We start from the raw sequence: 54,321 nt of genomic DNA on the forward strand, positions 1-54,321 counted from the left end.
CGTGTGTGCTTTGGGCGATTTTTTGGTCCTTTCCGCTTCTGTTCTTCGTCAGATAGCCCGCTATCTTCCTCATCACACAAGCGGAAATGCCTCAAAAACTCATCCCAAATCATCGCACGATAAATTCAAAACAGTTTCTTAGCTCTGCAAACATCCCATGCAGGGCGTATCGTATACGCCCGAATGCGTCAACTAATCCACGTAGATGTTTTTGGGCAGGCAAACCCTGCCCCCTACAAGGCATTTTGGCAAAATGAGGACATTCGTACTGCTTTTTTAAAGGATATATACTGCATCGGCAGTTGCAGTATATATTCATCAGCAGTTGCAGTATATATTCAACTGGCGATGCAGTATATATTCATTTTTCGGGTGTACTATCCTGTATGGTCTGTTCTGCCTGCTGCGCGTTCGGGGCGATGAGGTTCTGGCAGCCGTTGATGATGCAGACAAACTTGGGGTCTTCCCGCTCGTGGAGCTTGTCTATCTCATCGTGGTACTTCTAACTTATACTTCATTCTTCATTCTATAGGATGTCGCTTATGCTTACGCTCTTCGTCATGCTCTGCCACGAATGTCTTGCTACGGTGAGGTTCAGCGGATAACCGAGACCCATTATCTCACCCAATTTCTTCAGGCTGTAATTGATGCGGTGCAGGAGGCTGTCATACTGTTTCCATTGCTCGTGTGGGGCTTTTGCCGTGATGACAGGAAAGAGGCGTGCCGTGCCTTTCCTTCTGTAACGGTCTGCAATCTCCTGCAGTGCCGGCTCCCAGGGAATGGAGATTTCCTTACCGGTGATGTGCTGACGGTAAGTGAGCTGTCCGTCCTGGATGTTCTTTCTTGTCAGGCGGAAGATGTCATCACTCCTCATGCCACGTGCATAGACGGAGAACAGGAAGATGTCGCGGGCGAAGACGATTGACGGATGTTCGCTGCTCAAGTCCAAGTCACGCATATATTTTACCTCCGCAAGCGTCAGACCGTTTTTCTCTTTCTTGACGTGATAGCTCACGTCCATGCCTTCGAAGGGATGGCATTCATCGGCCAGTCCGCTTTCTACGGCAAGGCGGTAGACCCGTTTCAAGTTCCGGATGTACAAGGAAATGGTATTGCGCCCTAACTCCTGATTCTTCAGCCACGTATGATAGTTGCGTATCAGCAGGGAATCGAAGTCTTTGAAAGGCACTTCGCTCTTGCCCAAATAGGCAATGAACTTTCTGAGATACATTTTCAGCTTATTTGCGGCATCGTAACGCCCCTCGTCCTGCAGCTTCTCAACGCGGGAATTGGCGTATGCAATAAAACCGAAACCTTCCAGCCCCTCTCCGACTCTCCCAGTCTCTCTCCAGTTCTCCCCATGAGGAGAAAGGGTAACAGCCGTCTGTGCTATATCCTTTTGCACTTTATTCTTCATCTTTCATTCTTAATTCTCGGGCTTCATGCATCCCAGAAAATCGAAAATGTTAGGCTCGTCGAAATAGATGCCCATGTCGGCGTAACAGGCTTCCTCCGGGTCTTCCGGTACGGTGTAGAGGTCTTCGTAAAGACTGAGCCGCTTGCCAAACATGGTGGTGAAAAATGTGAGCTTTGCCGCATCCTGTTCTTTTTTAAGGATGTCGCTCCAATTGGTTTCACCGTTCCACACGGGCAAGGCTTCCTTGTTAAGCCAGACTGCAGAACCGTTTATGTAAGTTTTGTCATTGTAAGTGACAAGCTGGGCGGCAAGAGGACGGCTTTGCGCATTTTCCGAAACAGGTGCAGAGAAAATCACATCACGGAACTCACGGCCGTCCCTGTGGAGTAAAGTGAGCGTGCGCCCGTCTTTACGCCCGATAACCGTGTAAGTGTCCAAGCGTTCGGAACGGATAGCATCGAGACTTTCCGCCGCTTCTTTCAACCTGTCTTTTTCTTTTCCTTCGGCAAAAGACACTTCATAACGGAACTGCTTGGACAAGGTATCCGCCAAGGAGTATCCGCGCTTGTCACGCCAGTTGAAGGCAAGGTCTGCCCACAGCATCTGCCGGGCGGTCTGCCAGTCACCCGTAAGCCTGCGGAACATCACCTCCCTGAAACGTAAGTCCGGGAAAATGTGCCACATTACCGGGTCTTCACATGGAAACCAAGCCATCATTCCACTTATACGGGAAAAATCACCCGACAGCACGCATTCTGTCATCCATTGCCGGAGGGCACTGCAGCCGGCTCTTGACACAGCTTCTGACACGAGACTGTCCACTTGTGAAGTGGCATCCGCACCCATGTCCAGGCTTTCGCACCAACGGAACACGACATCGCCCACGTTGCGGTACCTGTATTCGTAAACACCGTCAAGCCCGACAGCAATAGTGTTCTCCGTATAAAGCAGCAGAGAAAGTATAAACTGTTCATCGAACCCCGCCGCATACTGTTCAGCCAAACGGTGCAGCCTGACGTAGATTTCATAAAAGAAAACCACGTCGCCATCCACATTCATGGACGGATGGTGGAGGCGTTGCCATCGGGAAGTAAATTCGGCTATCGTGTACATTTTATTTCAGGTAACAAGTTGACCAATTGACGAGTTAACGAAGTTTTAGATGCCATTAGTGAAACTATTCAGAACCTTGTTGCCTTGTCAACTGATACCTTGTCAACTTCAATTGTGCAGCCACACCGTCCGCAGATACCTGCGCCATACGGCAAGATGGTTGGTAGTATTGATTTCCTTGCAGATGCGGACACAAGTCTGTATCAGCTTGTCCTTTGCCGTGTCTTTTTCTTGAACTGAAGACCGGATAGCAAAGACATTCAACGTATCTTCGCCGACCTTAAAATCCGGTACGGCTTTTACGACTGAATCCGCATCCGTCAATACCTTATATAATGTTGGGGCATAGTTGCGGAAAGACTCGATGAGTTTTTTCCTTTCCGTATTCGTGGTCTCGTCAAGGACAGATTGCAACCTTCCCGACACTAACTTCTCGTTGGCTTTTCCTGCCGTAAGGAAATATTCGCTGAGGAAACCGTCCCAGTTGGCGAAGAAAACGAGGTTTTCCATCTCTTCCCTCATGCCGATATGGGCATCATACGCAGTGGTGACTTTTCCGTCCTCCTGTCTGCTGGGGTAATAAACCTCCTCGGTGATGTCCACCCTGCGGATGATTTCCGTAAAATTCTTATGTTGAAGTTCCACCTCGTTCTTGCCTTCTTCCCATTCTATCCCGGATGTAGGCGTAAGAAACGAACGCAGGAGCATCTTTTGCCAGTTTTCCTTCACATATCCGGGAGTATCATGTTCGTAGCGGGCAAGGTTTATCAGAAGTTCAGCTTCCTTGGTAGTCAGTCTGGCAAGACGGCCGCCCAATGTTTTCTCACCTTTCTTGTCAAGTTCCCGGCAGAGATTGGTCAATGACAAATCGACAGCAAGGCGTTCCATCAGTTCATAAAGCATGGCTTGCGTGCGCTTTCCGTAACCGCAAGCCTGCAGGATGCCGACAAGCAGGTCAACGGCACGCCCTTTTTCCGTGCCTATAGACAGGCGGTCGCCCTCGGCATTGTGGAGACGGACGACGTGCAGGTCGGAGACATTGGGATAGGTGACGGTCAACCAGCTGCCCGGCACCATGCCTTGCACGCGGAACACCAGTCCCTTTTTGCGGTGGAAGCGGCAGATGTAGCCTTCTTGGCCGGCAAACGGACCGTCGACCACGCGTACAATCTCATTTGCCTCGCCCTCTTTCGCGTTGAAGGCATAGTCCGAGTAAGGACGCTCCAGCACTATTACCTTATCAGCGTAATTCTCGTTGTAGTCACGGAAAGCGCGCATTTGCGATTCGGGTATGGTGCAAGCGGTGGCTTTCTCGTCCGGCGTACGCTTGCGGTTGTAGCGGATAAAGGCATCGGAACAGTTGTCACGAAGGAACTCAACCAGTGCGTTTTGGGTGGCAAGCACGAACACATAGCCATCAAAAAGGGGCATCCGTTGCTCACTGTCACCTCTGCGCATGTACACCTTGGTATGGGTAGGACAATAGACTTCCAGTATGTTCCGGATCTTGTCCTTTTCGCGCCCAATGAGTGCACACAACTCCTGTTCATGTCCGGGTTTGGTACGGACAAGGAACCATTGGTAATCTACGTTGTTGAGTTTGTCGGACAACATGATGGATTTACGATTTACAAAGTACTATTTACGGTGGTTAATCCCCATTTACAACACAGCTAAATCGTAAATTGTAAATAATGCCAATCAGGAGTTAAAAAGGAAGTTATAGGTAGTTATCGCCCACTTATCGGGCTGGGAGTTAGATGCCAATACCTTTTGCACAGCTTTCAGAAGCAAAGCTATTGACCTTTAACTCCTGAACGAAGTGATAACTCCTGTGAAACATAACTACGTTTAACTCCTGATTCGCATAAATAACCAAATTGTAAATGAACAAGGCGTTCCTTACGTTACCCTCATGACAATCGCATGACGGCTAACCGTTACCTCTCCGAATTTGAATCACTACGCTTTGCAAACTTTTTTAAGAAGTTTTCAGACGTTGTTTACAGCATTCTTTAGGTTTAGCGGCAGCATTCCGGAGTAAAAACTCAGCAACAATGTCCTGCCGTTGTTATGTGACGAGAAGTGCAAAGCGCAATGCGCTTGAATGTTTTTGCCTCCATATCACAAATATTTGATATACAATCAATTAAATATTTTCAAGTTCGCCGCTTTATCATTGTTTTATATTATGAAGCGGCAAAACACGTTGCAAATATAGTGAAAAGATTTAATATTAAGGATTTTACGGTCAAAAAAAAATTCATGATTAGTGATTAAATTTCCCCAAAAGCTGCATTTGTTCGACTAAATCCGGAGAACATTATCTACTTGAAAAGCAAAGCATCTGCACCAGCCGTGGTTTTCCAGACAGTGGTTTGACGGAGTTGGGAGTGATGGAAGACACTGGCACTTGAAATGCGAACATAAGCCAGCCCAATACACCACAAGCCTTTGTGAAGTTATCAAGGTCAAAGTCTAATTACTATATATACAAGATGCCATTAAACCTAAAACGAATATCCGCATTTTACCAATAACTTGTAGGGGCAGGGTTTGCCTGCCCGAAAACATCCACGTGAACGCATACAGGCGGGCTAACCCTGCCCCTACATTGTTTATATTATTGCTTCCGGCACACCCTATACCAGTAAAAGACACAAATAAAAGAGTGCGAAAAGTATAAGAAGCTGTTTTGAATTTCTCCAAAAAGTTTTTCTTGGCTTGATGTATCCGTTTTCGTGCGTGCTTTGGGCGATTTTTTGGTCCTTTCCGCTCCTGTTCTTCGTCAGATAGCCCGCTATCTTCCTCATCACAAAAGCGAAAATGCCTCAAAAACTCATCCCAAATCATCGCACGATAAATTCAAAACAGCTTCTAACACTAATTATCCACTGATAGCAATCTTCATCACCCCGTCCAGCTTATTCTCAAAAATGTGATAAGCCTCCTCTATCTGGCGAAGCGGAAAACGATGGGTAATAAGCGGAGTAGTGTCTATCTTGCCTGCTTCTATCAGACCGAGTATCTCGGCGCAGTCACACCCGTCCACACCGCCAGTCTTGAAGGTGAGATTCTTGCCATACATGTCGGGCAAAGGCAACATTTGGGGCTTGTCGTACATCGCCACCACGGTCACGATGGCATTGGGACGGGCACACTCCCACGCCAGGCGGAACGTATCGTCTGTTCCTGCCACTTCCATCACCACATCGGCACCACCGTGCACACTATGCGCTTTCACAAAGGCAAGGCAATCTTCGGGTTCTGTTACCAGCACTTCGGGGTAATGCCGGCGTACGAAACGGATTCGTTCGGGCGAACGTTCGCACACAATGATGCGCCGCGGACGCTTCAGCATCGTGCAAAGCAAGGTACAAATGCCCGTAGGACCGGCTCCGATGATAAGCACCGTATCCTCCTCTTTCACCTCGGAGATACGCGCCGCCCAAAAGCCGGTAGCAAGTATATCGCCCACAAACAACGCCTGCTCATCGGTCACCGAGTCGGGGATGCGGTTCAGCCCTGTGTCGGCATAAGGCACACGTACATATCCCGTCTGCCCACCATCGATACGGCATCCCAGCGCCCATCCGCCGTGAGGGTCGGTACAATTGTTCACGTACCCGTGGCGGCAAAAGAAGCATTCTCCGCAAAAGGTTTCCACATTGACGGTCACACGGTCGCCCGGCGCAACGTTCTTCACAGCCTCGCCCACGGCTTCCACCACACCCACCATCTCGTGACCTACCGTGATACCCGGCACGGCACGCGGCACGCTTCCGTGTTTGATATGCAGGTCGCTGGTGCAAATGCTGCTCAGCGTGACCCTTACGATGGCATCGCGCGGCCCCTCCAGCCGAGGTTCCGGCTTATCGCGCCATTCGAATCTGCCTTGTTCTACATAAGTATAAGCCAACATAAATTCATTTACTATTTTTCAATTTTCAATTTACAAAACTACAGTTTAATGTGCTAAGAAGCTATTTTGAATTTCTCCAAAAAGTTTTTCTTGGCTTGATGTATCCGTTTTCGTGTGTGCTTTGGGCGATTTTTGGACCCTTTTCGCTCCTGTTCTTCGTCAGATAGCCCGCTATCTTCCTCATAGTAAAGACGCAAGATTTTGCGTCTCTACAAAAACTCATCCCAAATCATCGCACGATAAACTCAAAACAGCTTCTAATAAACAAATGCAATGTGCTGATTCATTCTCACATTAGCCATTAAATCTACTCATTTCTTCCCAAATTCCGGGTCTATCTTCAGCAAGGCCGCCACGGCGAAAGTCGCACCGCAGCACGCCATAATCCAGATGAAGAAATGACGATAGCCCAGAAGCTCCTGAAGCCAGCCGGCTGCCATGCCAGGCAACATCATGCCCAGCGCCATAAAGGCGGTACAGATGGCGTAATGGGCGGTGCTGTGGCTCCCACGCGAAAAATAGATGAGGTACATCATGTAGGCGGTGAAGCCGAAGCCGTAGCCCAACTGCTCGATGAAAATGCACACGTTGACCCAAAGTAAGGGCGTTTGGGGAAAATAGCTGAGGTAAACGTACACCAGGTCGGGCAGAGATATCGCCCACACCATCGCCCAAAGCCAACGCTTCAAGCCGTGACGCGCCACGGCGATGCCACCCAGAATGCCGCCCAAAGTCAACCCGATGACGCCCACTGTGCCATGCGTGAAACCTATCTGCTCGGTGGTCATGCCCAGCCCTCCTTCTGACACGGGGTCGAGCAGGAACGGAATGCCCATCTTCGCCAATTGCGCTTCGGGGAAGCGGTAGAGCAGCATGAAGAGCAATGCCACGCCGATGCCTTCCTTACGGAAAAACGAGCGGAAAGTGAGAAGGAACTCGCGCCACAGGCTCTGCGCCGAAATGCTTGCTGCCGGACGGTCGGCACTGGGACACGGAAGTACAAAAGCGTGGTAGACGAACACAGCAAGAAACACCCCCGCCAACAGTAAGAACGTAACGCTCCAGGCAAAAGGGATTCCCCTACCCGACTGTTCCAACCAGCCGGCAAACATCAGGAGCAATCCTTGGCCGGCGATGGTGGCAAGGCGGTAGAAGGTGCTCCGGATGCCCACAAACAAAGCTTGCTGGTGCGGCGTAAGCCCCAACATATAGAACCCGTCGGCTGCAATGTCGTGGGTGGCGGAGGCAAACGCCATCAGCCAGAACAGGGCGAGCGTGGACTGAAAGAAATGCGGTGCAGGTATAAGGAAAGCAATACCCGCCAGTGCAGCACCAATAAGCATTTGCATTGCCACTACCCACCAGCGTTTGGTGCGCACCAAGTCTACGAACGGGCTCCACAAAGGCTTGACCACCCACGGCAGGTTGAGCCAACCCGTATAGAGCGCCACCTCGGCATTCGAGATGCCCATCCGCTTATACATCACCAGCGAGAGGGTCATTACCGCTATATAGGGCAGCCCTTCCGCAAAATAGAGCGTAGGCACCCACGCCCACGGAGAATCTTTTTTCAAGTTACGATTTGCCAATTTGCTATTCATGTGAACCAGGAGTTAAACGTAGTTATGTTTCACAGAAGTTATCACTTCGTTCAGGAGTTAAAGGTCGATAGTCTTACCGAGAATCTGTTTTGAATTTCTCCAAAAAGTTTTTCTGAGGTATTGGCATTCAACTCCCAGCCCACACCAGCGGGGCGATAACTTCTCACTAGTCGTCTCCCTCATCGAAACGGTCCTCGCCATCGTCTTCATGACAACACCCGCGATGGTGGCGGTGAGGACGGCGATAACGGTTGTGGTCGTTCCACTCATCATCTCCTTCGTCGAAATGGTCCTCGCCGTCATCCCAAGACTCGCCTTCCCAGCGTCCTTCGTCCCACTCGTCATCCCATTCGTCATCGTAAAAGCGGTCGATGATGTTTCCCCGCTCCGACACCACCAGCACGTAGCTTTGGTCATTACGGTCGGCCTGAACGATATAGAACATTCCCCGACGGTTCTCCATCGCCATATTATCGTTATCGTCTATCTCTTCGTACACGAATCCTGTCCGTCTCAATACGCTGATTACCGCACGCGGAAGCCTGCTGCGGCGTACTTCCCACATGGTACGCAACCATTTTCCATCGGCATTGAAAATAACGATCTTTTCCTTTCCGCGATGCGACATTTTCACTTCGATGAATCCGTCATCCCAATCACGGTCTAAAATACGGGCATCCGGATATCTGTTCCGTACAAACGACGTAGGATCACTCTCTGCATACACAAAAAGCGCAAAGCACATTGCCATCATTCCTAAAAATACACGCATTTTCATAAATAGTCTGTTTTTTAATGGTCTACGGCAAATGTACAACACTTTTTCTTATCTGCCAAAAAAACAATTGGCAATTGACAACCGGCAAAGTGCTTTGTGCCCTTTGGGAACTGGAGCATAAAGCAATCATTACCAATCATCAATTGCCAATCAGAAATAATTGTCAATTGTCAATTGCTCAGTTATTTTCCGGACGGAGCTTGCGTACCACCACACCCGTCTGCCACATTTCGCTTTCGCGCAAGGCTTTCAGTTCCTCGTTCAGCTTTTCGCGATAGTCGGGCTGAGAGTTGGAGTCGATGGAACGCTGGGCTTCCAGTCCGTCGGCTACCGACTTATACAGTTTTTCGAATACCGGCTTGGTAGCATCGTGGAACGGAACCATCCAGTCGAGTGCGCCGCGCTGGGCTGTAGTAGAGCAGTTGGCATACATCCAGTCCATACCTTTGGCAGCAAAGAGCGGCATCAGCGACTGGGTAAGCTCTTCTACGGTTTCATTGAAAGCTTCAGAAGGCGTGTGCCCATGTTCGCGCAAGGTTTCGTACTGAGCCAAAAGCAAGCCCTGGATGGCACCCATCAGCGTACCGCGTTCGCCGGTCAGGTCGGAAGTAGCTTCGCGCTGGAAAGTGGTTTCGAACAGGTATCCCGAACCAATGCCGATGCCCATAGCGATGACACGGTCCCAAGCCTTACCGGTAGCATCCTGATAGATAGCATATGACGAGTTCAGCCCGCGGCCTTCGAGGAACATGGTACGCAAAGAAGTTCCCGAACCTTTCGGTGCCACCATAATCACGTCTACATCTTTCGGGGGAACCACACCTGTACGGTCGTTCCACGTAATGGCGAAACCGTGAGAGAAATACAGTGCCTTACCAGCCGTAAGATGTTTCTCGATAGTCGGCCAGCAAGCTATCTGCGCTGCATCCGAGAGCAATACGGCGATAATCGTCGCACGCTCGCAAGCCTCTTCGATGCCGAAAAGGGTTTCGCCCGGCACCCATCCGTCGGCAACGGCTTTATCGTATGTCTTTCCCGGACGCTGGCCCACGATGACATTGAACCCGTTATCGCGCAAGTTCAACGACTGGCCCGGTCCCTGTACGCCGTAACCGATTACGGCTATGGTTTCGTCTTTCAATACTTCACGTGCTTTTTCCAAAGGAAATTCTTCGCGGGTCTCTACGTTTTCGATAACTCCGCCAAAATTCATTTTTGCCATAAAATTACAATCTTTTTACGCAGACCTTACCGGTCCGCAAGTTAATATTTGAGTTTGTTAGTTTTTAAGTTTGTTAGTTTTTAAGTTTTCACCACAAAAGACACAGAGGCACACAGAGTTTTTTAATTATTATGAATATCCGCATTTTGCCCCTACATAGGATGATTGCGGACATTCATTTTAATTATTAATTATTCAAACACCACTTTGCTCCGTATGGCGGTCTCAGTCCCGTTCTTCCGTACCTCGATGTCGTATTCGTTTTCCGACTTCTGTTCCCGATAAAACCCCAGCACATCACCATAATGGCTTTCGGCTGCATACGCAACCTCGAAACGGTGCAGCGTTTTTTCACGGTACATTTCCAGCGGAAACAGGTCGAGGATATGCTCGATGTACTTGATGCTGTTCACATGCCCGTTCAGGTCGATGTCGCTGTACCGGGTATGATATTCCGCCACCTGCTGCGCATCGCCTACCTTTACCCTGCCCGCCTTTGCGATGGGACAAGGCTTGTCGGCGCATATATAACTTGTGATTTCATCGCCATGCAAGAGAAACAAATCGGCAGGCTTACGGGTCTCCATACTAATCATCGCCCATACCGAACGTGCATAACCGATGGGCTTGCCTTCCGCATTGAGTACCGCGAAGTTGCGGTCGGTGAAGAGCCGGTAGACATTTTCCACCCATGTCTCGATACTGAACTTCTCGTATGCCCGGGGCATATCGGTCATTTCCACCGCCAAGCGCGAAAGCACCCACGTATAATGGTTCTCATTCAATACCGCTATCCCAAACCCGCGGTCGGCGGCATGGAATCCGGCACAATTCAATAAATGGTTTCCCAATACTCCCATGGTGAGCCGTCCCGCAAAATCTACATGAAAAGGCTCAGCCACAAATTCGTATCTGCCTACTTTCTCTTTTGCGTCCATAATGTTTACTCTTTTTTCTCTTTCAAATAACGTTCTTCCCGATGCGCCAGGTACTCGTTCACCCGCTCGAAACAACTGGTAGACACAGCTATCCGCCCTGAGCGGACAAACTGGAGCACGCAGTTCAGGTCTTTCAGTTTCTGGTACAAGTCGGTGATTTCGGCACTCATTCCTGTCAGTTCCACGATGCAGAACGTGGGGTTCACCTCCACGATGTGCGCACTGGCACGGCGCACCACCTTCGATGCCTCGGGGTTCGACTGAAACTCGGGTGTAGAAACCTTGTACATCGCCACCTCACGCTGAAAGATTTCCTTTTCAGTGAAATAATGCGCCTGAATGACGTCGATTTTCTTCTCTATCTGACGCACTACCTTCTCCACGATGTCGGGGGTGGTCCAGCACGTTATCGTATATTTATGCACGCCCTTGATGGAAGATGCCGAAACGTTCAGGCTCTCGATATTGATTTGCCGGCGGGTGAACACGGCGGTCACCTGATTGAGCAAACCGGCAAAGTTTTCCGAGTGAACGATAATTGTATATAATGTCTTATTATCCATTTGCGTTTTATTTTTAGGTAACAAGTTGACGAGTTAACGAGTTGACAAGGTTTTAGATACACAAAGCTATTCAGAACCTTGTCTCCTTGTAAACTGGTATCTTGTCAACTGATATTCAACAATCCAGTTCAAGCAGCATATCGTTTACCGAACTTCCCGGAGGAGTCATCGGAAGCACATTGCCTTCTTCTACCACACACACTTCGAGCAGGAAAGGTCCGTCGGTGTCCAGCATCTCGCGGATGGCACCTTCCAGTTCGTCCCGTTCCATCACGCGGCGTCCGGCTATGCCGTAGGCGGCAGCTATCTGCATGTAGTCGGGGTTCATCATCGGCGTAAACGAATAGCGGCGGTTGAAAAACATCGCCTGCCATTGGCGCACATTACCTAAGTAATTATTGTTCAGTAAAATAAGCTTCACCGGTACTTGCTGCTCCATCACGGTACCCAGCTCTTGCATCGTCATCTGCAAGCCTCCGTCGCCCATAAAGGCGCATACCGTACGTCCGGGACATCCGAACGTGGCACCAATTGCCGCCGGAAGGCAGAAGCCCATCGTTCCCATACCACCCGAAGTCACGATGCTCCGTTTTTTCCCAAACTTGAAATAGCGGCATGCCATCATCTGGTTCTGGCCTACATCGGTCACCAATATCGCTTCGCGGCAAGTTGCCTCGCTCACGGCATTGACCACCTCGCCCATATTCAGCGGACCGCTTTCGGGATGTACCTCGGGACGGATTACCTGCTCGTACTCTTTCTCATCGTACGGGCGGAAACTTTCTATCCATTCCGTATGCTTGTGGGTCTGTATCAATTCGGTCAGCAAAGCCAACGTACGCTTGCAATTGCCCAGCACGGGCACATCCACCGGCACGTTCTTGCCTATCTCCGAAGGGTCTACATCCAAGTGGATGACCTTCGCCTGACGGGCGTATGTTTCCAGCTTACCCGTCACACGGTCGTCGAAACGCATCCCCACGGCTATCAGCACGTCACACTCGTTGGTCTTCACGTTAGGGGCAAGATTGCCGTGCATCCCCAACATACCCTTGTTCAGCCGGTGGGCAGAAGGCAATGCCGAAAGCCCCAACAAGGTACATCCCCAGGGGATGTCCGCCTTCTCGGCAAATGCTTTCAGTTCTTCTTGTGCACCTCCCAATTCTACACCCTGCCCTACCAGCAGCAAGGGGCGTTCGGCTTCGTTGATGAGCTTCACCGCCTCTGCCACCATCTTCGGGTCGGTCTCGGGGTCAGGGTCATAACTCCGGATAAAGTCCACATCCACCGGTTCGTATTCCGTCATTTCGGTCTGCGCATTCTTGGCAAAATCGAGCACCACCGGACCGGGACGCCCGCTCCGCGCAAGGTAGAACGCACGCGACACCGCCCATGCCACGTCTTCGGCACGACGTATCTGGTAACTCCATTTCGATATAGGCTGGGTAACACCTACCAGATCCACTTCCTGAAAAGCGTCTGTACCCAATAACGATGCACCCACCTGACCGGCTATCACCACAATGGGCGTACTGTCTATCATCGCATCCGCCACACCAGTAATGGTATTCGTAGCGCCGGGACCGCTCGTCACCAGACATACTCCTACCTCACCCGACACCCGGGCAAAGCCCTGTGCCGCATGTACCGCTCCCTGTTCGTGACGCACAAGGATATGGTTCAACTTGTCCCGATGGTCGTATAATGCATCAAATACCGGCATAATGGCTCCGCCGGGATAGCCGAAAAGCGTCTTCACCCCTTCGTGCTCCAGCGAACGCATCAATGCCTCCGAGCCTGTTATTCTTTCTTTGTCCATATTCTTCCTTTTATTTATTTTAGGAACTAGGGTTTAGACACTAGTTGACTAAGCTTTGAATAGTCTTACGAATGGAATCCAGAACCTAGTTACCTAGTACCTAAACAATTCAGTCAATCATTCTCACTCCTCCTTTATCCGCCGAGCTTACCATCGCGGCATACGCCCTAAGAGCTTTCGACACCTTGCGGTCGCGCGTAACGGGTGCCATCGGACGTGCAGCCAGTTCCTCATCGCTCAGCCGTACATTGATGGTGCGGTTCGGGATATCTATCTCGATGATGTCGCCGTCTACAATCTTACCGATGTTTCCTCCGGCAGCAGCTTCAGGCGAAATGTGCCCGATGCTCAAGCCCGATGTACCGCCGCTAAAGCGTCCGTCGGTAATGAGGGCACACTCTTTGCCCAAGTGTTTCGACTTGATGTACGATGTGGGGTAAAGCATTTCCTGCATTCCCGGTCCTCCTTTGGGGCCTTCGTGGGTGATGACCACCACATCGCCGCTCACCACCTTGCCACCCAAGATTCCCTCGCAAGCCGCTTCCTGCGAATCGAAGACTTTAGCGGGACCGGAGAATTTCCAGATGCTCTCATCCACTCCAGCCGTCTTCACCACGCATCCGTCCTGCGCAATGTTACCCTTCAATACCGCCAGGCCTCCGTCTTTCGAATAGGCATGTTGCAAATCACGGATACACCCTGCGGCACGGTCGGTGTCCAGCGTATCGTACATTGTGTCCTGTGCGCCCAGCGCGATGCAGAACTTTCCGCCCGGTGCGCTCCGGTAAATGCGCAACGCCTCGGGATCGGGAGCAGGCACACATATATTATATCGGGCTATGGCTTCTGCCAAGGTAGTTCCGTCTACCCGGCGCACCGAAGTGTCCAGCAAGCCTCCCTTCGCCAGCTCGCCCAAAATGTTCAGAATACCACCGGCACGGTTCACGTCCTGTATGTGGTATTTCTGCGTATTGGGAGCCACCTTGCACAGGCAAGGCACACGTCGCGAAAGCTGGTCGATGTCGTCCATACAGAAATCCACTTCCGCCTCGTGGGCAATGGCAAGCAGGTGAAGCACCGTGTTGGTAGAACCGCCCATCGCAATGTCGAGGGTCATGGCGTTGAGGAAAGCCTGGCGTGTGGCGATGCTCCGTGGCAATACACTATCATCCCCATCACGGTAATACTTCCACGCATTCTCCACGATGAGCCGTGCCGCGTCTTCAAACAGGATGCGGCGGTTGGCGTGCGTAGCAAGAACGGTGCCGTTCCCCGGCAGGGCAAGCCCGATTGCCTCGTTCAGGCAATTCATCGAGTTGGCGGTGAACATTCCCGAGCAGCACCCGCATCCGGGGCAGGCATGACGCTCTATTTCCGCCACATCGGCATCGCTCACACTCGTGTCCGCCGACTTAATCATCGCGTCTATCAGGTCGAGATGCATCCCGCCCCATTCGCCGGCCTCCATCGGTCCTCCCGACACGAACACCGTGGGGATATTGAGCCGCATCGCCGCCATCAGCATCCCCGGCGTAATCTTGTCGCAATTGGAGATGCAAATCATCGCATCCGCCTTATGCGCGTTCACCATATACTCGATGCTGTCGGCGATAATGTCGCGCGAAGGCAATGAATACAACATCCCGTCGTGCCCCATCGCTATTCCGTCATCAATGGCAATGGTGTTGAACTCGGCGGCAAAGCACCCCTGCCGTTCGATTTCGGCTTTCACCATCTGCCCGATTTCATGCAGGTGGGTATGTCCCGGCACAAACTGGGTAAACGAGTTGACCACCGCAATAATCGGCTTGCCCATCATTTCTTTCTTCATCCCGTTGGCCACCCACAAGGTGCGGGCTCCCGCCATGCGCCGGCCTTCGGTACTCATTGAACTGCGTAACTGATGTTTCATCTCCATTATGTTTTTTTAGTTCTTTAGTTTTTAAGTTTGTTAGTTTTTAAGTTCTTGAGCTTCCACCCAATCACAATACCAGCTTAACCCAACTGCCAATTATAAAAAAGCCTCTCTCGACTCAGGGGTGAGAAAGGCTTTTCAACGTATAATCTCGAACAACTACATACACGAACCTTCCTCACCCCCTGGTACCACCACGACGTGAATCAAATGCAGGACTGCCAAGTTAATTCGTATATCAGTTGTCATTGTCATTCGGTTTAATTGGTTTTTACGGTTGCAAAGGTAAAGCCTTTTCCCGAATAAACAAATAAAATGAAACTTTTTTATCGAAAAAAATTATCATTAGTAAGAGAGTGTTTCAATTTTTCCGATAAATTTATTTAGCGGATATGAATCAATGTATGATTGAGAAGCTGTTTTGAATTTCTCCAAAAAGTTTTTCTTGGCTTGATGTATCCGTTTTCGTGTGTGCTTTGGGCAATTTTTTGGTCCTTTCCGCTCCTGTTCTTCGTCAGATAGCCCGCTATCTTCCTCATCACAGAAGCAAAAATGCCTCAAAAACTCATCCCAAATCATCGCACGATAAATTCAAAACAGCTTCTGAAAGGTTCAGTATCTGTTTCAAGCTGTCTTCTTTTTACGTTCTCCATATCAAAACCGTACGGTTTCCATATCGAGAACGTACGGTTTTCAATTGGAGAACGTACGGTTTTGATATGGAAACCATAAAAGGATGATGTCTGGATTGATAATATAATCCAATCAGATATTTCAATTATATGGCTTTAGGAATTTGATTATAAATGCCCATAACATTTTTTCTTTGATTAATTCAAAACAGTTTCCAAATAAAACGGTTCATCGTTTCCGGTATCCAAGCAAAAGACTATCTTTGCACTGAAAACGCATATTAACGCATATAAAAAAGCTATGACAAATACCCCACAACTATTAGTCTATAAAGCCTCAGCCGGTTCAGGAAAGACCTTTACCCTTGCCGTGCAATACATCCGGCAATTGATAGAAGATCCTGCATCCTACCGGCGTATCCTGGCAGTAACCTTCACAAACAAGGCTACAGCCGAAATGAAAAGCCGTATTCTGGAACAACTCTATGGGCTGGGCTACAACGTCAAATCATCGGACAGCTACCTCAATGAACTGAAACGAATATGTCAGATGGACGAAGACGCCATCCGCAAGGCAGCACGACGGGCGTTGCACAACATCATACATGACTACAGTCGTTTCCGAATTGAAACCATTGACTCTTTTTTTCAAGCCGTGCTGCGCAATTTAGCCCGCGAGCTGGAACTAGGTGCCAATATGACCATAGAACTGAATAACACAGAAGTACTCTCAGATACCGTAGATGCAATGATAGAAAAACTGGACCGTCATTCACCCGTACTGAGTTGGCTGATGGAATATATAGACGAACGCATCTCGGATGACAAACGCTGGGATATTTCAAGCGAAATCAAGAACTTCGGACGCAACATCCTTGACGAAGGATACATTGAGAAAGGCGACGGGCTGCGCCGTAAACTTGCCGACCCGACTTTCATTCCCAACTATCGGAGACAGGTGCAGGACATCCGCCGTGAAGCATTGGAAGAGATGAAAAGCTTTAACGACCAGTTTACAGGTGTACTGGAAATGAACGGCCTGTTGCCAACCGATCTGAAAAACGGTTCGCGTGGTATCGGAAGCTATTTCAACAAACTCGCCCTAGGAAACCTGTCGGACAATATCCGCAATGCCACTGTAGACAAGTGCCTGGCGAGTGAAGATAACTGGGCAACACGCACTTCACCCCATCGCGCTGCCATCTTAGACCTTGCCACACGCGAACTGATTCCCTTGCTGAAAACCGCCGAAGAGTTCCGGCCGAAGAATAACGTACTGGCAAACTCGTGCAATCTTTCGTTACGCTATCTGAACAACCTACGCCTTCTGGCACATATTGATGAAGAACTGCGCTTGCAGAACCAGCAACACAACCGTTTTTTATTATCCGATACCAACGCCCTCCTGCATAGCCTGATGCACGAAGGTGACGCAGCATTCATCTATGAAAAAATAGGTACTTCCATCGACACAGTGATGATAGACGAATTTCAAGATACGTCACGTATGCAATGGGAAAATTTCCATCTGCTGCTGGAAGAAAGTCTTTCACAAAGGGAAGGTAGCCTCATCGTAGGCGACATCAAACAAAGCATCTACCGCTGGCGCAACGGAGACTGGAAAATTCTGGCAGGACTGGGGAATGACCCGACCTTGCGTATCCACGAACTGACCCTGAAAACGAACTGGCGAAGTGAAGCACGCATCATTTACTTTAACAACGCAATGTTTACTTCCGCTTGTACCGCCCTGAACCACAAATATGAGGATGAAACAGGCACCCCATGCCTGCAATTGCTCAACGCATACAGCGACGTATGCCAGGAAACTTCCAAACAAAACGAACAGGGATTCGTCAGCCTGACTTTCCTACCCGATACCCAAGAACAGCCATACGCTGATGCTACCCTGCATGCCCTTGCCAGTCAGGTAGAACAACTTATCGCACAAGGAATACATACCAACGATATAGCTATTCTGGTACGGAAAAATAAATCCATTCCCTCCATAGCCGATTATTTTGATAAACATACACCCTACCGCATCGTATCGGACGAAGCCTTCCGCCTCGATGCTTCGCTGGCTGTATGCATGATGGTAGACGGGTTACGCTATCTCACCTCGCCCGAAGACCGCATAGCCGGTGCACGTCTGGCAGTAGCATACCAGCACGAAATACTTCACTCCAGCATCAGCCTAAACCAAATCTTAGCGGATGACCTCACTCCTTTCCTACCTGAAGCCTTTGCAGCACAGATGCCTGAATTGCGCCTCATGCCTCTTTATGAGCTATTGGAAAAACTCTTCCTGCTATTCGATATGCAACGCATTGAGCATCAAGACGCCTACCTATGCGCTTTCTACGATGCTGTAACCGAGTACATGCAGCAACATTCGTCTGAGCTAACTGCCTTCATTGCTTTTTGGGACGAACGCCTGCACGAAAAAACCATCCCATCGGGAGAAATAGAAGGTATCCGTATCCTTTCCATCCATAAGTCGAAAGGATTAGAATTCCACACTGTACTGCTCCCTTTCTGCGACTGGAAGATGGAAAACGAAACCAACAATCACCTGATATGGTGTTCAGTGGCAGGAACAGGAAAAGAGACCGACCGTGCCCCGTTCAACGAACTGGACATCGTACCGGTAAATTATTCTTCAGCCATGGCAGACTCTGTTTACCACGACAGCTATTGGGAAGAACGACTCCAGCTATGGGTGGATAACCTGAATCTACTCTACGTGGCGTTTACCCGTGCGTGCAAGAACCTTATTATATGGGGTAAAGCAAACCAGCGGGGCACTGTATCGGAACTACTTGCTGAAGTAGCCCCCCAACTCAACATTTGGGACACAAAAACAGAAGAAACCGAAGAAACATCTCCTCTGACATACACCTTCGGCTCTCTCTGTCCTTCGGAAAATAAAAAACAGGAAAAAGGCTCTGAGAATCCACTTGCAGTACTTCCACAAAGCTTGCCTGTACAGGTGGAATCGATAGAAACTCCAATCGAATTCAAACAATCGAACCGTTCTGCCGACTTTATCCGAGGCGATGAAGATGAAGAAGAACACGAACGCTACATCCGTCAAGGACAACTCCTGCATCAAGTGTTTGCTTCCATCACCACTGAATCCGACTTACCTGGAGTCATCAAAAAACTCACGTTTGAAGGCATACTGGAATCGGAAGAGAAAGCATGCGAAATCGAAAAACTTGCTCGTTGGGCGCTAAACCACCCGCAGGTAAAAGACTGGTATGGAGGAAATTGGAGACTCTATAACGAATGCAGCATCATTTACACTGATGAAACCGGAACATTCCAGACACGGCGACCAGACCGCGTAATGATGAAAAAAGACAAAGTGGTAGTAGTCGACTTCAAGTTCGGTAAGAAAAAAAATGTCTACCGCCAGCAGGTAAAAGAATATATGAACCTGCTCATCGGGATGGGCTACAAAAATGTAGAAGGCTACTTGTGGTATGTATTCGGAAACGAGTTGGAAAAAGTATGACTCCACAGAAATCCAGATATCCAGAAACCGATACTTTTCCCCTAAAAAAGCATTAATATCCAATCCCAAGTGACAAATTCCCCAACTACTAACCCTCAATAAACCAATAAAAAAGATGAAAACATTCCTACAAGAAGTAGCACACGACCTATATGAAAAAACGCACGGTGACCTGAGCAATGTTGCCGTGGTTTTCCCCAATAAACGCGCCAGCCTGTTTTTCAACGAGTATTTGGCACATGAAAGCAAGCGCCCCTTGTGGTCGCCCGCCTACACCAGCATCAGCGAATTGTTCCGCCAGTGCTCTCCATGGCAAACAGGCGATTCCGTCAAATTGGTGTGTGACCTGTATAAAGTATTTCGCCAAGTAACCGGAAGTAATGAATCTCTAGACGATTTCTTTTTCTGGGGAGAGATGCTGATAGCCGATTTTGATGACGCAGACAAGAACTTGGCAGATACCCAGGCGCTCTTCAGCAATCTGAAAGACCTGAACGGCTTAACTGATGACTACGATTTTCTGGAAGAAGGACAGAAAGAAGCCCTTTCGCAGTTTTTCCGAAATTTCTCGATTGACCGCGTAACAGAGTTGAAACAACGCTTCATTTCGATATGGGACACACTAGGAGAAATCTACACCCGATATAAAGCATTGCTGGAAAGCCAGCACATTGCTTACGAAGGAATGATGTACCGCCAAGTCATCGACACCCTGAATCCCGACAAACTTCCATACCGGCTGTATGTTTTTGTAGGTTTCAACGTACTGAACAAAGTAGAACATACACTCTTCCGTAGACTTGCCGATGCAGGAAAAGCCTTATTTTACTGGGACTACGACACCTTTTACCTGAACCGGACACCTCATGAAGCAGGCGAATTCATCCGCCGGAATTTACGGGATTTCCCATCTGAGCTTCCTCCCTCTTTCTTTAATAACTTAAATCAAGCCAAAGACATTACTTTTGTAGAATCGCCCACCGAAAACGGACAAGCGCGCTACCTGCCCCAATGGCTTCGTGAGAATCTTACCGAAGAAGAAAAAGAAACTGCCGTAGTGCTATGCAACGAGGCACTGCTCCAGTCCGTACTCCATTCGCTTCCCGAAAATGTAAAACACATCAACATCACAATGGGCTTTCCTCTCTCACAAACGCCTGCATATAGTTTTGTCTGTGCCTTGCTGGAACTGCATACTGCAGGATACAACACACAAAACGGACGTTATCGCTTCACCGAAGTAATCAGCCTGCTGAAGCACCCTTATACGCGACAACTCTCGTCACAGGCGGCAGAATTGGAGCAAAGCCTAACCCGTGACAACAGATTCTACCCACTTCCCTCCGAATTAGAAAAAGACGGAATACTGGAGATACTCTTCACACCCGTTACCACCAACTCCAACTTATGCCAGCTGATTACGAAGGCATTAGAGAAAGTCGCGTTATCTTACCAGCAACAAAAGCCTTCGGATACAACCGCTTTCGACCAGCTTTACCGTGAAGCCTTGTTCAAGACCTATACCTTGATGAACCGATTCTACACACTGATAGAAGACAAAGACTTAAACGTAAAACCCGAGACATTGCAACGCCTGCTTACCCGCGTCATGGCTACTTCGAGTATTCCTTTCCATGGCGAACCAGCCATCGGACTGCAAGTAATGGGAGTACTGGAAACACGTAACCTCGACTTCCGTCACCTCATTATGCTCTCGGTAAACGAAGGCCAACTTCCAAAAGGTGGAAACGATGCCTCATTCATCCCCTACAACCTGCGAAAAGCATTCGGAATGACCACCATCGACCACAAGATAGCCGTCTATGCCTATTATTTTTACCGTCTGTTACAGCGCACGGAAAAAGCTACACTGATATTCAACACTGCTACTGACGGCATCAACCGTGGCGAAATGTCGCGCTTCATGCTCCAATTCATCATCGAATGGGGGTATCCCGTCAAGCGTTTGAGACTGGAAGCTGCACAATCGCCACAAGGCTCTACCCCTATCTGTATCTCCAAAGGACCGACCGTCCTCCGACGCTTATGGGAAACCTTCGATGTACGTTACAACCCAAAAGCTGTACTTTCGCCCTCGGCATTGAACTGTTACCTGGACTGCCCGTTAAAATTCTACTACAAGTATGCGGCACACCTCAATGCCCCCGATGAAATCTCTCCTGAAATTGATGCTGCCAAATTCGGCAGTATTTTCCACCATGCTGCCGAACACATCTACAAAGACCTGACAACACACGGAAAAGTCATCAATCAAGAAACAATAGAGAATCTGCTGAAAAATGAAGTTCGCTTACAGGACTATGTCGACAAAGGTTTCAAAGAACTTTTTTTCCATCTGCCTCCTGAAGAAAAACCCACTTACAATGGTATCCAACTTATTAATTCAGCTGTCATACTACGCTATGTGAAGCAACTGCTCCAGAAGGACCTGAAGCATGCACCATTCACGTTCGTCAGTTCAGAATACCCCGTCTACGAAGAACTGAAGCTCACCGTAGCCGACACCGTCCTACATTCACGTATCGGAGGCATCATTGACAGAATAGATTGGAAAGACAACATTCTGCGCATCGTCGATTATAAGACTGGAGGAAACGCCGACACGCCATCCAGCATAGAATCGCTCTTTTCTCCCGACCTCAAACGTTCGAGTCATGTATTCCAAACATTCCTCTACGCTGCTATCGTATGCCGCAAGCTACGGGAGAAACAAGACACACGCCAAGTAGCTCCCTCACTGCTGTACATACACCGGGCTGCCTCAGAAAACTACACGCCAGTCATCCAACTGGGTGAAGCACGAAAAGCTGAACCAGTTTACGACTTTGCCCGTTACGAAATGGAGTTCCGCGAACGACTGAAACTGTTGCTGATGGAAATCTTCTCCCCGGAAATCCCATTCACACAAACCGAGATTCCGGATAAATGCACCTATTGTGATTTCAAGGATTTATGCCGGAAATAACAGATAATCCTATCTTCAAAAGAGGATTATCCGACCTGACACAGAAGATAATCCTCTTCTCATTCACCGCATTGTGGACATTTAACCTTAGCCTTGCAATATTGAGTACTACAACAATTTCACATACCCCAAACGAGTATAACGCACTCCGCGACTCTCGTAATGCGATATCACCTTAGCAGAAGCAAGATGCAACATCTCGTGAGCAATGACCTTTCGTGTATGGCAACTTAATACATTGGGCGAAAGACTACGTCCGCCTGCTTTAAGAAAAAACGTAAAACGATTTCCATCACGGTCGGCTGCCAAAATATATTGGTCCACATAGAAATCAGGCTTGTAAATATCTACTTGTAGACGGACATTCAACACTGTCAGAAAAAGTTCCTTCAAACGCTCGCCTACTTGCCCCACATTATGGCTCACCGATGAAACGCGACGCTTTTGTACTGTCAGTTCAAAATGAACACGTGCAAACTCTTTGGCCAGAACAACCAATGGTTCGTAACGCTTGAGACTAGGTACAAATTTATTTGCCAGCCACAATACGTAAGAAGGATCAATATAATACACTTCAGCCAATCGTTTGCCACGGTACTTTCCGAAAGGAACAAAATCTTCCGATTGTCCATAATAGCATTCAAAAACCCTATTATCAAATACTTCAAGTTTTACATTACAATTTTGAAGCAAAGAAAAAGCACGTTCAGCCGCCATATCAAAAGTGACGGCAAGTGTCCGTATAAATAAAGGAATCTCTACGTTGGGGAAGAAACGCCAGAAAGCATAATATGGACGATAAGCTGTAGCCACACTAATAGCATAACAACCATTAACGGTTGTCCTGCCCCGATTGAATTCACCGATACGGGCTATTACCGTTTCTGCCAACCGGGGAGATACTTGATATAAAGTCAAGTCATAATCCATATTCTCCCTTTTTTGCAAAGATAAGATTTTCAAGTCTATTTTACTACATATTCCCGACAAGAATCAAATAAAAGCATCATCATACCCTTTGGCAAGCATACTCTTTTCCAGTTGGTGATAAGCAGACTGCAAACGCTTGGCTATTGTCGATTTGTTCGAGTTTAATTTGACGGCAATAGCCTCTAAAGTCATTCTTTTCCAGATTTTCATCTCTACCAATATTCTTAATTCCTCCGGAAGCTCCTTGACCGATTTCCTTAGTTCTGCATATTTATGTTCTCTATCCTGCGAACTTAATTCATATTCATTTTGCCAATCTTTCACCGTCTCCAAATCCAAATCTGTGATTTTAGGCTTCATTTTCCTACAATAGCTACATAAATAATTGTCAACTACACAATGTAGCCAACCTCCAAATTTCCCATTTTCCTTGTAAGCTGTCTTCAGTTTAATACTGAAATGAATGGATAAATCTTGAAAAACATCTTCAGCTTCTTCAATACTGGATATGATTTGACGAATAGAATATTTAATCTGGTCGGCATAGCGGTGTAAAAGAATAGCAAATGCCTCATTGTTTCCAGACTGAAATAAAGAAATCAGCTCTTCATCAGAGCTAACGAGTAAATTCATAGTATCTGTTTTTATGGTTTATAAATTAATTCAATTACAAATGAAAACATCTATCATACAGTCAATCATTTAAGAAAGATATAAATCATTTTGCTGTAAAGGAAATATTTTTTCAGTAAAAAAGCTAATGAAAAAGGATTTTTTTTCGAAATATCTTAGATAAATACCGTTTTCTCCTTTAAATGACTGGTTCTAAGAAACAGTTGCAAGACCTAACCCCCAAAACCAAGTCTTTCAGCCAACTATTTTCATAGGTATATCCGTAGTCTGCCAACAACCGACAATAGAAAATAAATACTTCGCCATTAAAAGCTATGTTTCAGATGCAGTTGCATATATGAACTGCATCTGAAACATAGCTTCATTTTTAAGAACGACAGATGGGCAAAGTGCAGGCATCCGTGAATCATTGTTATTGGAAGAACACATCGTCCAGCCTGCTGGCATTTTCTTCTTCCATTTCAGTCAATTTGTCCTTACAAGGGTCAAAATCACCTGGTATGTCAAAGCGTTCCTCTTCAGAATAGCCCAATTCCTTATCAGCATAAACTTTTTGCATAAAGAGTCCCCATACCGGAAGTGCCATCGAAGCACCTTGTCCATCACGCATCGTGTCAAAATGGATATCACGCTCTACACCGCCAACCCAGCATCCAGACACCAATGAAGGAGTAAATCCCATAAACCAACCATCCGAATTACGGTTAGTTGTTCCGGTCTTTCCACCCATATCTGCCTTAATGCCATACAAACGGCGCACACGTCCTCCGGTACCCTCATTAATAACGGCACGCAGCATCACCAACATTTTATAAGCACTCGATTCACTGATTACCTCATCGACCTGTGGAGTAAAGTTAGCAATGACATTTCCCTCATTATCCTCAATGCGCGAAACAAACAGCGGTGCCGTGCGGATGCCCCGGTTGGCAAATGCCGTATAAGCACTAACCATTTCTCCTACCGATATCTCACACGGACCCAGACAAAGAGAGACAGTGGGCTGTATGTCTTTGTTCAGCACACCGAACGAGTGAATCAACCTCGCCAGCGCATAAGGGCTAAGCTTACTCATCAGATAAGCCGATATCCAGTTATTCGAGTTGGCAAGTCCCCACTTCAGAGTAACCACTTCACCATAATGCGAACGGGAAGAGTTACGTGGCGACCAAGCTTTTCCGTTCTCATCGAAAAGTGTCTGTTCCACATTACGTACTTCATCACAAGGCGAAAAACCATTCTCCATCGCTAGCGAATAAAGGAAAGGCTTGATGGTAGACCCTACCTGACGGCGTCCTACCATTGCCATGTCATACTGGAAGTAATTATAATTAGGCCCGCCTACGTATGCCTTCACGTAACCGGTCACAGGATCCATCGACATGAACCCGGCACGCAGAAAATACTTATAATAACGAATGGAGTCCATCGGTGTCATGATGGTATCTTTTTCTCCCTCGTATGAAAAAACCGTCATCTCATGCTTGGTGTTGAAGGCCTGACGGATTTCTTCTTCCGAGCATCCTGCTTTCTTCATCTGACGGTAGCGGTCGGTCTGACGCATTGAGCGGTCCATTATCTCGTTCACTTCTTCTTGCGTCAGCTGGTTGGTATAAGGAGCTGTCTTCCGCCCCATCTTCTCCTTAAAGAAGCGAGGCTGGAGATACTTCGCCACATGCTCGTAAACCGCCTCTTCAGCATATTGCTGCATCCGGGAGTTGATAGTGGTGTAAATCTTCAACCCGTCGGTGTAAATGTTATAGTTGGTGCCGTCCTTTTTCTTGTTCTTCGCACACCAACCGTAAAGCGGATTGGTTTTCCAGGCAATGGAGTCTTCGTAATACTGCTGCATCTGCCAGCCGCGATACTTACTCTTATCGGGCTGCTTAGCAGTCATTATATGACGCAGGTATTCACGAAAATAAGTAGCCAGCCCATCCTTATGGTCAACAGGCTGGAACCTTAACTTAAGCGGAAGTGCCTGCAACGAGTCACATTCAGCCCGCGTAATATAATTCGCCTTGCGCATCTGGTCGAGCACTGTATTTCGACGTCCCCGCGAACGTTCGTTAAACCTGCGCGGATTATAAAGCGAAGGATTCTTACACATGCCAACCAGTGTTGCAGCCTCTTCGATGGAAAGTTCTTTCGGATCTTTCGAGAAATAAGTTTTTGCCGCCGTTTTGATACCCACAGCATTGTTTAAGAAATCGAACTTATTGAGATACATCGTGAGGATTTCCTCTTTTGTATAATAACGCTCCAGCTTGACGGCTATCACCCACTCTATCGGCTTCTGTAACAGACGTTCCATCACATTGTCTGCCGTAGGTGAATAAAATTGCTTGGCAAGCTGCTGGGTAATCGTACTGCCTCCTCCGGCATTCTTCTGCATCAGTATTCCGCGCTTGATTACCGCACGCAAGAAAGCACGAAAATCAATGCCGGAATGTTCGCTGAAGCGCACGTCTTCTGTAGCAATCAATGCATGAACCAAATTGGGCGACAAATCATTATAGCCTACATAAACACGATTTTCCTTGCTATACGACCATGTCCCCAGTAATTGGTCATCATCGGATATAATCTGGGTAGCAAATTTCAGATTGGGATTTTCCAATTCCTCCACCGGAGGCACATAGCCTATCCATCCTTTCGCTATAGCCGTAAATACAACCGCCACGGCCAGAATACTCAAGACCACCAAAATCCACAATGCGCATATGAACTTCTTTCTCATAATTCTTATACCTTAATATATAAACATAGAACCCAGGAAATACAATGGCACAAAAAGAGGAATGTCTTGCTTCGCCGACAAAGAAAAACACTGCACCTTCATACTCTTGTGTCCGATATTACTCTTTACGAAGTGCAAAAGTATAAAAAATGCCGGAATAAAAACCGTTCATTCTATTTTTTTGACTATCTTTGAACTCCGGTATTTATTAAAGAACTATCATTAAACGGAAAATATGGAAAATAGAAGTTTAGTCACTATTGCCAACCACTCGAAGGAACGCATCCTTTATCTGCTGGAAATGGCACAAGAGTTTGAAAAGAAACCAAACCGTCACTTGTTGGACCAGAGAATCGTTGCGACCCTTTTTTTTGAACCTTCCACCCGCACGCGTCTGAGTTTTGAGACAGCTGCCAATCGTTTAGGTGCAAAAGTCATCGGATTCACCGACCCCAAGGTGACAAGTTCTTCGAAAGGAGAAACCCTGAAAGACACCATCATGATGGTAAGCAATTATGCCGATATCATCGTCATGCGTCACTACTTGGAGGGAGCCGCACGCTATGCCAGCGAAATAGCACCCGTTCCTATCGTCAACGCGGGCGACGGGGCCAACCAGCATCCTTCTCAAACCATGCTTGACCTCTATTCCATCTATAAGACACAGGGTACACTGGAAAATCTGAACATCTATCTGGTAGGTGATTTGAAATACGGACGCACAGTACATTCCCTCCTGATGGCAATGCGCCATTTTAACCCGACTTTCCATTTCATCGCCCCCAACGAACTGAAAATGCCGGAAGAATACAAACTGTACTGCAAGGAACATCACATCCATTACGAAGAACACAGCGACTTCAACGAGGAAACCATTGCCAATGCAGACATCCTGTACATGACCCGTGTACAACGCGAACGTTTCACCGACCTGATGGAATACGAACGGGTAAAAGACGTGTATATCCTGCACAACAAAATGCTGGAGCACACACGGCCTAACCTTCGCATCCTTCATCCGTTGCCCCGCGTGAACGAAATAGCCTATGATGTGGATAATAACCCGAAAGCCTACTATTTCCAACAAGCACAAAACGGCCTGTACGCACGTGAAGCCATTCTTTGTGATGTATTAGGAATTACGCTGGACGAAGTGAAAGCAGATACCAACCGAATCATGAACCTTTAAAACTTTTGATGTAATGAGCAACAAAAAAGAATTGCAAGTAGCCGCCCTTGAGAACGGAACGGTAATCGACCATATACCTTCAGACAAGCTGTTTACCGTAGTATCCTTGCTCGACCTGCAACACATGGACAGCAACATCACTATCGGAAACAACTTCGAAAGTAAAAAACTGGGAAAGAAAGGCATCATCAAGATTGCCGGACGGTTCTTTACCGATGAGGAAATCAGCCGTCTTTCTGTAGTGGCACCCAACATGAAGCTGAACATCATCCGCAACTACGAGGTAGTGGAAAAGAAAGAAGTGGTGATGCCATCCGAACTGAAAGGAATCGTGAAATGCAACAATCCCAAATGCATCACCAACAACGAGCCGATGCAGACGTGGTTCCATGTCGCCGACAAAGAACAAGGTATCCTGAAATGCCACTATTGCGAGAAAGAACAACAGGTAGACAACATCAAACTAATCTGACACACAAACCATGAAACAAGACTGGAAACCTGGCACGATGATATACCCCCTGCCAGCCGTACTTGTGAGTTGCGGAAGCACGGAAGAAGAATACAACATACTGACCATAGCGTGGGTAGGAACCATCTGTTCCAACCCACCCATGTGCTACATCTCCGTACGACCGGAACGACACTCCTACCCGATTCTGAAAAAGAACATGGAATTTGTCATCAACCTGACCACCAAAGATATGGCATTCGCTACCGATTGGTGCGGTGTACGCTCAGGCAAAGACTATAATAAGTTTGAGGAAATGCACCTCACACCAGGCAAGGCTTCAATGGTGCAGGCACCACTCATCGAGGAATCACCTCTATGTATCGAATGCAGGGTGAAAGACATTATCGCCCTTGGCTCGCACGACATGTTCATAGCAGATGTCGTCAATGTAAAAGCTGATGAAAAATATTTAAATACAGAAACCGGGAAATTTGAACTCGCACAATCCAATCTATTAGTATATATCCACGGCGGATATTATGAAACAGGAGAAAAAATAGGAAAATTCGGTTGGTCTGTAGAAAAGAAGAAATAAGATGAGAACAAATGCCTTTATCCTGCTTTGCCTTATGGGGCTGTCCGGACTTTCCGCACACGCCCAAACAGAATCGCGCAATGAGACAAACGACCCCAAGGTCAATATAGGCATCAAGGCAGGATTTAATTCCACCATGTTCTTCATCGACCATTTTACATTAGGAGAAAATGAGCTGCAAGATATCCAGAACAACTACAAGATAGGATATTTCGGAGCCTTTTTCTGCCGCTTCAATTTTAAAAAACACCATTTCCTACAAACCGAATTTTCGTATAACGTTTCAAAAGGGAGTATTTCGATTCCGAATGATGTAAACAATGCAGGACTAATAGATGACAATGCCTTGGTAAAAACAGACATCCATTCTATCGACATGCCTTTGCTTTATGGTTACAAATTCGTAGATGCCTATCCATACGGCATGGCATTCTTTATCGGACCGAAAGTTGCATACGCATGGGAAAAACATACCAAAAGCGAATATTCCGGGTTTTATCAGCAAGGAATCAAAGAAGAAATACGTCCCTTCAGCTTTAGTGGAGTAGTCGGACTTGCAGTCAATGTATCAAACATTTTTTTCGACTTCCGCTATGAAATCGGATTACACGATTTGGTTCAATCCATCACATACGACAAGACACTGACTGAAAATCCTTATAATACCCAAGACATTTCCCTAAAACGTCGCCGGAATGTATTAAGTTTCTCAGTAGGTGTAATATTTTAACATCAAATTATTTTATCAAAAAAAAACATACAAATATGAAAAGAGACGATTTAATTTTCGACATTATCGAAAGAGAACACCAACGTCAACTGAAAGGCATAGAACTGATTGCTTCCGAAAATTTCGTAAGCGATGAAGTAATGCAAGCCATGGGGTCATGCCTCACTAATAAATATGCCGAAGGTTATCCTGGCAAACGCTATTATGGAGGTTGTGAAGTTGTAGACCAAAGCGAACAACTCGCCATCGACCGCATCAAGAAAATCTTCGGTGCCGAATGGGCAAACGTCCAGCCTCACTCTGGAGCACAAGCCAATGCAGCCGTATTCCTTGCAGTATTAAACCCTGGAGACAAGTTCATGGGACTGAATCTGGCACACGGAGGACACTTATCCCACGGTTCGGCCGTCAACACTTCAGGCATCATCTACACACCTTGCGAATATAACCTGAATAAAGAAACCGGACGTGTAGACTATGACCAGATGGAAGAAATCGCACTACGCGAACACCCCAAATTGATTATCGGAGGTGGTTCTGCCTATTCACGCGAATGGGATTACAAACGCATGCGCGAAATTGCAGACAAAGTAAATGCCATTCTGATGATTGACATGGCTCACCCAGCCGGACTGATTGCTGCCGGTCTGCTCGACAATCCAGTAAAATACGCACATATCGTAACGTCTACTACTCATAAAACTTTACGAGGACCACGTGGAGGCATCATCCTAATGGGAAAAGACTTTCCCAATCCTTGGGGAAAGAAAACGCCCAAAGGTGAAATCAAAATGATGTCACAATTGCTTGACTCTGCCGTATTCCCCGGTATCCAGGGTGGCCCGCTGGAACATGTGATTGCAGCAAAGGCTGTCGCCTTTAATGAAATCCTCCAACCCGAATGGAAAGACTATGCTTTACAAGTAAAGAAAAATGCCGCTACATTAGCACAAGCATTGATAGACCGCGGATTTACCATCGTATCCGGCGGTACAGACAACCATTCGATGTTAGTAGACCTGCGAACCAAATATCCCGACCTGACCGGAAAAGTAGCTGAGAAAGCGTTGGTTTCGGCAGATATTACCGTAAATAAGAACATGGTTCCGTTTGATACCCGTTCAGCATTCCAAACCTCTGGAATCCGTTTAGGAACTCCAGCCATTACGACACGGGGTGCAAAAGAAGACCTAATGTATGAAATTGCCGAAATGATAGAAACGGTATTATCGAACGTAGACAATGAAGAAGTGATAGCTTCCGTTCGTACCCGTGTAAACAACACGATGAAAAACTATCCCTTATTTGCATATTAAATGTATCATATAAAAAGCTTATGAAAAAAACAAGTTGTATGGCTATCTTACTGAGCGGATGCTTGGTACTTAGCGGTTGTGGAAGTTTAAACAACACCGCCAAAGGAGGAATGATTGGAGGTGGTGGCGGAGCAGCTTTGGGTGCCCTCATCGGAGGTATTGCCGGTCATGGAAAAGGCGCAGCAATCGGTGCTGCTGTAGGAGCTGCCGTAGGAACAGGCGCAGGGGTCTTGATTGGTAAGAAAATGGATAAGGCTGCCGAACAGGCTGCGCAAATCGAAGGAGCAGAAGTAGAACAGGTTACGGATAACAATGGCTTACAAGCCGTCAAAGTAACATTCGATTCGGGCATCTTATTTGCTACCAGCAGCTCTACCCTGAGCACTTCTGCCAAAGCGGCTCTAAGCAAATTTGCCAACAACGTATTAATCCAAAATCCCGATATGGATGTAGCCATCTATGGATATACCGACAATACGGGTTGGAAAAACAGCACCGCAGAACAAAGTGTACAGAAAAATCAAGCCCTCTCACAAGAACGAGCACAAAGTGTATCCAGCTACCTTCTCAGTTGCGGTACTACTGCCTCACAAATCAAAACAGTGGAAGGATTGGGCGAAAGCAATCCGGTTGCAGACAACAGCACCGAAGCAGGCCGTCAAGAAAACCGGCGTGTAGAGGTATATATGTATGCCAGCCAGCAAATGATACAAGCAGCCGAAGCTGGCACATTGCAATAATATGGCAGAACAATACTGAATCAAGGATATTCAGTAAATGACCTCAAAAATTAAATGGCATATGAAGATGATTGCCTATACTCATCTCATATGCCATTTTTATTGGATTCTCACTTATGTTGTATAAATCCTGTTTTATACTTCTTGCGGCATTAATTTGTGCATTTTGTCGCTTGTCACATTTGTCAAGCTGGATTTGTGCCTGTACACTTGTCTACCGGTTGCTTTTCCAAGCCAAACCCTAACATCAGCTTAGTCCGACCATCCAATCTCCATGACTACCTTGTTTGTAAGATTAATAATCTTACAAGCAAGGCAGCTATATTGCGGAGAGAACAAAGCTTGATTGTCATGCCGGACGTGTAAGCCGGCGTAATTGAAGAAGCGGATTGACAATCCGGTGTGACACAGGCAACAGAAGTAATACCGACTGTGTGTATTCCATTAAAATGCACAATTCCACACTGTTCAAAATATAAGCTTTGTAATTCTGCATTTCTAGGAATAGCCAGAGTTAAATGCATAGCAACCGGCATACTCCCAAACATCGAACAGAAAAAAGACCGCTTCTCCCGAAGCAGTCTTTTTAATATCCAATTGAATTTGTTAGGGTTAGTATAAGCATTTGTAAATGCTAAGTGTGGTGCAAAGATACAACTTTATTTGATTACTTGATAAAAACTTTCCCAATTATTATTGAATTCCATCATAGAATGGAAAAGAAAGTTAGCTCCTTCTTGTGTCAATACTTCGTCAGGTAAGGGGCCGGTATTTACCGCTACTGTAAAAATGCCTGCCGCTACTCCTGCTTTTACTCCCAATGGGGCATTTTCTACCACGATGGCTTCGTTTGCTTTTACCCCTGCTTTCTGGAGTCCCATAAGATAAGGCTCCGGATTGGGCTTTCCGTATTTGACATCAAAAGCCGTTACCATTAATTCAGGTCTGAAAATATCCGGAAAGTTCTTATTGATCCGTTCCAATAATGATTTTTGACCTGAACCGGTGACAATGACCGGTGTTAATCCTTCTCCTTTTATTTTTTGTAATAATTCGTATGCGCCCGGCATACGTTCTGCTTGGGGTAATGAATTGAAAATTTCGGATTTGGTTTCGTAGATGTTTTCAATTTCTTCATCCGTCGCTTCTTTCTTCCGCTGGCGGGCGCTTATGATGTTGATAGTATCTGCTCCCGTACGCCCTTCGTGCAAATAAGCCTCTTCAGGAGACATTTGCAGGTTGTAACGTTTCATCGCTTCGTGCCACGCTGCCGCATGGTTTTTCATGGAGTCGAACAATACGCCGTCCATGTCGAATAATACAGCTTTCAAGTCGAGTGACCCGAAGCGATGTGCTTGCAGATAAGTCCGAATTGCTTCTTCAAACATAGGCTACTTGTTCAAACGGGCTTGGATAGCTTTCGATTCTGCTTCGTATCCCGGTTTGTTCAGCAAGGCGAACATGTTTTTCTTATAAGCTTCTACACCTGGCTGGTTGAACGGATTGACTTCCAGCAAATAGCCGCTGATACCGCATGCTTTTTCAAAGAAATAAATCAGCTCGCCCAGATAGAATTCATTCAGCATCGGAACACTGACGCGCATATTGGGCACTCCTCCGTCTACATGGGCCAATTGAGTACCTAATTCTGCCATCTTATTGACTTCATCAATGCGTTTTCCGGCAAGGAAGTTCAGGCCGTCCAAGTTTTCTGCATCGGTAGGAACTTTCAATTCATGGTTAGGTGTCTCGACGGACACTACGGTTTCATAAATGGTACGTTCGCCTTCCTGAATCCACTGTCCCATTGAGTGTAAGTCTGTAGAGAAGTCTACCGAGCTTGGATAAATGCCTTTGTGGTCTTTTCCTTCCGATTCGCCGAACAATTGTTTCCACCATTCCATGAAATAGTGCAGTTTAGGCTGGAAGTTGACGAGGATTTCAATTTTCTTTCCATTCTGGTACAGTTCATTGCGAGTTGCCGCATATAAGGCAGAAGGATTTTCCATCAGGTTCTCGCTGGCACATACCTTTTCCATTTCGCGTGCTCCGTTTACCAGCTGTTCGATATCGAATCCTGCCACGGCAATGGGCAACAGACCTACCGGAGTCAATACAGAGAAACGTCCGCCTACATTGTCAGGAATGATAAACGACTTGTATCCTTCTTTGTCGGCAGTAGTGCGGGCTGCACCTTTCTTGGCATCGGTTACAGCTACGATAACTTTGCGTGCCATTTCTTTACCGCGTTGTCTTTCGCATTGCTCTTTCAACAAACGGAATGCGAGGGCGGTTTCTGTTGTTGTTCCTGATTTGGATATGTTGATGATACCAAACTTTTTATCTTGCAAGTAAGAGGTCAACTCGTACAGATAGTCTTCGCCGATGTTATGTCCTGCGAATAAAATAACGGGCTGGCCTGCTTTTTTCTCTTTCAGCCATGCAAAACTGTCAGACATCGCTTCGATAACGGCACGGGCACCCAAGTAGCTTCCTCCAATGCCGGCAACAACTACTACTTCACAATTTTCACGTAATACTTGAGCTGTAGCTTTTAAATCGTCCAAGTGTTCTTGAGTGATAGAAGAAGGCAGGTGCAGCCATCCCAGGAAATCGTTTCCAAGGCCGGTGCCTTTTTCCAAAGTTTCCATACAAGCTTTTACTTTGGGTTCGTAAGAAGCTAATTTTTCTTTAGAAATGAATCCTAAAGTCTTTTCGATGTTAAGTTTGATATTTTCCATAATAGTATATGTATTTTATCTGAATGAATCAGTCAGTAATTTTATCTCAATCATGGGAGAAATGCGTTCGTACAGGATGTTGTAGACAGCATCTACTATCGGCATATTCACATGCAGGTGCTTGTTCAGTTCCTTGATGCATTTTGTGCCGTAATAGCCCTCTGCTATCATTTCCATTTCGATTTGTGCACTTTTCACCGAGTATCCTTTGCCTATCATGGTACCGAACACACGGTTACGGCTGAAGTTGGAATAAGAGGTAACGAGCAAATCGCCTAAATAAGCCGAGTCGTTGGTGCATCGGTCTACCGGATGTACCGTGTCTAAGAAACGGTTCATCTCTTGCAGGGCATTCGAGACCAATACAGCCTGGAAATTATCTCCATACTTCAGACCGCTGCAGATACCTGCCGCTATGGCGTATACGTTTTTCAACACCGAAGCATATTCGATTCCTGCCACATCCGTATTTACGGAAGTCTTGATATATTGTCCGCTCAGCTGGCGGGCGAACATTTTGGCTTTTTCGATGTCTTTACATCCCACGGTAAGGTAAGAAAGACGTTCCAGAGCCACTTCTTCCGCGTGGCAAGGTCCTGCCAGTACGGCGATGTTTTCTTCGGGCACATCATACATCTTGTGAAAATAATCGGATATGATCATATTTTCATCGGGTACGATACCCTTGATGGCTGTTACGATGAACTTGTCCTTTAGCTTCGTTTTCAGCTTTTTCAGGTGTGCTTTCAAGTAAGGTGAAGGAGTGACGAATATCAGCGTATCCGATTCTCTCACTACTTTGTTTATATCCGATGAAAAGTTAATGCATTTGATGTTGAAGCGCACACTGGTCAGGTAAGCCGGATTATGCCCCAACCGCTTGAAGTCCTCGATGCGGTCGTCTCGGCGCATATACCAGTTTATCGTACCGGCTTGGGCAAGGACAATCTTTGCGATAGCCGTTGCCCAGCTTCCTCCACCCATGATTGCTATTTTCCCGGGTAATTTCATGTTTGTTTTTTACTTACATGATTTTACTTATCCATGCTGCGATTTCGTCAACACTTGGATTAGTCAGTCCCAATTTATATTTCTTGTTTACTCCGCAGATGTCCATTTGCAGCTTTTGCGGATTAACTTCTTTCATGTCTGATACCAAATTATATCCTGCTTTTTGGATAAGCGGGACCCATTCTTCAGGAATGCCTAAAGCAGTAAATTTTTCAGTTTTATCTTTAGGGGCCACCTTTTCGGGACGCATCTGCGGGAAGAACAATACTTCCTGAATGAAAGTCTTGCCCGTCATAAGCATAACGAGACGGTCAATTCCGATTCCGATACCGCTTGTAGGAGGCATACCGTATTGCAGGGCACGCAAGAAGTCCTGGTCAATAATCATCGCTTCATCATCGCCTTTGTCGGCTAAGCGCATCTGTTCCTTGAAGCGTTCTTCCTGGTCTATCGGGTCATTCAGTTCCGAGTATGCATTGGCAAGCTCTTTCCCGTTTACCATCAGTTCGAAACGTTCGGTCAGTCCGGGTTTCGAGCGGTGCATCTTGGTAAGGGGCGACATCTCTACGGGATAATCGGTGATGAACGTGGGTTGTATAAAGGTGCCTTCGCAGAACTCGCCGAAGATTTCATCAATCAGCTTGCCCTTGCCCATGGTGTCGTCGATTTCCATGTTCAGCTTTTGGCACACTTCGCGGATTTGTGCCTCGTCCATGCCAGTCAGGTCATAGCCGGTCTTTTCTTTGATGGCTTCCAGGATAGGCAAGCGGCGGTAAGGCGCCTTGAAGCTGATGATGTTGCCGTCAATTTCACGTTCGGGCTTTCCGTTTACGGCGATGCAGACGGTTTCCAACAGCTTTTCGGTGAATGCCATCATCCAGTTGTAATCCTTATACTGTACGTACAGTTCCATACAAGTGAACTCCGGATTATGATTGCGGTCCATGCCTTCGTTGCGGAAGTTCTTGCCGATTTCGTATACACCTTCGAATCCGCCCACTATGAGCCGCTTCAGATAAAGTTCGGTCGCGATACGCAGGTACATGTCGGTATCAAGAGCGTTGAAGTGGGTAATGAAGGGCTTGGCGCTTGCACCGCCTGCAATGTTCTGCAAGGTAGGAGTCTCTACCTCCGTATAGCCGGCTTCGTCCAGTACGCGGCGGATGGTACGTATCACCGTAGCGCGTTGCAGGAAGATGTCTTTCACTCCGTCATTTACTATCAGGTCCACGTAGCGTTGGCGATAGCGCAGTTCGGGGTCTTCGAACTTGTCATACGCCACGCCATCCTTGTATTTTACAATGGGAAGCGGGCGGAGCGATTTCGCCAGCACGGTCAGCTTCTGCGCATGGATGGATATTTCTCCCATCTGAGTTCGGAATACAAAACCTTCAATGCCGATGAAGTCGCCTAAGTCGAGCAAGCGTTTAAATACCACATTATATAAATCTTTGTTTTCATCCGGACAGATGTCATCACGGGTGATATATACTTGGATACGTCCTTTCGAGTCTTGTAGTTCGATGAAAGAAGCTTTCCCCATTACACGACGTGACATCATGCGTCCTGCAACTGATACTTTGCGCGGTTCTGCCTCGTCATCCTTGAATTCGGCTTTTATATCGGTTGAAAATGCATTAGTTACATACTCGGCAGCAGGGTACGGTTCGATGCCCATCGCTTTCATCTCATTCAGACTGTTACGCCTGATAATCTCCTGTTCACTTAGTTCTAATACGTTCATTTGTCAGTACATTAACTCAATTTCGCTACAAAAATAAAAAATATTTTGCAATCTATCCCTATGTTCACCATTTCTTTTTATGAATTCCATCTTAAGCTGGCAGCTTCTAACTTCTTTTGCCTCTTGGAAAATGCTTTCGTTAGTACCCTATCGGCAAGACATCGAAGCCCATTTATTAAAATTTTACTCATTTTGTTGGGTAATGCCGATTAATTCGTTACCTTTGGGGATGTTTCTAACGATATGAAAAGCATTATGAAAGTCATTATTCTGCAAACCGATATTTGTTGGGCAAATCCAGCAACGAATCAAAAGCATATTGAAAAGATGATGGAGGCGCATACGGGAGCCGACCTTTATGTGCTGCCCGAAATGTTTTCGACCGGTTTTTGTACGCAGCCTGAGGGAGTGGCAGAGACGGAATGCGAGTCACTTCGATGGATGGAGCAACAAGCAAGGAAACGCGAATGCGCTATTGCCGGAAGCGTAGCAACCGAAGAAGACGGTAAATATTACAATCGTTTTTATTTTGTATACCCTGATGGGCAGGTATGCTGGTACGACAAAAAGCATTTGTTCACATACGGGGGTGAAGATAAGCATTATACGCCTGGCAATAAACGTGTGATTGTTCCGTTTCGGGGCGTACGCTTCCTGTTGGAAGTCTGCTATGACCTGCGTTTTCCTGTCTGGTCGCGCAATCGGGGCGATTACGATGCCATCCTTTATGTGGCAAGCTGGCCGACACCACGCGTGGAAGCATGGAAAATGTTGCTCCGTGCCCGTGCCATTGAGAATCAGTGCTATGTAATAGCCGTGAACCGTGTGGGTAAGGACCCTACATGTGAATATTGTGGGGGAAGTGCTGTAATAGACCCTTACGGACACACACTAGCTGCCTGCAAGGACGAGTGTGAGGAAGGAACTGAAGCCATCGTGGATATGGACAGTTTGAAAGTTTTCCGCAAAAAGTTTCCCGTACTGGACGATGCCGACGGATTTTCTTTGTCTTTTTCCACTACAGATTATTAATTGATTAAAATGAAAAAATTCATCACGAAAACACGAAATCCAGTTAATGATTAATGTCAATGTGTGGATAACTAATCACAGAGAATAGCCTCATTGCTGTTATCATTTTTTATTATTACATTTTGGATTCATGTTATTCGATGGTGAACCAATAAACACATTTATGGAAAATAGCGAAAAATTTTTATTATTGGGTGACCAGGCAATAGCTTTGGGAGCCATCCATGCAGGGATTTCAGGGGTATATGCCTATCCGGGAACTCCCTCAACCGAGATTACGGAATACATACAAGATTCGTCTCTGGCAAAAGCCAGAGGATTACACAGTACCTGGTGTACTAACGAGAAGACTGCAATGGAAGCGGCTTTAGGAGTTTCGTATGTGGGCAAGCGTGCATTGGTATGCATGAAACACGTGGGCATGAACGTATGTGCCGATGCTTTTGTTAATTCTGCCATCACGGGAGTGAACGGCGGTATCGTAGTTGTAGCGGCAGACGATCCTTCAATGCACTCATCGCAGAACGAACAAGACTCTCGTTTTTATGGCAAGTTTGCAATGGTACCTGTCTTAGAACCTTCATCGCAACAAGAGGCATACGATATGATGGCATATGCCTACGAACTTTCGGAACGGGAAAAACTTCCTGTACTGATGCGTATTGTAACTCGTTTGGCACACTCACGTGCAGCGGTGCAAGTGAAAAGTTCATTTCTTGATGTGACTTGTACGGGAAGGGAATCAGTACCTTCCGATTGGGTATTGCTGCCAGGTAATGCTCGCCGGCGCTATCTGGAAGTAATTGCCGCCCAACCCCAACTGCTTCAGTTAGCGGAAACTTCTCCTTTCAATAAAACCGTATCACGCGAAGGAAAGGCTGAACGGGGCATTGTAGCATGCGGCATCGGTTATAACTATGTGATGGAAAATTATCCCGAAGGATGTCCGTTCCCGATGGTAAAGGTATCGCAATACCCGCTCCCGATGAAACAGATAGCCGACCTGGCAGAGTCGTGCAAGGAAATACTAGTGGTGGAAGACGGCCAGCCTTTTGTAGAAGAACAATTGAAAGGTTTGCTTCCTTCTCCCTACGTAGTGAAAGGACGTCTGAGCGGAGACTTGCCACGCACCGGAGAATTAACCCCTGATAGTGTGAAGATAGCATTAGGCATTGCCAGCGTAGAGGTGTATGCTCCTGCGCAACATTTAGTACCGCGTCCACCTGCCTTGTGTGTTGGATGCGGCCATCGTGACGTATATGATGCATTAAACCGTGTGGCTGCCGAATATCCAGGTGCGAAAATCTTTGGTGACATCGGATGCTATACGCTGGGAGCGCTTCCTCCGTTCCGTGCATTAAATAGTTGCGTGGATATGGGTGCGTCCATCACAATGGCGAAAGGTGCGGCAGATGCCGGACAATTCCCTGCCATTGCGATTATCGGAGACTCTACATTTACTCATTCAGGAATGACCGGTCTGTTAGATGCAGTGAACGACAAAGCAAACATCACCGTAGTGATTTCGGATAATCTTACCACAGCCATGACCGGCGGACAGGACTCGGCAGGCACCAACAAATTTGAAGCCATCTGCCTGGGGCTGGGCGTAGAGCCAGAGCACGTACGCGTGGTAGTTCCTCTGCCTAAGAATATGGATGAAATTACCCGCATCATCCGCGAAGAAATCGAGTATCAGGGTGTATCGGTTATTATTCCGCGACGTGAGTGCATACAGACATTAAACCGTAAGTTGAAAAAGAAAAGAGCAGAAAAGAAATGAAAACAGACATTATACTTTCAGGAGTTGGTGGACAAGGTATCTTGTCCATTGCTACCATCATTGGAGAAGCGGCCACCCGTATGGGGTTGGCATTAAAACAAGCCGAAGTACACGGGATGAGTCAGCGTGGGGGCGATGTGCAGTCGAACCTCCGTCTCTCGGACAAACCTATTGCGTCCGATCTTATCCCTTTAGGAACAGCAGATATGATTCTTTCGCTTGAGCCGATGGAGGCGTTGCGTTATCTACCTTTTTTGGCTAAAGACGGATGGATTATTACTTCGTCTGCTCCGTTCAAGAACATCTCTAACTATCCAGATGAACAAGCCTTGACAGATGAACTGAAAGCACAGCCCCACGTAGTGTCACTCGATGTGGAACAATTGGCGAAAGAAAACCAAATGCCAAAGTCTGCAAATGTAATTTTACTGGGAGCTGCATCGGCATTCCTAAAGATTCTCGACCCTGCCACGTTACGCGAAAGCGTGGGACGGATATTCGCCTCGAAGGGAGAAGAAGTCGTGCAAATGAATTACCGTGCTTTCGACATCGGTCACAACTATGTGAAAAAGCTTGGATTTGTGAAGGAATAATAATGCAGGTCCATACTGATTTTCGCAGATTATTGCGATTCATTTATATTGCTGTTTCAAGTGTCCATCGTCAATTGAAATAATCGATTAATCTGCGAAAATCAATATTTTCAAATTGTAAATTATTATATATATTATATGAGCAGTATATTTAATAAGGAATTGGTTGCAGAAGTGGCACGCGAGTTGAAAGTCGCCGACTTGCAAAATGCCACTATCGGCGATGTGTTGCTTGTAGCATCCCGTTTAGAAGAACTGACGGGCATTCCGTTTATCCGTATGGATCAAGGTTCTCCCGGACTCCCGGCAAACAAGGTAGGTATTGAGGCTGAGAAGAAAGCTCTTGATGCGGGATTGGGAGCACAATATCCTGCTGCAGCCGGTGTTCCCGAACTGAAGGAAGCAGCATCCCGTTTCGTAAAAGCATTTATTGATATTGATATCTCTCCTCGCGCATGCATACCTACTACAGGCTCGGTAGCAGCATCATTTGGAGCATTCATTGCCTGTACCCAGCGTATTCCAGGTAAAGATAAAGTGCTTTTCATCGACCCTGGTTTCCCTATCCAGAAGTCGCAACTCCGCATACTGGGCGTAAAATGGGAATATTTTGACATCCACGATTTTCGGGGAAATCCGCTTCGGACCAAACTGGAGAGTTATCTAGAGAAAGGAGATATAGCGGCAATAGTTTATTCTAATCCGAATAACCCTGCATGGATATGTCTGGAGGAAGAGGAATTGAAAATCATCGGCGAACTTGCCACCCGCTATGATGTTGTGGTAATGGAGGACCAGGCTTATTTCTGTATGGATTTCCGCCACCCGTATGGTCATCCGTACCAAGCTCCGTTCGTGCCTACCGTGGCACGCTATACCGACAATTACATCCTGATGCTTTCTGCCTCGAAAATATTCAGCTATGCCGGTCAGCGTATAGCCTTGGCTTGCATATCCGACAAGCTTTTCGACCGTCAGTATCCAGCGTTGGCAGAGCGGTATGAAAACTTGGGAGTATTTGGTCCCACTTTAATCGCTTCCATTCTTTATATGATTACTTCGGGATGTACTGCTACTACCCAATACGGAATGGCAGAGATGCTTAACCGCTCGGTTTCGGGTGAAATCAATTTCGTAGAAGATGTACGCGAATACGAGCGTCGTGCCCGTCGGATGAAGCAGATATTCACGGAAAACGGTTTTACCATTGTGTACGATAGAGATGTGACCCAACAGGTGGGCGACGGTTTTTTCTTCACATTAGGTTATCCGGGTATGACTGGAGGAGAACTTCTTTTAGAATTGATGTATTATGGAGTGAGTAGCATTTCACTCTCTACTACCGGAAGCGAGCAGCAAGGTGTTCGTGCTTGTACCTCGCGGATGTGCGAAGAACTTTATCCGGTGTTGGAAGAACGGATGAAAGCGTTTCATGAGGACCATAACATAATGAATAATAAACAATGAAAATTGTAATTGATAGCAATGAGCCATGCTCAGCCTTAAATTATTAACCATTAATTATTAACAGATTAAATGATTTGGAATCCCAATAAAGAATGTATGCCTCGCGAACAGTTACGTGAGCTGCAAGGCAAACGGTTGCAAAAGCTTGTTGCCTACGTTTATCATAATGTGCCGTTCTATCGGCATAAGATGCAAGAAATGGATTTGATGCCTGAAGACATCAGGAGTATTGATGATATCGTGAAGCTTCCCTTCACCACTAAGCAAGACCTGCGTGACAACTATCCTTATGGACTGATGGCAGCACCGAAATCGGAAGTAGTGCGAGTACATGCCTCATCGGGAACAACTGGAAATCCAACCATCGTGGGCTACACACGCAAGGACCTTGCGATATGGTCGGAGGTGATGTCGCGTTGCCTTTCGGCATATGGCGTGACACGTGAAGATACTTTCTCTGTGAGTTATGGGTATGGATTATTTACAGGAGGTTTAGGAGCGCACTACGGAGTAGAAAACCTAGGTGCCACGGTAATACCAGCTTCGACTGGCAACACAGAAAAACACGTGCGACTTATTCGAGATTTAAAGATTACGGGCATTGCCTGTACCCCATCGTATGCTCTCTACCTAGCAGAAACAGTAGACAAGATGGGCATTAATAAAAATGATTTAAGCCTGCGTATCGGAGCATTCGGAGCTGAACCGTGGACAGAGCATATGCGGCAGGAAATACAGGAACGACTAGGGCTGAAAGGATATAACCTGTATGGCTTGAGCGAGATTATGGGACCGGGTGTGTCATGCGAGTGCGAGGCACAGCATGGATCGCATATCCACGAAGACCATTTTTATCCTGAAATCATTGACCCTGTTACCTTGGAGCCTCTCCCTATTGGAGAACAAGGTGAATTGGTATTCACCACACTTACCAAAGAAGGGATGCCTTTACTACGTTACCGCACCAAAGACCTTACTTCGCTGATGCCCGGCGAATGCGCTTGTGGGCGTACCAGCGTACGTATGACTCCCATTATGGGGCGGAGCGATGACATGCTGATTATCCGTGGTATCAATGTCTTTCCTTCACAAGTGGAAAGTGTGATATTGAGCATGAAGGAGTTCGAACCACGATATATGCTTGTAGTAGACCGGGTAAACAATCTCGACACCTTACAAGTACAGGTGGAAGTTCGACGTGATTACTTTAACGACGATATCGGCGGTATGCTAGCTTTGAGAAAACAGTTGGCAGACAAGTTGAAGAGTGTGCTTTCCATCAGTGCTGACGTGAAATTAATGGAACCGAACAGCATTCAACGCAGCCAGGGCAAATCACAACGTGTAATAGATAAACGGGTATTGGTGTAAAAATTTGTTCCAGATAGTTTTACAGGACATATTTAGAGTTTAGTCAACTTAAAATAAAAAACTTATGACAATTAAACAATTATCAGTCTTCTTAGAAAACAAAACCGGACGAATCAACGAAGTAGTACGTATCTTGGGGACGAACGGTATCAATATGCATGCTTTCAGTATGGCGGAGACAACAGATTTCGGCATTCTCCGCTTAATAGTGTCTGATGTAGACAAAGCAGTAGAAGTACTTCGCTCACATGATTTTGCCGTGATTTCCACAGATGTCGTTTGTTTAAGTTGTGTCAATGAACCAGGTGCATTGGCAGTCATTTTGGAATACCTGGCACAAGAACAGATTTTTATCGAGTACATGTATGCCTTCGCCCAAAACGACCGGGCGAACGTGGTCATCAAGCCTAACGACCTGAAGCATTGCCTGGAAGTGCTTCAAGCCCACCAATGCGACGTATTGACCTTTTGACAATTTATTCACTAATTTTCTGTTTTACAGTGATGACTTTTACATTCCACCATCTGTAGGAACAAGGTCTTGCCCACTTATACGTTATTCACGTTTATGCTTCCAAGCAGGCAACTCCTGTTCTTACAGAAGGTTGGTGAAAGGAGCCTTACAAACAAAAAATTGTTTTCAACCGGAAACTTGTATCCGATTTGTCAATTGCCTATTGTATAGAAATGCAATTCATTTTCCAGCTTGCGCACGCGCTCTTGCAGGTCTTCTATCCGCCGGAGCAGGTGTCGGATGGCATCAATGCCTTCGATGTTAATCGACAAGTCGTAATACAGATGGGTGTAACGCTCCAGTTCGCCCAATTGGGAAGCCGGGAAATAACCGGTATTTCCGATAATTTCTACATCTATCAGTCCGCCTTCGCCTAACATCAGTACGAAATCCGGCTCGATGTCGCACCGTTCGCAATAATCGTTTATGATAATCAAATCGTTTTGCATAATCTTTGAGTTTTTAAGTTGTTGAGTTTGAAGCACAGATTTTCGTGGATTAACGCGGATTTCTTAATTTACGATTTGACAATTTACCATCTACTATTTGAGCATTAAATCGTACTTCGTAAATCGGAAAATAGTAAATTAAAAAAATCTGCGATAATCCGCATTAATCTGCGTTTCAATAAAAGCATCACGCTCCTTTTTGCAACTCCCGGAAGAGGTCTTTCTGATGTTCCGTGAGCGAAGTCGGGATAGTTATATGATACGTTACCAGCAGGTCGCCGAAACTGCCTTCTTGCTTGTAGACCGGAAAGCCTTTGCCCTTCAGGCGCACCATCGCGCCGTTTTGCGTGCCGGGACGCACCTTCAGTTTCACTTGCCCGTCGAGCGTGTTCACCGTGACCTCGCCGCCCAATACAGCCGTGTAAAGGTCGATGGTGACATCGGTATACAGGTCGTTGTCTTTCCGCTTGAATACAGGGTCATCGCCCACTACGAACGTGATGTACAAGTCGCCGTCCGGACCTCCGTTGGTACCTTTCCCGCCATGGCCTTTCAGCTTGATGACCTGCCCGTCCGCCACGCCTGCAGGCACCGTGATACGCAAGGTTTCTCCGCCCACGGTAAAAGTCTGCTTATGCGTCGCCGCCGCCTCACGCAACGTAAGGTGCAGCTCCGCTTCGATATCCTGCCCTCGGAAGGCTCCTCTTCCCCGCCGGTCGCTTGCACCTCCACGGTGCCCGAACAGTTCTTCGAAGAAATCGGAGAAGCCTCCGGCATTTCCGCCAAATCCGCCGGTAAAATGCTGCCCGTCGGTAGAATACCAGTATTCCGTTCCGCCGGCGGCATCTCCCTGACGTGCCTGATAAGCCCTCTGCTGTGCTTCGAACTCATCGGCATGCTTCCAGTTCTCCCCATAAGCGTCGTATTTCTTTCGCTTCTCGGGGTCGCTCAATACCTCGTTGGCCTCGTTTATCGCCTGAAACTTTTCCTTCGCGCTCGGGTCGTTCGGGTTCAGGTCCGGGTGATACTTGCGTGCCAGCTTACGGTATGCTTTCTTGATGTCGTCTTGAGTTGCCGTTTTGTCAACTCCCAAAATGCTGTAATAGTCTATGTAAGCCATATAGTCAGTTGTTTTTTTACGCGAAAAGGAACAAAGTCTATGCCAATGACATTATTTTAACTATCTTTGCACTAACCGACAATTTGTCACATCACATAAAAACCAAACTTATGCATATCCGAAACTATCTTATGGCGTTGCTCGGCGCCGGAAGCATGCTGGGCGTACAGGCATCGAACACCGAAGAAATTACCATCAAACTGTTGGAGACAAGCGACGTGCACGGGGCTTATTTCCCCTACGACTTTATCAACCGGCGCCCACAGAAGGGCAGCCTGGCACGGATTTCCACCTTCGTGGATGCCCAGCGCAAGCAATACGGCGACAACGTACTGCTTTTCGATAACGGAGACATCCTGCAAGGACAGCCCGTAGCCTATTACTACAACTACATCGACACGGCCTCGACCCACGTATGCGCTGCCATGCTCAACTACCTGAAATACGACGCAGGCAATATGGGGAACCACGACATCGAGACAGGACATGCCGTATACGACCGCTGGGCGAAGCAATGCCGCTTTCCGATGCTGGGCGCCAACATCATCGACCGGCGCACGGGCGAGCCTTACTTCCCTCCATACCGCGTGTTCGAACGCAACGGCGTGCGCATCGCCGTGCTGGGGCTTATCACACCCGCCATCCCCTCGTGGCTGCCCGAAACGATGTGGAGCGGACTGCGCTTCGAGGATATGGAAACATGCGCGCGCCGATGGGCAGGCATTATCGCCGCCAAAGAGCATCCCGATGTACTGGTAGGGCTGTTTCATGCCGGACCGGAAGGGAACCTGCTGGATAACGTAGTAGAAAACGGCTCGGAAGCGGTGGCACGCAACGTGCCGGGCTTCGACATTGTATTCATGGGGCACGACCACCGCCGCCTGTGCAAGAAGATATGCAACGCGGAAGGTGACTCGGTATTGCTCATCAATCCTGCCAATGCCGCCCGCACCATAGCCGACGTAACCCTGAAAGTGACGCGCCAAGACGGCCGCATCCTGAAAAAAACGGTTGAAGGCAAGCTGAGCGATGTGTCCTCCCTTCCCATCGACGAAGACTTCATGCAGGCGTTCGACCCGCAATACCAAGCCACGCTCGGTTTCGTGTCGCGCAAGATAGGAAGCATCCGGCAAACCATCTCCACGAAAGACGCCTATTTCGGCTCTTCGGCATTCATCGACCTGCTCCACCAGCTCCAGCTCGACATTACAGGAGCCGACATCTCGTTCTGCGCCCCGCTCTCGTTTGATGCTGAAATCAAGGCGGGCGACATCTACATGAGCGACATGTTCAACCTCTACAAGTACGAAAACCTGCTCTACACGATGCGCCTTACCGGACGCGAAATCAAAGGTTTCCTCGAAATGTCGTATGCCTTGTGGACCAACCGGATGCAATCACCCGATGACCACCTGCTCCTGCTCAACGACAAAGACGAAGGTTTCGGCCGCCTGAAGAACCCAAGCTTCAACTTCGATTCGGCGGCAGGCATTCTTTACACGGTAGATGTCACCAAGCCCGAAGGCGAGAAAATCACCATCACGAGCTTAGCAGACGGCACACCGTTCGACCTTGACCGCACCTACACCGTAGCCGTCAATTCGTACCGGGGCAACGGAGGAGGTGACTTGCTGACCCGAGGGGCAGGCATCCCCAAAGAAGAACTCCCCCGGCGCATCGTCTTTTCTACCGACAAAGACCTGCGCTATTACCTGATGAAACGCATCGAAGAGGTCGGGACACTCGACCCGCATCCCTTGAACCACTGGCGTTTCATCCCCGATGAGTGGGTAAAACCTGCCGCCGAACGCGACAGGCAGCTGCTCTTCAACAAATGATTGACAACTATTAAAAATATATGTTGTTTTTTGCTCCAAACCGTTTTGTTGGATACAAAAATAGCAATACCCAAAAATAGCAATATGACCAAGCATACAGAAAATCATGGAATTGGTACACAAACTAATGAATATTTTCGTAGGAACAGATTATATAAAGTATCAGAGGATGAGTTTTTGAGAAAGCAATTCAAGAATTTCAGCAAATCATACAAATATGGGAACAACAGATAAATACAGTGAATGCATTGCTTTATTGGAAGCAAACAAGAATCTTATTTTGACCGGTGCGCCGGGCACAGGGAAAACTTACTTGGCACGTGAGATTGCTACAGCTATGGGAGCGGAATGGGAATTCGTGCAATTTCATCCATCGTATGATTATACGGATTTTGTCGAAGGGTTAAGACCGACTCCTCCCGATAGTAGAGGCAATATAGGATTTGAACGGAAAAACGGGGTGTTTAAGGAGTTTTGTAAAAGGGCGATAGAAGAAAAAGAGAATATTCAACCGATTACTCCTAATGATACATCTCAATCTGTTGCTCCAAATAATCCATTAAAAAAAGAGACGAATACTTCAGTTTCATTTGAAACTGTATATCAATCAATTGTTGAGGACATACGCAATAGAAAAATACAGTATACGAATTGGAGAAATTGCAAACCTTTTAAACTGGAAATACGAAATGGAAGAATATGGTATGAAAACAGATTTGAAAAAGAAGACAATATAAAGAGAATGTATGAATATTGTGTCGCTAAAAACAAATTTGATATTAGCTATTGGGGACGAGATGATTTCTTTGATTTAGCAAAGAAAGTAACTAATACTGCATCTACTGTAGATTATACACTTTATGGGTGGATTTTACAAGAATTACTTTCAAGAACAAAGAAACTGAAAAGTGAAGAGCCGAAATCAAACACTATACAAAAGCACTATTTTTCACATCCGGATATACTGCCATTGATGCAATCTACAAATAATGCATCAAATATTTCCCGACCAATTACTTTTTCCCCTAAAAAAGCCTCAAAGCCTTTCGTTTTCATCATCGATGAAATAAACCGAGGCGAAATCTCCAAGATATTCGGCGAACTATTCTTTAGTATCGATCCTGGCTATCGAGGCGAAAGCGGACGGGTAAAGACCCAATATCAAAACATGATAGATGAAAAAGATCCGTTTTATGAAGGCTTTTATGTTCCGGAAAACGTCTATATCATCGGAACGATGAACGATATTGACCGAAGCGTGGAAAGTATGGACTTCGCCATGCGCCGCCGCTTTGCATGGAAAGAAATAAAAGCAAATGAGAATACCGGTATGCTGGATAGTTTTGGAGGATTGAAAAATGAAATTATAAGCAAGATGAATCGGCTGAACAATGCCATTTGGAACGAAGAAACCAACGAAGGCATTGAAGGACTTAGCGCGGCTTATCATATTGGAGGGGCATACTTCAAGAAACTGGAACTATATGACTATGAAAATAATTTGCCGGAAGCTTATCAGCAACTATGGGAAAACCATTTGCGGGGCGTGCTTTTCGAATACCTGAGAGGTTCATTCAATGCGGCTGATAACCTGAAAAAGTTGGAAGAGGTTTATTATTCGAAAGGCATATACGAATGATGGAGTGGAAAGACAATAGCGAACATCTTCTGACGGAGAATGTGGAAAGGCTGTTGCCTTTTGCCAACACTCCGGTTTCTTCCTTGGTGGATGACAAAGGAAAGCCTTTGCTCGTTTTTCCTTTATCCTTTCAGGAGTGTGAAGACTGTATAGGCAAGCAACACCTGTTTGACATTGCGCCCAAAGGGAAGAGTTATGTGGTGAAAACAGGAAACTTAGCTGGATTCATAGGTCTGAATGATATGTACATAACCATCCGTTCACGGTTCGGGACGGAGAACGGTGATGACTATTTCCTGCATTATATGTTGAAAAAAGTCTTATCCGTCAATCTGTTTAATCTGAAGCATACGGCTACAGACGAACAGATATTTGATTTCCTGCTACATCTGTTTCCTTATTTCCTGAATAAAGCGTTGGTGCAAGGTCTTTATAAGGAATATCGGCGAAATGAATACAACGACTGCAACCTGAGAGGCACGATTGACATCAGCCGGCATATCAGGTGCAACATGCCCTTTAACGGACGTGTGGCATATCGCACGAGGGAGTTCAGTTATGACAATCATGTGACCCAACTGATACGCCATACGGTGGAATATATCCGTACCAAACGGTTGGGCGAAATGGTTTTGCACACAAACGTAGATACGCAAGAGAATGTTTCCCAAATCGTTTCGGCCACCTCAACGTATCAGAGGCAAGACAGGCTACAGGTTATCAAAAGCAATTTGAGACCTGTTGTCCACCCCTACTATACACAATATGTACCTTTACAGAAACTTTGCTTGAAAATACTAAGCCATGAGCGATTAAGATACGGACAAGACAAGGATGAAATTTATGGCATTTTGTTCGATGTGTCATGGCTTTGGGAAGAATATTTAAACACATTGCTCACTCCTTTAGGGTTCAAGCATCCTGATAACAGGCAGAATGCCGGAGGTGTCTGGTTGGGATATAGTCTGATAGAGAATAAAAAAAGAAACGCTTTTTTGCGTTATCCTGATTTTTATGACAAAGAAAGAAGCATCATCTTGGATGCCAAATACAAGAGCCAGATTGATTATGTTGCCGATGTAAACCAAGTCATTACCTACCTGTATCGGATGAAAGGGCGTATCGGTATGTTTGTCCAGCCAACACCTGATGAAAATGAACCAAAATCATATAGCTTGCGAGGATATGGTGAAGATGGCGATGCCCGTCTGATTGAATACCCGTTTCAGATTCCGGCAAGCGTTTCAAGCTTCGAGGATTTTGAAAGAAAGATAAGGCTTTCTGAAACAGCGTTAAAAGAGCAAATAGAAATTTTGCATCCATAAGAGTCACCCGAACAAGCCAAGCGATGCAGATTGCGACTATTAGAATGAATTCCAACCATAAAAAGACTCCGGCATCCAATCTTTTACTACCTTTACACACGCAAAAACAATAAACCGATATGTACAAATACAAACTGATATGGATAATCACCGCTTGTCTGGCTCTCACCTCATGCGCCACCGCTTCCTTCTCGAAATACAAAGGAGTGGGACGCATCAAGCGGTATGAGATTTACAGCGAGCAAGTGCCCGACTCTTTCAACGGGTTCCGCATCGCTTTTGCTTCCGACTTCCATTACGAAAGCCGGTTTGATGCCAAGCGCCTGCATGGAGCCATCCGTGCCTTGCAAGCGGCAGATGCAGATGTCCTCTTATTGGGAGGAGACTATCGCGGACGGGAAGGAGGAGATATGGAAGAACTGTTCTCGGCACTGGCACAGGTAAAGACACGTTTCGGCACATACGCCGTCATGGGCAACCACGAACGGGGAAAAAGCGACACGTTGGTGCGCCGCGCCATGGCACATACGGGAGTGCGTCTGCTGGAACATAAAACGGATACCTTATGGAAAGGAAACGAATACATCCTGATATGCGGTATCCGCAATCCGTTCGACCTGAAACGGAACGGTGTATCGCCTACCCTTGCGCTTCGTGCGGAAGACTTTGTGGTAATGCTGGTACATACCCCCGATTATGTGGAAGACACGGACGTATCGAACACCGACCTTGCCTTGGCAGGACATACGCATGGCGGACAAGTCAGCCTGTTCCGCCGGTGGAGTCCTGCACACTTCTCCAAATACGGGAACCGCTTCCTCACGGGACTGAAGCACAACAGCCAGGGCATCCCCCTCATCATCACCAACGGGCTGGGCACCTCGCGGAAAGACATCCGCCTCTTCACGCCCAGCGAAGTGGTAGTAGTAGAACTCAAACAACAATTCCCCAAGCCATCAAAATAATTGGAGTTTCTGATTGGGTTGTATTATCAATCCAGATAGCATCTTTTTATAGTTTCCATATCAAAACCGTACGTTCTCCATATGGAAACCGTATGTTTTCGATATGGAGAACGTACGGTTTTGATATGGAGAACGTAAAAAGAAGACAACCAGAAGCAGAAACTGAACCTTTCAATCATACATTTATTCGTATCTGCTGAACAAACGTAGAAACAGTTTCTTCCAGGTTTTAGAAGCTGTTTTGAATTTATCGTGCGATGATTTGGGATGAGTTTTTGAGGCATTTTCGCTTCTGTGATGAGGAAGATAGCGGGCTATCTGACGAAGAACAGGAGCGGAAAGGACCAAAAAATCGCCCAAAGCACACACGAAAACGGATACATCAAGACAAGAAAAACTTTTTGGAGAAATTCAAAACAGCTTCTCAAAACAGCTTCTTATTTTTAACCGATGATTTCGTATATTTGCAGAACATTCAAAACATTCACGTATGACACACATCATTCAATTAGAAGGAACTGATAAACAATTATACCCATTGATCGGACCGCTTGTAATGAATCCTGATGTACTCCGATACAACAACCGATACCCTTTCAAAACCGGGAAAAAATTCCGTTGGTACATTGCCGTCAACAAACAAAATGAAGCCATCGGTTTTATTCCGATTGAAAATAAAGCGAGCGAATGCCTCATTAATAATTATTACGCACAAAAGGAAGGGCATGATGAAATCCTGACCGACTTATTACAAACCGTATGTGCCGACTATACAGGCGATACACCCCATCTGACCGCACTGGTACAGACTGTGCATAAAGAATTGTTCATCAGACTAGGTTTCAGCACCATCAAGGAATGGAAGCTTTACATAAAAATGGAAAGAAAATGAAAGAGACAACAGCTAAAAATGTCTACCAGCTGGCACAAGAACGGCTTGACATTATTTTCAAGGAATTTGACAATGTATATGTATCCTTTTCGGGTGGAAAAGACAGTGGGGTCTTGCTGAACATGTGTATCGATTATATCCGAAGTCATAAGCTGAACCGCAAGCTGGGAGTTTACTTCATGGACTATGAAGTGCAATACAAAATGACTATCGACTATGTAGAACGTATCTTTGAAGCAAATAAAGACATTCTAGATGTATACCGCATCTGCGTCCCATTCCGGGTAGCTACCAGCACATCAATGTACCAATCCTACTGGCGCCCTTGGGAAGAAGACAAAAAAGACATCTGGGTACGCCCCATGCCCAATGATGCCACTACCGCAGACAATTTTCCAGGATTCAAGCCAGAAATGTGGGATTACGACTTTCAACTTTACTTTGCCAGTTGGCTTCATGAAAAAAAGAAAGCCATACGCACCTGTTGCCTGGTAGGAATCCGCACACAAGAGAGTTTCAACCGCTGGCGATGCATCTACCAGACTCCTAAAATGTTATTATACCACCGCTATATCTGGACTTGCAAAATTAACAATGACATCTACAACGCTTATCCACTCTATGATTGGCGCACCTCCGATGTATGGGTAGCCAATGCAAAATTCGGCTGGGACTACAATCATCTGTATGATTTATACTACAAAGCAGGAGTCAGTATCGAACGTATGCGCGTAGCCAGTCCGTTTATCGGAGAAGCCATCGAAAGCCTGTCTCTTTATAAAGCAATCGACCCCGACATGTGGGGACGTATGATAGGCCGTGTGAACGGAGTCAATTTTGCCGGTATCTATGGTTCTACCCATGCTACCGCCCGCAACAAAATCAAACTTCCCAAAGGATACACATGGAAATCATTTATGTTTTTCCTCCTATCCACCCTTCCCGAAGAAACAAGGAACGGCTACCTGCGCCGCTTGGATGTCAGCATTAAATTCTGGCGGAACAAAGGAGGATGTTTGAGCGATGAAGTCATCCAAAAACTGATTGATGCCAAAATACCTATAGAAATCATGGACAAAAGCAACTACAAAACCCATAAACATCCTGTACGTATGGAATATCAGGAAGATATCGACATTCCCGAGTTCCGCGAAATCCCTACTTACAAACGAATGTGTATTTGCATCTTACGAAATGACCATGCCTGCAAATACATGGGATTCTCGCCCAACAAGGAAGAAATCAGCAAGAAAAACCAAATAATGGAAAATTACAAACATATCTGGAGATGAGAAAGAAAAAAGAACAACTTGAGGAACCTATCCCCCAAAACTATAAAAGTCCGGTATACAATGTCATTGCCGTACCAGTAGAAAAAGTACATGCCAACGATTACAATCCGAACAAAGTGGCACCGCCTGAAATGAAATTGCTCGAATTGTCTATTTGGGAAGATGGCTTTACCATGCCTTGTGTGTGTTACTACGACCATGAAAAAGATGAGTATATACTGGTAGACGGTTTTCACCGATATAGTGTATTAAAAAAATCAAAACGCATATACGAACGTGAGAAAGGTATGCTTCCGGTAGTAATAATCGATAAAGACCTGTCAAACCGTATCGGTTCTACCATCCGACACAACCGCGCACGGGGAACACACGATGTAGACCTTATGTCGCACATCGTATCCGAATTGGACAAAGCTGGCATGAGCGACCAATGGATAATGAAAAACATCGGGATGGACCGCGATGAACTGCTCCGTCTGAAACAGATATCCGGACTTGCCGAACTTTTTATCGATAAAAACTTTACGATTCCACCAGCTAAGCCCACTTATCTGCCCGACCCTGAAAATACAGAAGAAAATGCTGTAAAGAGCGAAATCGAAAAATAAATGCCAAGAAGAGGAATAGAGGAAAGTCTAGGAAAAAACGTTCCACGTATAGGAAGCTGCCTTATAAAGCTATTAAGCAGCTTGTGATTTTCTTTGACTTTCTCTTCCTTAGAAGCTGTTTTGAATTTCTCCAAAAAGTTTTTCTTGGCTTGATGTATCCGTTTTCGTGTGTGCTTTGGGCGAT

At 46.5% G+C, this 54,321-nt stretch carries 45 protein-coding genes; 22 read left to right on the top strand and 23 right to left on the bottom strand.

Annotated features, from left to right (window positions below):
- Positions 1–526: 526 nt before the first annotated feature.
- From H9625_RS08600 to H9625_RS08665, 14 genes are all read right to left on the bottom strand, one after another.
- The gene (locus tag H9625_RS08600) at positions 527–1,417 is read right to left on the bottom strand and encodes a tyrosine-type recombinase/integrase (protein ID WP_191763922.1); all 891 of its coding nucleotides are present in this window, start codon (positions 1,415–1,417) and stop codon (positions 527–529) included.
- 9 nt (positions 1,418–1,426) lie between these two features.
- The gene (locus H9625_RS08605) at positions 1,427–2,530 is read right to left on the bottom strand and encodes a hypothetical protein (RefSeq protein ID WP_191763924.1); all 1,104 of its coding nucleotides are present in this window, start codon (positions 2,528–2,530) and stop codon (positions 1,427–1,429) included.
- 108 nt (positions 2,531–2,638) lie between these two features.
- Positions 2,639–4,144 carry a transcription termination/antitermination NusG family protein gene (locus H9625_RS08610; RefSeq protein WP_191763926.1) on the bottom strand — a complete coding sequence of 502 codons (1,506 nt, stop codon included), beginning with the start codon at positions 4,142–4,144 and terminating at the stop codon, positions 2,639–2,641.
- A gap of 864 nt (positions 4,145–5,008) precedes the next feature.
- A complete protein-coding gene (locus H9625_RS08615; RefSeq protein WP_191763928.1) occupies positions 5,009–5,383 on the bottom strand; it encodes a hypothetical protein in 375 nt (124 codons plus the stop codon).
- Between the two features lie 34 nt (positions 5,384–5,417).
- Positions 5,418–6,452: an alcohol dehydrogenase gene (locus tag H9625_RS08620; RefSeq protein ID WP_087246955.1), complete on the bottom strand. Its 1,035-nt coding sequence runs from the start codon at positions 6,450–6,452 to the stop codon at positions 5,418–5,420.
- A 53-nt stretch (positions 6,453–6,505) separates the two neighbouring features.
- Positions 6,506–6,649 carry a hypothetical protein gene (locus H9625_RS08625; RefSeq protein WP_191763930.1) on the bottom strand — a complete coding sequence of 48 codons (144 nt, stop codon included), beginning with the start codon at positions 6,647–6,649 and terminating at the stop codon, positions 6,506–6,508.
- A 114-nt stretch (positions 6,650–6,763) separates the two neighbouring features.
- Positions 6,764–8,053 carry an MFS transporter gene (locus tag H9625_RS08630; RefSeq protein ID WP_191763931.1) on the bottom strand — a complete coding sequence of 430 codons (1,290 nt, stop codon included), beginning with the start codon at positions 8,051–8,053 and terminating at the stop codon, positions 6,764–6,766.
- Positions 8,054–8,219: 166 nt separating this feature from the next.
- The gene (locus H9625_RS08635) at positions 8,220–8,831 is read right to left on the bottom strand and encodes a PepSY-like domain-containing protein (RefSeq protein WP_191763933.1); all 612 of its coding nucleotides are present in this window, start codon (positions 8,829–8,831) and stop codon (positions 8,220–8,222) included.
- A gap of 178 nt (positions 8,832–9,009) precedes the next feature.
- Positions 9,010–10,053, bottom strand: a complete 1,044-nt coding sequence (gene ilvC / locus H9625_RS08640; RefSeq protein WP_013616880.1) for a ketol-acid reductoisomerase — start codon at positions 10,051–10,053, stop codon at positions 9,010–9,012.
- A 191-nt stretch (positions 10,054–10,244) separates the two neighbouring features.
- Positions 10,245–10,991: an acyl-[acyl-carrier-protein] thioesterase gene (locus H9625_RS08645; protein ID WP_087398312.1), complete on the bottom strand. Its 747-nt coding sequence runs from the start codon at positions 10,989–10,991 to the stop codon at positions 10,245–10,247.
- Between the two features lie 5 nt (positions 10,992–10,996).
- Entirely contained in the window at positions 10,997–11,554 is a 558-nt protein-coding gene (gene ilvN, locus H9625_RS08650; RefSeq protein WP_013616882.1) for an acetolactate synthase small subunit, read from the bottom strand.
- 115 nt (positions 11,555–11,669) lie between these two features.
- Positions 11,670–13,373, bottom strand: a complete 1,704-nt coding sequence (ilvB, locus tag H9625_RS08655; RefSeq protein WP_191763935.1) for a biosynthetic-type acetolactate synthase large subunit — start codon at positions 13,371–13,373, stop codon at positions 11,670–11,672.
- 109 nt (positions 13,374–13,482) lie between these two features.
- Positions 13,483–15,285: a dihydroxy-acid dehydratase gene (gene ilvD / locus H9625_RS08660; RefSeq protein ID WP_191763937.1), complete on the bottom strand. Its 1,803-nt coding sequence runs from the start codon at positions 15,283–15,285 to the stop codon at positions 13,483–13,485.
- A 348-nt stretch (positions 15,286–15,633) separates the two neighbouring features.
- Positions 15,634–15,867, bottom strand: coding sequence for a hypothetical protein (locus tag H9625_RS08665; protein WP_191763939.1), 234 nt, complete (start codon positions 15,865–15,867; stop codon positions 15,634–15,636).
- A 354-nt stretch (positions 15,868–16,221) separates the two neighbouring features.
- On the opposite strand from H9625_RS08665, the gene H9625_RS08670 reads away from it, so the two are divergent.
- A complete protein-coding gene (locus H9625_RS08670; protein WP_191763940.1) occupies positions 16,222–19,440 on the top strand; it encodes a UvrD-helicase domain-containing protein in 3,219 nt (1,072 codons plus the stop codon).
- A 115-nt stretch (positions 19,441–19,555) separates the two neighbouring features.
- On the top strand, positions 19,556–22,426 hold the full coding sequence (locus H9625_RS08675; RefSeq protein WP_022039873.1) for a PD-(D/E)XK nuclease family protein: 2,871 nt from the start codon (positions 19,556–19,558) through the stop codon (positions 22,424–22,426).
- A 108-nt stretch (positions 22,427–22,534) separates the two neighbouring features.
- On the opposite strand, the gene H9625_RS08680 is transcribed toward H9625_RS08675, so the two are convergent.
- The 3 genes from H9625_RS08680 to H9625_RS08690 all read right to left on the bottom strand — a co-directional run bounded on the left by H9625_RS08680 (position 22,535) and on the right by H9625_RS08690 (position 26,729).
- Positions 22,535–23,356, bottom strand: coding sequence for an exodeoxyribonuclease X C-terminal domain-containing protein (locus H9625_RS08680; RefSeq protein ID WP_022039874.1), 822 nt, complete (start codon positions 23,354–23,356; stop codon positions 22,535–22,537).
- 63 nt (positions 23,357–23,419) lie between these two features.
- Positions 23,420–23,989: an RNA polymerase sigma factor gene (locus tag H9625_RS08685; RefSeq protein WP_022039875.1), complete on the bottom strand. Its 570-nt coding sequence runs from the start codon at positions 23,987–23,989 to the stop codon at positions 23,420–23,422.
- Positions 23,990–24,401: 412 nt separating this feature from the next.
- Positions 24,402–26,729, bottom strand: coding sequence for a transglycosylase domain-containing protein (locus tag H9625_RS08690; protein ID WP_022039876.1), 2,328 nt, complete (start codon positions 26,727–26,729; stop codon positions 24,402–24,404).
- A 235-nt stretch (positions 26,730–26,964) separates the two neighbouring features.
- On the opposite strand from H9625_RS08690, the gene pyrB reads away from it, so the two are divergent.
- From pyrB to H9625_RS08720, 6 genes are read left to right on the top strand one after another with little or no spacing between them, the layout of a single operon-like run.
- Positions 26,965–27,918, top strand: coding sequence for an aspartate carbamoyltransferase (gene pyrB, locus H9625_RS08695; RefSeq protein ID WP_022039878.1), 954 nt, complete (start codon positions 26,965–26,967; stop codon positions 27,916–27,918).
- A gap of 13 nt (positions 27,919–27,931) precedes the next feature.
- Positions 27,932–28,390 carry an aspartate carbamoyltransferase regulatory subunit gene (gene pyrI, locus H9625_RS08700; protein ID WP_022039879.1) on the top strand — a complete coding sequence of 153 codons (459 nt, stop codon included), beginning with the start codon at positions 27,932–27,934 and terminating at the stop codon, positions 28,388–28,390.
- Between the two features lie 10 nt (positions 28,391–28,400).
- Positions 28,401–28,967, top strand: coding sequence for a flavin reductase family protein (locus H9625_RS08705; RefSeq protein ID WP_022039880.1), 567 nt, complete (start codon positions 28,401–28,403; stop codon positions 28,965–28,967).
- A gap of 1 nt (position 28,968) precedes the next feature.
- Positions 28,969–29,697 (top strand): porin family protein, encoded by a 729-nt coding sequence (locus tag H9625_RS08710; RefSeq protein WP_022039881.1) that lies wholly within the window; start codon positions 28,969–28,971, stop codon positions 29,695–29,697.
- 35 nt (positions 29,698–29,732) lie between these two features.
- A complete protein-coding gene (glyA, locus tag H9625_RS08715; RefSeq protein WP_087209521.1) occupies positions 29,733–31,013 on the top strand; it encodes a serine hydroxymethyltransferase in 1,281 nt (426 codons plus the stop codon).
- Positions 31,014–31,033: 20 nt separating this feature from the next.
- Positions 31,034–31,753 (top strand): OmpA family protein, encoded by a 720-nt coding sequence (locus H9625_RS08720; protein ID WP_022039883.1) that lies wholly within the window; start codon positions 31,034–31,036, stop codon positions 31,751–31,753.
- A gap of 659 nt (positions 31,754–32,412) precedes the next feature.
- Here the strand turns inward: H9625_RS08720 and H9625_RS08725 are convergent.
- The 4 genes from H9625_RS08725 to lysS are packed head-to-tail and all read right to left on the bottom strand — an operon-like array spanning position 32,413 to position 37,249.
- Complete coding sequence (locus H9625_RS08725) at positions 32,413–33,141, bottom strand: HAD-IA family hydrolase (protein WP_191763942.1); 729 nt, start codon at positions 33,139–33,141, stop codon at positions 32,413–32,415.
- 3 nt (positions 33,142–33,144) lie between these two features.
- Complete coding sequence (locus tag H9625_RS08730) at positions 33,145–34,494, bottom strand: glucose-6-phosphate isomerase (protein WP_022039885.1); 1,350 nt, start codon at positions 34,492–34,494, stop codon at positions 33,145–33,147.
- A gap of 15 nt (positions 34,495–34,509) precedes the next feature.
- Positions 34,510–35,505, bottom strand: a complete 996-nt coding sequence (locus H9625_RS08735; RefSeq protein ID WP_013616264.1) for an NAD(P)H-dependent glycerol-3-phosphate dehydrogenase — start codon at positions 35,503–35,505, stop codon at positions 34,510–34,512.
- 13 nt (positions 35,506–35,518) lie between these two features.
- Positions 35,519–37,249 (bottom strand): lysine--tRNA ligase, encoded by a 1,731-nt coding sequence (lysS, locus tag H9625_RS08740; RefSeq protein WP_191763944.1) that lies wholly within the window; start codon positions 37,247–37,249, stop codon positions 35,519–35,521.
- 255 nt (positions 37,250–37,504) lie between these two features.
- Here lysS and H9625_RS08745 point away from each other — a divergent pair, with 255 nt between their 5' ends.
- From H9625_RS08745 to H9625_RS08770, 6 genes are all read left to right on the top strand, one after another.
- The gene (locus H9625_RS08745) at positions 37,505–38,281 is read left to right on the top strand and encodes an amidohydrolase (RefSeq protein WP_191763946.1); all 777 of its coding nucleotides are present in this window, start codon (positions 37,505–37,507) and stop codon (positions 38,279–38,281) included.
- 163 nt (positions 38,282–38,444) lie between these two features.
- Positions 38,445–40,064: a thiamine pyrophosphate-dependent enzyme gene (locus tag H9625_RS08750; RefSeq protein ID WP_191763948.1), complete on the top strand. Its 1,620-nt coding sequence runs from the start codon at positions 38,445–38,447 to the stop codon at positions 40,062–40,064.
- Positions 40,061–40,657 (top strand): indolepyruvate oxidoreductase subunit beta, encoded by a 597-nt coding sequence (locus H9625_RS08755; RefSeq protein ID WP_022039889.1) that lies wholly within the window; start codon positions 40,061–40,063, stop codon positions 40,655–40,657. The genes H9625_RS08750 and H9625_RS08755 overlap by 4 nt, the downstream gene beginning before the upstream one ends.
- A 138-nt stretch (positions 40,658–40,795) precedes the next feature.
- Positions 40,796–42,124, top strand: a complete 1,329-nt coding sequence (locus H9625_RS08760; protein WP_191763950.1) for an aminotransferase class I/II-fold pyridoxal phosphate-dependent enzyme — start codon at positions 40,796–40,798, stop codon at positions 42,122–42,124.
- Between the two features lie 69 nt (positions 42,125–42,193).
- Entirely contained in the window at positions 42,194–43,495 is a 1,302-nt protein-coding gene (locus H9625_RS08765) for a phenylacetate--CoA ligase family protein (RefSeq protein WP_022039891.1), read from the top strand.
- A gap of 64 nt (positions 43,496–43,559) precedes the next feature.
- Positions 43,560–43,967 carry an amino acid-binding ACT domain protein gene (locus tag H9625_RS08770; protein ID WP_022039892.1) on the top strand — a complete coding sequence of 136 codons (408 nt, stop codon included), beginning with the start codon at positions 43,560–43,562 and terminating at the stop codon, positions 43,965–43,967.
- 194 nt (positions 43,968–44,161) lie between these two features.
- Here the strand turns inward: H9625_RS08770 and H9625_RS08775 are convergent, their stop codons facing one another.
- Both H9625_RS08775 and H9625_RS08780 read right to left on the bottom strand, forming a co-directional pair.
- Positions 44,162–44,458 carry a chaperone modulator CbpM gene (locus H9625_RS08775; protein ID WP_022039893.1) on the bottom strand — a complete coding sequence of 99 codons (297 nt, stop codon included), beginning with the start codon at positions 44,456–44,458 and terminating at the stop codon, positions 44,162–44,164.
- A gap of 187 nt (positions 44,459–44,645) precedes the next feature.
- A complete protein-coding gene (locus H9625_RS08780; RefSeq protein ID WP_191763951.1) occupies positions 44,646–45,578 on the bottom strand; it encodes a DnaJ C-terminal domain-containing protein in 933 nt (310 codons plus the stop codon).
- Between the two features lie 110 nt (positions 45,579–45,688).
- Here H9625_RS08780 and H9625_RS08785 point away from each other — a divergent pair, with 110 nt between their 5' ends.
- The 8 genes from H9625_RS08785 (at position 45,689) to H9625_RS08825 (ending at position 54,137) form a co-directional block, all read left to right on the top strand.
- Entirely contained in the window at positions 45,689–47,416 is a 1,728-nt protein-coding gene (locus tag H9625_RS08785) for a bifunctional metallophosphatase/5'-nucleotidase (protein WP_191763953.1), read from the top strand.
- 217 nt (positions 47,417–47,633) lie between these two features.
- Positions 47,634–49,055 carry an McrB family protein gene (locus tag H9625_RS17690; protein ID WP_225226375.1) on the top strand — a complete coding sequence of 474 codons (1,422 nt, stop codon included), beginning with the start codon at positions 47,634–47,636 and terminating at the stop codon, positions 49,053–49,055.
- Complete coding sequence (locus tag H9625_RS08800) at positions 49,052–50,380, top strand: 5-methylcytosine restriction system specificity protein McrC (protein ID WP_191763955.1); 1,329 nt, start codon at positions 49,052–49,054, stop codon at positions 50,378–50,380. Before H9625_RS17690 ends, H9625_RS08800 begins: the two co-directional genes overlap by 4 nt.
- 119 nt (positions 50,381–50,499) lie before the next feature.
- Positions 50,500–51,345, top strand: coding sequence for a metallophosphoesterase (locus H9625_RS08805; RefSeq protein WP_191763957.1), 846 nt, complete (start codon positions 50,500–50,502; stop codon positions 51,343–51,345).
- 257 nt (positions 51,346–51,602) lie between these two features.
- Positions 51,603–51,839, top strand: coding sequence for a hypothetical protein (locus H9625_RS08810; protein ID WP_191763959.1), 237 nt, complete (start codon positions 51,603–51,605; stop codon positions 51,837–51,839).
- The gene (locus H9625_RS08815) at positions 51,836–52,237 is read left to right on the top strand and encodes a hypothetical protein (RefSeq protein ID WP_022039897.1); all 402 of its coding nucleotides are present in this window, start codon (positions 51,836–51,838) and stop codon (positions 52,235–52,237) included. Before H9625_RS08810 ends, H9625_RS08815 begins: the two co-directional genes overlap by 4 nt.
- Entirely contained in the window at positions 52,234–53,529 is a 1,296-nt protein-coding gene (locus tag H9625_RS08820; protein WP_191763960.1) for a DUF3440 domain-containing protein, read from the top strand. The genes H9625_RS08815 and H9625_RS08820 overlap by 4 nt, the downstream gene beginning before the upstream one ends.
- On the top strand, positions 53,526–54,137 hold the full coding sequence (locus H9625_RS08825; protein WP_022039899.1) for an IbrB-like domain-containing protein: 612 nt from the start codon (positions 53,526–53,528) through the stop codon (positions 54,135–54,137). Before H9625_RS08820 ends, H9625_RS08825 begins: the two co-directional genes overlap by 4 nt.
- The last annotated feature ends 184 nt before the right edge of the window (positions 54,138–54,321 follow it).

The organism is Phocaeicola intestinalis (assembly GCF_014837065.1).
Lineage (GTDB): Bacteria > Bacteroidota > Bacteroidia > Bacteroidales > Bacteroidaceae > Phocaeicola > Phocaeicola intestinalis.

Coding starts and splice junctions, on each gene's coding strand:
- H9625_RS08825 (WP_022039899.1), top strand. CDS start 53,526: ATGAGAAAGAAAAAAGAACAACTTGAGGAACCTATCCCCCAAAACTAT.
- H9625_RS08600 (WP_191763922.1), bottom strand. CDS start 1,417: ATGAAGAATAAAGTGCAAAAGGATATAGCACAGACGGCTGTTACCCTT.
- H9625_RS08690 (WP_022039876.1), bottom strand. CDS start 26,729: ATGAGAAAGAAGTTCATATGCGCATTGTGGATTTTGGTGGTCTTGAGT.
- H9625_RS08750 (WP_191763948.1), top strand. CDS start 38,445: ATGGAAAATAGCGAAAAATTTTTATTATTGGGTGACCAGGCAATAGCT.
- lysS (WP_191763944.1), bottom strand. CDS start 37,249: ATGAACGTATTAGAACTAAGTGAACAGGAGATTATCAGGCGTAACAGT.
- H9625_RS08680 (WP_022039874.1), bottom strand. CDS start 23,356: ATGGATTATGACTTGACTTTATATCAAGTATCTCCCCGGTTGGCAGAA.
- H9625_RS08635 (WP_191763933.1), bottom strand. CDS start 8,831: ATGAAAATGCGTGTATTTTTAGGAATGATGGCAATGTGCTTTGCGCTT.
- H9625_RS08775 (WP_022039893.1), bottom strand. CDS start 44,458: ATGCAAAACGATTTGATTATCATAAACGATTATTGCGAACGGTGCGAC.
- H9625_RS08780 (WP_191763951.1), bottom strand. CDS start 45,578: ATGGCTTACATAGACTATTACAGCATTTTGGGAGTTGACAAAACGGCA.
- H9625_RS08675 (WP_022039873.1), top strand. CDS start 19,556: ATGAAAACATTCCTACAAGAAGTAGCACACGACCTATATGAAAAAACG.
- H9625_RS08665 (WP_191763939.1), bottom strand. CDS start 15,867: ATGATTTGGGATGAGTTTTTGAGGCATTTTTGCTTCTGTGATGAGGAA.
- H9625_RS08765 (WP_022039891.1), top strand. CDS start 42,194: ATGATTTGGAATCCCAATAAAGAATGTATGCCTCGCGAACAGTTACGT.
- H9625_RS08800 (WP_191763955.1), top strand. CDS start 49,052: ATGATGGAGTGGAAAGACAATAGCGAACATCTTCTGACGGAGAATGTG.
- H9625_RS08810 (WP_191763959.1), top strand. CDS start 51,603: ATGATTTGGGATGAGTTTTTGAGGCATTTTCGCTTCTGTGATGAGGAA.
- H9625_RS08720 (WP_022039883.1), top strand. CDS start 31,034: ATGAAAAAAACAAGTTGTATGGCTATCTTACTGAGCGGATGCTTGGTA.
- ilvC (WP_013616880.1), bottom strand. CDS start 10,053: ATGGCAAAAATGAATTTTGGCGGAGTTATCGAAAACGTAGAGACCCGC.
- H9625_RS08605 (WP_191763924.1), bottom strand. CDS start 2,530: ATGTACACGATAGCCGAATTTACTTCCCGATGGCAACGCCTCCACCAT.
- H9625_RS08615 (WP_191763928.1), bottom strand. CDS start 5,383: ATGATTTGGGATGAGTTTTTGAGGCATTTTCGCTTTTGTGATGAGGAA.
- ilvB (WP_191763935.1), bottom strand. CDS start 13,373: ATGGACAAAGAAAGAATAACAGGCTCGGAGGCATTGATGCGTTCGCTG.
- H9625_RS08805 (WP_191763957.1), top strand. CDS start 50,500: ATGTACAAATACAAACTGATATGGATAATCACCGCTTGTCTGGCTCTC.
- H9625_RS08725 (WP_191763942.1), bottom strand. CDS start 33,141: ATGTTTGAAGAAGCAATTCGGACTTATCTGCAAGCACATCGCTTCGGG.
- H9625_RS08710 (WP_022039881.1), top strand. CDS start 28,969: ATGAGAACAAATGCCTTTATCCTGCTTTGCCTTATGGGGCTGTCCGGA.
- H9625_RS08745 (WP_191763946.1), top strand. CDS start 37,505: ATGAAAGTCATTATTCTGCAAACCGATATTTGTTGGGCAAATCCAGCA.
- ilvN (WP_013616882.1), bottom strand. CDS start 11,554: ATGGATAATAAGACATTATATACAATTATCGTTCACTCGGAAAACTTT.
- H9625_RS08610 (WP_191763926.1), bottom strand. CDS start 4,144: ATGTTGTCCGACAAACTCAACAACGTAGATTACCAATGGTTCCTTGTC.
- H9625_RS08645 (WP_087398312.1), bottom strand. CDS start 10,991: ATGGACGCAAAAGAGAAAGTAGGCAGATACGAATTTGTGGCTGAGCCT.
- H9625_RS08755 (WP_022039889.1), top strand. CDS start 40,061: ATGAAAACAGACATTATACTTTCAGGAGTTGGTGGACAAGGTATCTTG.
- pyrI (WP_022039879.1), top strand. CDS start 27,932: ATGAGCAACAAAAAAGAATTGCAAGTAGCCGCCCTTGAGAACGGAACG.
- H9625_RS08735 (WP_013616264.1), bottom strand. CDS start 35,505: ATGAAATTACCCGGGAAAATAGCAATCATGGGTGGAGGAAGCTGGGCA.
- H9625_RS08685 (WP_022039875.1), bottom strand. CDS start 23,989: ATGAATTTACTCGTTAGCTCTGATGAAGAGCTGATTTCTTTATTTCAG.
- H9625_RS08815 (WP_022039897.1), top strand. CDS start 51,836: ATGACACACATCATTCAATTAGAAGGAACTGATAAACAATTATACCCA.
- H9625_RS08670 (WP_191763940.1), top strand. CDS start 16,222: ATGACAAATACCCCACAACTATTAGTCTATAAAGCCTCAGCCGGTTCA.
- H9625_RS08820 (WP_191763960.1), top strand. CDS start 52,234: ATGAAAGAGACAACAGCTAAAAATGTCTACCAGCTGGCACAAGAACGG.
- glyA (WP_087209521.1), top strand. CDS start 29,733: ATGAAAAGAGACGATTTAATTTTCGACATTATCGAAAGAGAACACCAA.
- H9625_RS08730 (WP_022039885.1), bottom strand. CDS start 34,494: ATGGAAAATATCAAACTTAACATCGAAAAGACTTTAGGATTCATTTCT.
- H9625_RS17690 (WP_225226375.1), top strand. CDS start 47,634: ATGGGAACAACAGATAAATACAGTGAATGCATTGCTTTATTGGAAGCA.
- H9625_RS08705 (WP_022039880.1), top strand. CDS start 28,401: ATGAAACAAGACTGGAAACCTGGCACGATGATATACCCCCTGCCAGCC.
- ilvD (WP_191763937.1), bottom strand. CDS start 15,285: ATGAAACATCAGTTACGCAGTTCAATGAGTACCGAAGGCCGGCGCATG.
- H9625_RS08620 (WP_087246955.1), bottom strand. CDS start 6,452: ATGTTGGCTTATACTTATGTAGAACAAGGCAGATTCGAATGGCGCGAT.
- H9625_RS08760 (WP_191763950.1), top strand. CDS start 40,796: ATGAGCAGTATATTTAATAAGGAATTGGTTGCAGAAGTGGCACGCGAG.
- H9625_RS08785 (WP_191763953.1), top strand. CDS start 45,689: ATGCATATCCGAAACTATCTTATGGCGTTGCTCGGCGCCGGAAGCATG.
- H9625_RS08770 (WP_022039892.1), top strand. CDS start 43,560: ATGACAATTAAACAATTATCAGTCTTCTTAGAAAACAAAACCGGACGA.
- H9625_RS08630 (WP_191763931.1), bottom strand. CDS start 8,053: ATGAATAGCAAATTGGCAAATCGTAACTTGAAAAAAGATTCTCCGTGG.
- pyrB (WP_022039878.1), top strand. CDS start 26,965: ATGGAAAATAGAAGTTTAGTCACTATTGCCAACCACTCGAAGGAACGC.